This window comes from Flavobacterium johnsoniae UW101, assembly GCF_000016645.1.
GTDB lineage: Bacteria > Bacteroidota > Bacteroidia > Flavobacteriales > Flavobacteriaceae > Flavobacterium > Flavobacterium johnsoniae.
This window is the reverse complement of sequence record NC_009441.1, coordinates 3,689,516-3,747,186: the sequence shown is the minus strand read 5'-3', so window position 1 is coordinate 3,747,186 and position 57,671 is coordinate 3,689,516. Positions and strand designations below refer to the sequence as shown.

Here is a 57,671-nt window from a genome sequence, read left to right as displayed (position 1 = left end):
TGATAAAATTATTTTTTATGAAGGGTGAAATAATTATAAGCAAGCTCAAAGCTTTCAACAACAATTTTGCTTTCCAGAGCACTAAAATCTTCAACTGCCCATTTTACAGGATAAGCATGTACCACTTTCCAGTGCATTAAAGGTTCATGGTCCTGATTTAATAGTTTTACAGTTAAATCGACGGGCTTAAACTCGAAATTTTCTAATGCTTTTCGGCACCATTCAATTACGTCAGAATCAATTAGTATCCCTCTTTTTAAAACCAAATTGGGATATTTGGTTTTTACAGGAAGTTTGTGTTTGAATCTGTTTTCTCCACCCTCGACAATTTCTTCCGTTTCAAGATCTACGGAGAGTCCTGATACGGATTGAAATTGATGGTCTTTTTCTTTCGTGCCCAGCTGATCAAATTCAACCAGAAAATGAAAACCTACGGGTGGATAATAGTTAGCCATGACTAATCATTTTGAATAGATAAACCTTCGTGGACCAATTCTATTGACTCGATGGCTACTTCGTTTCCATCGGCTTTTAAATCAGTTGACTGCACTTTTGTAGGCCATGCATTTTTTACTTTCCAGGTAATCACGGGTTCGTGTTCCTCGTTAAGCAGTTTGATGGTAATATCCCTTCTTTCGATGGTGTTTAGTTTTACGGTATTCCACCATGCGTAATATTCATTATCGCTTTTAAAAGTGCCTCTTTTCATCGTAATGTTAGAGTACTTCTGCATGCCCGGCATTTTGATTTTGCTGTATTCCGGACTTGCACCCTGACGGTACTCAATAACTTCGGTTTCTACATCTAATCCGGAAACTTCTGTAAAACCTATTTTTGTTCCTCCCCAGTCAACTGAGAAATGAAACTTTGGTAACGGATAACTCATGATCTATATTTTTTAATGATGATTTAATTAAGATTCCTGCATTTTGTGAGAGAAACGAAGAATAATGAACTCAGCCGGACGAACTACTGCCATACCAATTTCGATTATCATTTTACCGTCTAAAATATCCATTGCAGACATGGTTTGTCCCAATCCAATTCGTACATAAAAAGCTTGTTCTGGTTTGGCTCCTGCCAAAGCTCCGGCTCTCCATTGAAGAATTAAGAAATTCTCAATCATAGCTCTTACTCTTATCCAGGTATTGGCATCGTTTGGTTCAAAAACAAACTGTTCTGTTGCTTTTTTAATCGATTCTTCGGCCATATTAAAGAAGCGGCGAACGGGTACATAACGCCATTCACTATCATTACCGGCTAAGGTTCTTGACCCCCAAACCAAGGTTCCTTTGCCGGTAAATGTTCTGATAGCATTAATTGATTTACCTGCTACAGTATCAACATTTAAGTTGTCCTGAATGGTATTTGTTATTTTAACGGTTGGCTGTATTACATAGTTCAGGCTTACATTTGCAGGTGCTTTCCATACGCCTCTGTCTCTGTCAACTCTTGCATAAACTCCTGCAATAGCAGAGCTTGGAGGAAGTGTAATTGGCAGGTTGTAAATTTCAGTAAGTATCTTATTAAAAGTCGCATTGTCGATACTTTCTAAAGTGCTTAATTTTCTTCCGTTTAATTCTCCGTTATTGACATCTTTTCCGCTCACAGATTTAATTGCATCTAAAAGCGTAAGCAGATTTGCTTTAATGCCAGAAAGATTATTTGCAACTAACGTAATATCGTTTTGAGTATTCAAATCAGTATAGTCAACCAATTTTTTTAATTCTTTATCAAAACTTACAGTGTCAGTTGATATAATTTTAAGCAGTTTTGCTGCTGCATTCTCGTCCTGAATTTTTTTCTTTAATGTTTTCAGGTTTTTATATACAGAGTCAATTTTATTTGAACCAGAAAAGTTTGCATTAAATGCAGTCAAAGCACCTGTAATGTTATTTGCAATAACCGCATCTTCATCAGATATCGTGCTGATTGCGGCATTTGCTTCGTCGTTCAGCGAGTTTCTTAAAAGGGATAAACTTTCTAGAGAAGTAAGCAGATCATTCAGTTTGGTCATGAAAGCCGTTTTTTTAGCAGGATCGCTTACGAAAGTTCCGCCAAGATCAAAACCAGTAGCATCGTTGCTGTACATCTGTAAAAACAAATCGCTTATTTGACCAGAAATATTAAATGGAGCAACAGCAGTAACGTCAACCAATTTTGCTACAGTTGCGTCAATTCCTGTAGTTGCATTTTCGATAGGAACTAATCCTGCTGCAATTTGATCATAAGCTTTTGCTGTATAAGAGTAATGTTTTAAAATAATTTTACTGCTGTCAAAAGCATAATCCAGAATGGTTTCAAGGTGAGGATAATAAACAGCTCCGTATTTAATAGTGTCTTTTTCTGAGCTGATTTTATTTCTCAAATCGTCTATATTAGGATCTGTCGGGCTTGATTCATCGTAGCTTAAAGTATCAATTAATGTAAATCTGTCCTGAAGATTCTGGCACTGCATTAAGGCACTGTTGTATAATCCGTAGAAATCAGTAATTGTTATGCCGCTTACCTGCGTTGCATCCGGAAATAAAATCAGCGTTGGTTCGTCTACCTTTTCTAATTCTGCTAATCCGTCGTTTAATGCTTCGCTGTTGTTGATTGCTGTAACCGGAGAGTCTGTGTCATCTAAATCATTTCCATAACGCCCAACCGAAATAATGTAGCATGGACCGCCGCCATTTGCAAAGAACAGCTGCAAAGAATAATACATTAAAAAAGGCTGTTTTGCAGTGGGCTGATCGACAACAATAGATCTTGTGTCGCCATTATCACCTGAAACATCATTAATGGTAACACTAATTGTAGTTTCTGGTTTTGCAAAGCCAAAAAAGCGTTCGTATTCTAAAAGAGATGTTATTCTTGTTGGTGTTAATTTCAAATCTCCATTAATCTTGTTTGTGGCTTTTTCTGTATAGCCGATAAAACAGGGAATCGCTGTCTCTACCTGGGCAACAGAAGGGGGAAACTTTACGATTTCCTCAACATATACTCCAGGCGTTTTGTAAGTTGTTGCCATAATTGATTTGTTTTTTAATTATTAAATAAATATTTCCGAATAGTAATCACTATTGATTTTTGTTATTGATTTTACAGATGGATTTGGATACTGGCTTTCTGCCGGCTGCGCAGGCGTAAAATCGGTAAGCGGGTCAATTTCTACAAAACCGGAACGTGTTAATGGTTTTGCGGCGTTGGTTTTAATTTCGGTTCCTGCTTTTCGGTTAATGTATTTCCAAAGCGTTTTCCGATTATCAAAATGTATTTTAAAATTCGGGCTCAGCATTTTGCCCAAAGTATTTACAATGTTTCCAGAGCTGTTGTCGCCCTTTGCGGTTAGTGAAATAATGCCAAATACATTTTGCTGTTCTGACGGTTCCAGTGCTGAAACTAAATAAGCAGTAGTTTCTTCAGATACTAAATATGCATTTGAAATAAGTTTGTTGTCACTTATTTTTGGAAGATATTCAAACGAAACGGGTTCAGTTAATGGTTTTACATTACTGAAATGATATGCCTGAGTAAGAGCAAAATCAAGATTAGTATAATTTTCAAATTGATAATCATTAATTTTAATTAAAAACGTAAGGTTCAGATTTGCAGGGATTTTTATAAATGGTTCAAATTCATCTTTTACTTTAGTATATATTCTAAAACCTGTTTTGGTTTTTTTGAATGTCATTTTATAGTTTTTGAGTACAGTATTGGTTTCTAAAGTGGGTGTTAATACCAGGAAAGCATCTGTACTAAACTGCTGGAGCATTTTTTGTTTATCAGCATTTGTCATACTCGCAAAAGTTTCTTCTCCGTTATTGAGGAAATAATTATGAAGAAACGTTACTTCAAACAACAATCCGTATGTGGCATCAAAACTCATTGTTGATCTTTCTTTTTAGTTATACCAGAAAATTCGCCAATAAGCTGTCCTTCAGCCTGTACAATATTGCGTTCAATTTGTATCAGGCTTACTTTATATAAAGCCGATGGAAGCTGTTTGCCGCCCAATGTTCCCCAGATATAATTTAGTTCTTCAAAAGTGGGAGTGTAGAGCTCAACCGTAAATCTAAAATTGTCTACATTGCTCATTGCGCTGCTGTTTCGGTTATAAATGGTATTGGCTTGTGTAAAAAGTTTTTTTCCCTGAAAAAATTCTATGATTTTTGAAATATCATTAAGAGAATTGATATACTTATCTCTATTGGCGCTAAACAGCAAATACAGGTTTAAATTGATGATGCTGTTTCTGTATATTGTTTTTGTATTTTCAACCGTATGATTTGGGAAGTTTTTTAAAGCAGCTTCTTCGTGAATATTGATTAACGTAAGTGCTACGCCATCTTTTAAAGGATCGTCTATATCATTACTTTGCGATTCTAAAAAAGCAATATTTTCGGGTACAACAGTTTTCTCTAACCCAATTTCTTCGAGATAGTTATTTACCTGTTCTGCAATTATTTGTATTACTTCAAAAATCATCTTTTGATAAAATTGTATAAGTATTAAATGAAATAGTAATGATTCATGGCGCAGATTGTAACTAGAATGGGGCTTCTGACTGTGCTTTTAAGATTTGACTAAATTAGATAAATGCAGAGGTACCAGAAAAGGGGAAAATTCCCCTTTTTTAATTTATTTAACATATTGGTTTTTAGTTAGTTGTGTTTTGTTTTTTCAGCCTTTTAAAATCAGCGTGCAGCAAGCCGGCAGTTTGGTTTTTTAAAGCTTAAAATATTTATATTTGATTCTGACAGATGAGACAGAAAGAAGTTTGTACGATTCCTTTTTTAACTTATCTTCGCTGTTTATACATTTTTTGAATACATTTAAATACCTTAAAATCTAATCTGTGAAAAAAAATCATGATGCCGTAGAAGAAACTCAGCTTAAACGCGGGCTGACTAACCGACACATTCAGTTAATTGCCTTAGGCGGATCTATAGGAACAGGTCTTTTCCTGGGCATTGGTCCGGCGGCCGTATTGGCAGGACCTTCGGTTATTTTAGGATATGCTATTGCCGGAATTATCGCTTTCTTTATTATGAGACAGCTTGGCGAAATGGTTGTCGAAGAACCTGTATCTGGAAGTTTTAGTTATTTTGCCTATAAATACTGCGGTTCTTTTGCGGGTTTTGCATCGGGTTGGAATTATTGGATTTTGTATATTCTTGTTAGTATGGCCGAACTAACAGCCATTGGGGTTTATGTACAGTTTTGGTGGCCCGAAATTCCGCTTTGGGCATCCAGTTTGTTTTTCTTTTTGGTTATTAATGCTTTAAATTTTGCCTCGGTAAAAGTGTACGGAGAAACAGAATTTTGGTTCTCAATTATAAAAGTTGTCGCCATTATTGCCATGATTCTTTTTGGTACTTATTTATTAATAAGCGGTACAGGAGGAGAGCACGCCAGTATTCATAATTTGTATAATGATGGAGGTTTTTTTCCAAAAGGAGTTTTTGAAAAAACAGCAGCAGGGGATTTTCAGGGATTATTGTCGGCAATGGCTTTGATTATGTTTTCTTTTGGCGGTTTAGAACTTATTGGAATTACCGCTGCAGAAGCAGAAAATCCAGAAAAAAACATTCCAAAAGCAACCAATCAGGTTATTTACAGAATCCTTATATTTTATGTTGGTGCATTGGTTATTTTGTTTGCTTTGTCGCCGTGGAGACAAATTACAACAGACAGCAGTCCGTTTGTAATGGTTTTTCAAAACTTAAACGGAATGGAGTTTGAACTTTTTGGAAACAAAATATTTTTTACAAGCCTTATCGCAAATGTCCTTAACTTAATTGTATTAACTGCCGCTTTATCTGTATACAACAGCAGTGTGTACAGCAACTCCAGAATGTTATTTGGTTTAGCAGATCAGGGCAGTGCTCCTAAGTTTTTAAAGAAGCTGAACAAACAATCAGTGCCGGTTAATGCTATTTTAGTTTCTTCATGCTTTGCGGCTGTTTGTATTTTAATAAATAAAGTAATTCCAGAAGAAGCTTTTAGTATTTTAATGTCTTTAGTAGTGTCTTGTTTGGTTATTAACTGGGTTATGATTTCGTATACGCACCTGCAGTTTAGACGTGCCAAAGACAAGGAAAACACAAAAACAAAATTTGCTTCTATATTTTATCCGGTAAGTAATTATATCTGTTTCATATTTTTATTGGGAATTTTATCCATCATGTGGATGACGAATATGAAGATATCTGTAGAATTAATTCCTATTTGGCTGTTGATTCTTTTTGTGTTTTATAAGGTTTTTAAAAAGAAGGAATAGTTATAACGTTTTTAACCATAAACCAACAGTGAAAGAATTTATCAAAAGAATATTCAGAAAATCAACATCAGAAAAACTTCCAAATATTAAAATCGAATTAACCGAAGAAGGTTAGGTCAAATATGATAATGGAAATTCAATTGGAAAGATTTTTTTCGAAAATCTTCCTTATATAATATGACGTCAATTTGTTCAGAAATTGTTGATAAATAAACTACTTCTAAAAAAATTTAAAAAGGTACTTTAGCTTAAAGTATTCATTTATTTGTTAAAGTTGTTTTTATTCAAACCTATCGCTTTTATGAGTCAAGTTCAAAAAAAAAATAAATTCAATGTTGTAGAAAAAATCGAATCTAAAAAGATTGAAGTTTTAAACAATTTTTTACCCAATGTTATAAAACATCTGTCCTTATATTTGACAAAAATAAATAAAAGCACTTTTGACAACCTAGAAGAGTTTGAAGATTTTGGCCCTGTAGTATTAACAGGGGAAGAAGATAAACACAGCAAAAGAATAAAATATGCAATAGATAATCCTGCAATATTAAATCTTGCATTGACAGGTCCTATGGGAAGCGGTAAAAGTACTATTCTAAAAACGTTTGAGCATAACTATAGACAGTACAAATGTTTAAATATTTCACTGGCTACATTTGATAAAAAGACACTTGATACAGATAAAATTGAACATAATATTTTAAAACAACTTTTCTATAGTGTTGAACATAAAAAAATTCCAGAATCAAGATTTAAAAGAATTGAAAACCTCAAAGGAATAAAATTCAAAGCATTTCTTTTTATTCTTTGGCTTTGCTCTGTGTCATTTTTTTTAAAATTAGAAGTGTTTAACGAATTGAAAGAAACTTTGCATCTAAGTTTTTACTCTGGATTTCTAAGCTTTATCTATGGTCTTTATTTTATAGCATATACTTGTTTCCTAGTTTTTATGCTTATGAGTTTTGTCTTAAACTTTAAATTAACAAAGTTTAAGATTAAAGACATGGATTTTGATAACAGCGAGGATAAAAAAACAGTAAACTTTGAGAATGAAATTGATGAAATTTTATACTTTTTTGAACGAAATCCAATTGAAATTGTTTTTTTTCAAGATTTAGACAGATTTAATGAAAGTGAAATATTTATAAAGTTAAGAGAAATTAACAATCTTATAAATAATTATGAACCTATAAAAAAGCGAAGAAAAATCACCTTCATTTATGCTGTTTGTGATGATATTTTCAAAGAAAATGAAAGGGCAAAGTTTTTCGACTTTATCATTCCGGTAATACCAGTTATAAATTACACCAGTTCAAGTTCAAAATTGCTTTCTAAACTGAAAGAGGATATATTAAGCAACAAATTATCAAAGGATTTCATTGATGATGTTAGTCTGTTTCTAAATGACTACCGTACAATCAAATCCATATTCAATGAATATCAAATTTATAAAAGTATTATTGGCAATCAGCTAGAAAGTTATGATAACTTGCTTGCTATGATGATTTATAAAAACATTGAACCTACGGATTTTGACAAATTAAATTTAAATCAGGGATATGTTTATGCTGTTTTTGAAAATATAAAAGAATTAACAGCTGAAAAGAATAAAGAGTTTATAACTATAACAAAAGAATTAAATGAAAAACTTTTACAAACAACTGAAGAAAAGTTAAAAAATCTTAAGGAACTGAGAATGGTTTACATTCTAATTTTTTTTGAATTAAATATGACTCGTAACAATTACGCAGTCTATGGTTTTTATCTGCAGCATGATAAACGTACAATTGATGATCTCTTAACGGATGAATATTTTGAATTATTTAGAAAACAAACAAATATTACCTACTATTATAATCAATATTCTTCCCAGGGAAGTTCTATTTCCTTTGCAGAAATAGAAAAAAAAGCTGGTAATCAGAAGTATGCACAGCGATTGCAGGTTATTGCAAATAAGCAAACAGATAACCTCAATAAGATTAAATCTGAATTGTATGAAATTGAAAGAAAGCAGAAGGAGCTTGATTCAAAAAAATTATACGAAATATTGGATTCACATAATTCAACGGTTTATTTTTCAAAACATGCCATTGAAAATAGCCATATTAATAATTCTAAACTGATAAACTATTTGTTAAGCGGGGGATATATTAATGAAGATTATAATCACTATATTTCTCATTTTCATCCAGGAAGCATAGCTCAAGAGGATAATGATTTTTTACTGAGTCTGCTGCCTAGCGAAAAACCGCTACCTTATACGCATAAGCTAAAAGAAATAAGTAGTTTAATAAAGAGGATAAAACCTGAGAATTTCGGTAAGGAGGCAATATTGAATTTATCACTAATTGATTATTTAATTGAAAATAAAAAAACAGTTAAATTAAAACAAGTTATTACTTTATTAAGTAAAGACAATCAAATGAGTTTGGGGTTCATCGAAGAATATATTAATCATGCGGAAGAAGTGAACCGGGCGGTATTTTTTAAAACACTGGCTGAAAGTTGGGATGGAATGTGGATTTATCTAACAGATAAATCTAATTTTACAACAGACAAGATTGAAAGCTATCTTTTCTATATTTTTAAGTATCTGGATCAGGCTACTATTAACAGAGTTGATATTTCGGACAAGCTATCTATCTATATTGGAGAGATGGAAAATTTAAACTGTTTTTACAAAAATGGAGATAGCATTAACTCACTAAAAGATTTCCTGAAAAAGGGCACGGTTAAATTTGAAAACCTTTCCTACGATCATGATCATAAAGAATTATTTGAGTTTATTTATGATCATAATCTTTATGTAATTAATGAAAGAATGATAAGTTTATTTATTTTGAATTTTGATTTAAAATCGCCAAATGCTGGTAAACTTAAGACCGAAAATTATACTACGATCCAAAATTCAGATAGATCCAAACTTATCCAGTATGTTGATCAAAATCTTGATCTGTACCTAGAGAATGTTTTTTTAAAACTGGAAAATAATACAGATGAATCTCAAGAGAATCTTTGTACAATTCTTAACAACGAGGACCTGAATGTTCGTTTTGATCTCGTTGAACACGGGCGATTCTCTATTACCGATCTCTCTAAAATTAACAACGCTGAGATACAGGCTGTTTTAATTATCTACGGCAAGATTGAAACGAAGTGGGAGAACATACTTGTATATTATAAGCAAATAAAAGCTTTTGATGAGGTGTTGGTCGATTATTTAAATTTAAAAGATAATTATGAGAAACTTTCAAAACAGGGATATATTAAAGATCCTAATGAAGCACTTAAAAAAGACTTTATTAAAGACTTAATAAGAAGTGCTATTTCAGATGAAAGTTTTGGAGAGATAATTGTGAATATTCCTTTTGCTTACAAAAACATGACTGATTTTGGAGAAATCAGTGATTTGAAGATGCAATCCCTGATTGAATTCAAGCGGGTTTTATTGTCAGCAACCAACTACAGATTTATTAAAGAAAAATTTAGAAATCTACTAATTTTCCTTTTGGAAGTAAATATAGCAGATTTTGTAATGGAGATTGAAAGTTTTGAATTAGAGAGTCGTATTATAGTAGAGATTTTATCTTCAAAGGTTATCAGTCCATTGCAGAAATTAAAAATAGTTGAAAATACTTCAGATGAAATTTTAAGTGCGAGCACAGAAGTACTTGTAGAATTAGGTAAATTTTTGTCTGTCAATAAAATAAACAATATAAGTTTTATCCTTTTAAGTCAGTTAATTGAGAATGCATTATTAGATTCGTTAAAGATAGAATTAATTAATCAGTATTTCAGTTTTATTGAAAATATAAATTTATGTTCCATTATTGAAAAAATTGATGAATTTTCAAAACTAACTAGAGGGAAATATCCAAAAGTAATTGACAATGAGGTTAATAGGCGGTTAATTGCAAATCTTGAAAGAACTCTTATTAGCAAAACAAAAAGATCAAAAGATACTGGGTTTATTGAATTAATTCCGTATTCAAAACCACGAATATAATTTTCTTTTGTTATTAAAATGAACTAAGATTTTAGCTACTAGCTAAAATCTGCGTCATGCACATAGATTTTTGATTTCCAAATATATACTTCCAAAAACAAAAAAAGAGACCTAAAAGGTCTCTTCTTAATTTTATATATCTTTATAAACAATCATTTCCCAATCAATTTCTCCAATCTCGCCATCATCTCATCTTTCTCCTTCAACATCCTTTCATACAAAGCAATTTTTTCTTCGTGTATTTGTACAATTTTATCAATTGGATTAACAGTACTACTTACATGCCCAGAATTGTTGCCAACTGCTATTGCTCCTTCATGAAAAGTATTAGAAATAATATTTATCGCTTGTTCTTCATCAAAATTCTGAAAAGCTTCAACAGGAATTTTTAATACAGCTGAGATTTGTTTCAAGAGGTTTTCTTCGATTACATCTTTTTGCTCCAGCATCGAAATTTTTTTTTGGTTCCAGTCTTCGCCCAGATCATAAGCCAAAGCTTCCTGCTTGATGTTAAGCATTTCTCTAAAACGTTTTACGTTTCTTCCCTGATGTATTTTCTGTTCCATAACGAATATTGATTTTTCTGAAGATTCAAAGATAAAGCCATTTGGCTAAAAATCATGAGTTTCAAAGATAAAAAAATATTTCAAAAAGAGATTTTTTTGTAAGAATATTATATCTGTATTTCGAATAAGTTATCCTTTTAAAAGCATATTACTTTGCCGGTAAATTTTAAATGTTCTGACTATGAAAAAGGATAAAATACTATTAAAAGCCTGCTCTTGGGCAGGATATGTAACAGGAAATGCTTTTAAGGCAATTGATGTTTTTTTTGATTTTGCACATCTGGATTATTACAAACAAAACTTAAGTGAAGCCGTAATTTTGAGTTATAAAAAAAACATCTACAAAGAAAACAATCCTTCTGATGCTTTTGTTTTTTATACGGCTTTAAACTTTTTTTCTAAAGTTTGTTTCTGTCTGCAAGGCAAAAGCAAAAAATGGAAACTAAAAGAATCCCTGCGCTGCGAAAAGGTTTTTCATCTTTCATCTCTCACAAAAGAAGAATACGAGAATCCTTTTATAGTATTTCAAAAAGCATTTGATGAAATTACGCTCGAAAAGTTTGAATTTTTTCTAAGTCAAATTCTCGAGCATTCATTGTCTCCTTTTGCCGGAGATCCAGAATCTGACATGGCAACACCTTATATTCATTTTATCAAAATGCTCGATGCAGCAGAATTAATACGAGAAAGAGGAGTTGAAAAAATCAAGAAAACGGTTGAGATTGATTTAGAATTTAGGACTTAAAAAACTTTGTTGCAAGTTATAATCTGCAACATCATTAAAAAGTTTTGTAATACGCAGGTTTGTAAATTAGTGGGTATCACTAAAACTAGAAATATGAAGTCTCTTATTAGTCCAAAACTGCTGTTAATTTTAGCTGTATTTCTTTTCAGCTGCAACCAATCTCAAAAAACAGATTCTGTTACAGAAAAAACAGATTCAGGAGAATTAGACCGAACCATACTGCCAATTCCAGAACCTCCATTTGGCGGAAAAATTGGAGAAACGTACAAAGACTCCAAAGAAGAATGGCCAAAACTCGTTACACCTCCGCAGGGAGCGCCAAACGTAATTATTATTCTTTTAGACGATGTTGGTTTTGGGCAGGTAAGTACTTTCGGAGGACCAGTTCCTACGCCAGAATTAGATAAACTGGCAGCAAACGGTTTAAAATACAATCGATTTCATACTACTGCAATCTGCGGGCCTTCGCGAGCGGCATTATTGACAGGAAGAAATCATCATAATGCAGGTTCTGGTTTCTTAGCCGAATGGGCAACAGGATATCCGAGTTACAATTGTATGATTCCAAAAACAACGGCAACATCTGGAAGAATTTTAAAAGGAAACGGATACAGTACGAGCTGGTTTGGAAAAAATCACAATACGCCAGACTGGGAAACTTCTGTTACCGGTCCTTTCGATCGTTGGCCTACAGGTTTAGGGTTTGATTACTTTTATGGATTTAATGCTGGAGAAACACATCAGTATTATCCGGTTCTTTTTGAAAATACCAAAGCCGTAGAACCAGATAAATCTCCAGAGCAAGGTTATCATTTTATGACCGATATGACCGATAGAGCCATTAACTGGCTGGAATACAGTAAATCGGTTGCGCCTCAAAAACCGGTTATGCTGTATTTTGCTCCCGGAGCTGCGCACGCACCGCATCATGCACCAAAAGAATGGAGAGATAAATTTAAAGGACAGTTTGATAAAGGCTGGGATGTTGTGAGACAGGAAACCTATGAACGTCAACTGAAAATGGGAATTATTCCGCCTAAAACAAAATTAACTCCAAGACCAGACTGGGTTACACCATGGGATAAACTTTCGGCAGATCAGAAAAAATTGTTTGCGCGTTTGATGGAAAACTATGCAGGATATCTTTCGTTTGCTGATCATGAAACAGGACGTCTTTTAGAAGCCATAAGCAAACTTCCGGATGCCGATAATACGTTGATATTTTATATTGTGGGAGATAACGGTGCAAGTTCTGAAGGAGGAATGGAAGGAACAGTTAATGAAATAAAAGCATTAAGCGGTATTTCAACTCCTTTGGCAGACAACTTAAAACATCTTGACGAAATTGGAGGCCCTAATACCGAGCCGCATTATCCTGTAGGCTGGGCTTGGGCAGGAAATGCTCCTTTTCAATGGGTGAAACAAGTAGCGTCTCACTTTGGCGGAAGCCGAAATCCAATGGTAGTAAGCTGGCCAAAAGTAATTAAAGATAAAGGCGGTATGCGCAGTCAGTTTGTGCATTTAATAGACGTGCTTCCTACGATTTTAGATGCTTCTCATTTACCATCGCCAAAAAGCGTTGATGGTGTTGAACAGAAACCTATGGACGGGGTTTCGTTCTTGTCGACTTTTGCAGATAAAAACGCTAAACCTGTTAGAACGAGACAATATTTTGAAATTTTCAGTAACCGGGCTATATATGATAATGGATGGGTAGCGGCAACACAGCATACTTTTCCGTGGAGACAGGATTTTGCACCCGGAAATTGGGATAAAGACAAATGGGAACTTTATAATATTGATGAAGATTACAGCGAATCTGTTGATTTGGCTAAAAAATATCCCGAAAAGCTGAAAGAATTGAAAGCAATTTTTGATGAAGAAGCCAAGAAATACAATGTTTATCCGCTGGATGACAGAGGTACAGGAAGATTAATTTCGCCAAAACCTACGCCGTCAGATCCTAAACGCAAACACTTTACGTTCTACGCAGGCGCAACCAGACTGGCAGAAACAGCTTCTCCAAATACCAAAAATAAATCGCACAGCATTACAGCCGAAATTGAGTTGAAATCTAAATCAGACAGCGGTATTATTGTGGCTTCTGGCGGAAGTTCGGCTGGATTTGCTCTGTATGTGCAGAACGGAAAACTGGTTTATCATTATAATTATTTTGATGATGCCCGTTATGTCATTACGTCAAAAGAATCGCTTCCGGTTGGAAAAAGCACCGTACGATTTGATTTTGCTTATGATGGCGGAGGAACTGGAAAAGGTGGCACCGGAAAACTGTATATCAATGATAAATTAGTTGGTGAAGGCCGAATTGATAAAACCGTCGCAGCCCGTTTCGGAATCGATACTTTCGGAATTGGTGAAGATTCAGGATCGCCAGTTGCAAATTCGTATAAGCTTCCATTTAAGTTTACGGGAATTATTGATAAGGTCGAGATTGACTTGAAATAATTGTGAATTAAAAATTTTAGCATAAATCAAAGAATTATGAGAAAGTATATTGTTTTATTAGCTTTAGCTTTAGTTGCTGAAATGAGCGCACAGCAAAACTATTTTAACCCAACGGTTAAAGTAAAAGACTATTTAGAGCCTGCAATTCCGCATCCAGATCAGGATAAAGAAATGAAGGATAAATTGAGCAAATTAAAGAAGAAACCGAATATCCTGATTATTCTTATTGATGATATGGGTTACGGAGATATTGGTGTTTATGGCGGAGGCGTCGCGATTGGTGCGCCAACTCCAAACATGGATAAACTGGCTCATGAAGGTTTACAGCTTACTTCAACCTATGCACAGCCAACTTGTACACCAAGCCGTGCAGCAATTATGACGGGAAGAATTCCGGCAAGATCAGGTTTGACAAGACCAACACTTACAGGTGAAAATCCGAAAGTAAATCCGTGGGCTTCAGAAAATACAACGGCTAAAATACTTTCTCAAAACGGTTATAAATCGGCTATTTCAGGTAAATGGCATTTGGGCGAAAGTAAAGGAAGTCTGCCAAACGAAGTTGGTTATGATGAATGGCTGGGATTTGGTTCTGTTCAGTCAGAATACGCACAGTTTGTTAATGAGTGGATTTATCCAGATTTAATCAATAAACCAGATCGATTGGCTGCAGTGAAAAAAATGGTAGACCAAAATATCTTAACTGGTGTAAAGGGAGGAGAAAACAAGGTTGTACAGCCTATATCAAATATTGAAGAACTTTCTAAAGTCGATCAGGTTTTTGCAAACTACAGCGAAGATTTCATCAAACGTTCGGTAAAAGAAAATAAGCCTTTCTATTTAATTCATTCTTTTTCTAAAGTGCATAATGACAACTATGTATCTGAAGGTTATAAAGGAAAAAGCCCTGCAGCAATTCCGTATAAAGATGCTATTGTTGAAGTAGATGACATTGTGGGCAGACTGATGAAACTTTTGCAGGACTTAAAAATTGACGACAATACATTAGTATTCCTTACTTCTGACAACGGTCCAAATGAAGATGTTTGGCCAGATGGCGGTTATACACCCTTTAGAGGAGGAAAAGGCACAACTTGGGAAGGTGGAGTTAGAGTTCCGGGAATTGCTTACTGGAAAGGCATGATAGCTCCGGGACGTATAAGCGATGGTTTGTTTGATATTTGCGATATGTTTAATACTTCTCTTTCGGCAGCAGGAGTTTTAGATAAAATTCCTTCAAGTAATTATATTGATGGAGTAGATCAGTTATCGTTTTTCTTGTCAGACAAAGGAGTGTCGAATCGAAATGCCGTTTTTATGTATTCAGAAACCAAATTTATGGCTATTCGCTGGCAGGAATACAAAGTACACATGAATGTTTTTAATACTTCGGCGACAAGAAGAAATCTGGACCAATCGACTATTCAAAGTATTGGGATGAGTCCGTGGGTATACAATATTTACGCAGACCCAAAAGAACAATTGAGTCAGGGACACCGTTATTTTGAGTGGGGAATCCCAGGCGTAATGGGACTTATTGCAGCTCACTTAGCTACTTATCAAAAATATCCAATGAAAGATATTGGTTTGAAAAAACCGGGTGCTGAGTAATGATTTATAAAATTATTTAGTAAGTATGAAAACAGAAAACTCCTTTTTATACAGGGCAGTTTTCTGTTTTTATTTTGAATGGCTATCTCTTTTAGTTATATATGTTGCAAATTATAACTTGCAAAAAGTTTGATAAGGTGTATTTTTTTCAATTCCGTTTATCGATAATTTAGTAAAAAGTGGATTAACCAATAATCGTTTTTAATACTACAGCACCTCCATATTAACGATAAACAAAAAAAATCTGCAGCAAGTGCAGATTTTTTTTATTTAATACTACAGCTGTTATTCTGCAGCTACAATATTTACGGTATTTAATGCGACATCATTTAGTAAACAGTCTGCTTCTTTTTCTTCAGCAAGTGTCTGAGTCAGCAATTTTGCAGCATCGTTTTCTCCCAGCGTTTTTGCAAATGCTACAAGTGTTCCATAAGTTGCAATTTCATAATGCTCGATTTTTTGTGAAGCCGCAATAATTCCTGCATCACGAACTGCTCCTGGCTGGGTTTCTTCCAGAATACTGTCACCTTCTTTAAGTAATCCTGCCATTGCTTCGCATTTTTTTCCTTCTGCTTTTTCACCAAGCAGTTCAAAAACTTTTTCAAGTCTTTTTACCTGATTTTGTGTTACGGCATGATGTTCTTTTATAGCAGAAGCAAGAGCTGCATCTGTAGCATTGTTCTGCATTTTTGGTAGCGCGCCAACCAGGGCATTTTCTGCCCAATAGATATCTTTAAGGCTGTCAACAAATAAAGCTTTTAATTCTGTGGCAGCATCGGCTGCAGGCTGTACAATTCCATTTTTGGGAGTTTTGTCTGCAGCTTTTGTATTATTTGGTTTTTCTGAATTTTTCATAGTTCTCTTATTTAGTTTTAATTGTACAGATTTGGTTCGCGTTCCCAAAATCTATGTTTTCCCATTGCTTGTATAAAATCTTTTGCAAATTTTTCACTTGCAGCTTCTTTAGTAACAATAAGCCCCTCATCATCATTTGTGATTTTAGAAGCAAAATTTGCGGCACTTAGTATAGAAACAGCTCTTCCATCGGCTCCAATTACTTTGCAGTGTTTGTAAGCATCACTTAAAAATTCATTTACTTCATCGCTTTCTGCCAAAACAGTCAAGCCAACTCCATCTGGTATATAAACAGCATCAAACAATACAGATGATGCAGTAAGAAAGCTGAAATCTGCATGGATTTCCCCATCAGTATCCGAAATTACAGCTCCTAGATGCGGTGCCACAATACAGCCTTTTGCATCTTCCTGAAGCAATGCTTTTTTCATGTTAGATACTGCGGCTTCAGAAACTCCGTCGGCACAAATAATAGCGACTTTTCTTGATGCAATCGTTGGCGAATTAACTGGGTTTTTCAGCATGCTTAATGCATCAGATGATTTTACAGACTGCTCCACTGTGGTTGATTCCTGTTTTCCGTTTTCATTTTCAGGAGATACACCATGATTCAGCGGTTTTTCTAAAACAGGAGGAACCGTTGCCCCAAGTCCAATGGCTACTTTTTCGGCCAGTTCTTGGTCCACTTGTGATAAAAGTCCAAGCATTCTTATTCTTATGGCTGTGGTTTCGACTTTTCCGAGTTCGAAACGAAGTGCTTTAACAATATGGCTTTTTTCTGCAGGGGTCTGACTGTTGAAGAATAATTTTGCCTGTCCGAAGTGATCATTAAAACTTTCACTTCTTTCTCTTATTTTATGCGCATCGATGCGTTCATTAAAACTGGCAAATCCTCCTTCTGCAATTTTTGCCTGATACGGACAGCCGCCTCCAAGAGAATTAGGATGATAACTGACACGTCCGGTATTAATTTCCTGACGCATATGTCCGTCACGCTGATTATTATGTACAGGCGCTACGCTGCGGTTAATAGGGATTTCATGAAAATTAGGACTTCCTAATCTTGAAAGCTGTGTATCTGTATACGAAAACAGACGTCCTTGTAATAAAGGATCATTTGTAAAATCGATTCCAGGCACTACATGTCCGGGGTGAAAAGCAATTTGTTCTGTTTCTGCAAAAAAGTTATCGGGGTTTTTGTTCAAAACCATTCTTCCAATAATAGTTACAGGCACAAGTTCTTCCGGCACCAGTTTGGTAGGATCCAGCAGATCAAATTCATATTTATTTTCATCTTCTGATGGAATGATCTGAACACCTAAGTCCCATTCCGGAAAGTTTCCTGCTTCGATTGCTTCCCAAAGATCCTGTCTGTGAAAGTCGGGATTTTTTCCTGAAATTTTCTGTGCTTCATCCCAGGCCACTGCGTGAGTTCCTAATTTAGGTTTCCAGTGAAATTTTACAAACACAGATTCGCCGGCTTCATTGATTAATCTAAAAGTATGCACTCCAAAACCTTCCATCATACGATAGCTTCTCGGAATAGCACGGTCAGACATCGCCCACATTATCATGTGCATGGATTCTGGCATTAGTGATATAAAATCCCAGAAAGTATCATGTGCAGAAGCAGCCTGCGGAATTTCGTTGTGTGGTTCTGGTTTTACCGCATGAATAAGGTCTGGAAATTTTGATGCATCCTGAATAAAGAATACAGGCACATTATTTCCAACAAGATCATAGATGCCTTCCTGCGTGTAAAATTTAACCGAAAATCCACGCACATCACGTGCCAGATCTGTAGAACCACGGGATCCTGCAACTGTAGAGAATCTTGTAAAAACAGGCGTTTTAAGTCCTTTTTCCTGAAGAAAACCTGCTTTGGTCAGTTCCGGTATTGGATTAGTGACTTCAAAGAAGCCATGTGCACCAGATCCCCTCGCGTGTACGATTCTTTCAGGAATTCTTTCGTGGTCAAAATGTGTGATTTTTTCTCTAAGAATAAAATCTTCCAGTAGGGAAGGACCTCTTTCTCCTGCTTTAAGAGAATTATTGTCGTCGTTAATCTTGACACCCTGATCGGTGGTCAGAAATTTATTCGTGCCGTCTGATTTGTTGATCAGCAGATCTCGCTGCTTTTCATCCTGAAAATTTTTCATATGAGGTAATGTTATTAGTTAAAAATAGAACCTGAAAAGAAGTATAGAAATGCAGCCTCAATAAACTGTAAATCATTTTCAGGCAATCAAATTTACCTCTACTATAATTGATTCAGTTATAGAATTACAATCTCATTTTACAGAATTAACGATTTTAAGTTGTTGATATACAATTGTTTGTTTTTTTTTTGGAAAGTGTAATAATATAATAAAGCAGCACAATGATATAAAGTATTTCAATAAAGCTTGTATACCTTTAATTTCGAATTGGATATAAATAATACTATTTTTAAAATTAAATACTATGTTTAAAAAAGGCGAGAAAGTGCAGCAGGAATTTGGCGCACAGGTAATGAAAGTTATTGGTTTTGAACCGGACTTGATAGAGAATGTTGTCACAGAATGGGAGGATGAAGAAGGGACAATTGTAAAAGGAAAATTTATGGAATCTCAGTTGCAGCCTGCGGAAGATGAAAATCAGTAGTATGCAATTTTTTACACCTAAAATCATGAAAAAATTTTTACGCAATAATGGGCTTTCAATTTGTTTTTTGTTATTGTTTGCCGGCTCTTTTGCCGGACAGATTTTATTTGGATTTGCAGAACACAATAAAGATCTTTTAGAAGACGGTGCGCCGCAAATTACTCTATTTTCGTATTTCTCTACAGGACATTTTATAGAATCTACATTTGAAAATTGGGAAAGTGAATTTTTGCAGATGGCTTTGTTAGTGGTACTGACCATTTTTTTGCAGCAGAAAGGTTCTTCAGAATCTAAAGATTTAGATAAAGAAGAAGAAGTAGACAGAGAACCATCTGCTAAAAGAAAAAATGTTCCATGGCCAGTTACAAAAGGAGGGTGGATATTAGCAGTTTATAAGCATTCTCTAAGTATTGCCTTGTTTTTATTGTTTTTTATTTCAATGGCCGCACATTTTTACGGCAGTTTAAAAGATGAAAATGAGCAGCTCGCATTAAAAGGTCTGCCTCTTGAAACTGCATCGGCATATATAGGAGATTCGCGGTTTTGGTTTGAGTCATTCCAGAACTGGCAGAGCGAATTTTTGTCGGTTTTTGCTATAGTCATTTTTTCCATTTATCTGAGACAGATCGGTTCTTCACAGTCTAAACCTGTAGATGCTCCCCATATACAGACAGGAGAATAATTTTACAAAAAAAATCCGATTATTGATTAAAGAATAAAGTGATGTTTTTTTTACAAGTTTTTTCTGAATTTAAAGAGTTTTGCTAATATTAATTGTCTACATTTACATGAATATCCAAATATCACAACAAATGCAGAACAATCTCCTGGGAAGCTTGAAAGAGCACCAAAACAAATTATTGACCACATGGTCTCAGCTTTTACAAGCAAACGGATCTACTGATGGAGCAACAGAAGAAGAAGAATCAAAGGAGTTCGCCGCTCTTTTTCTAGATGCTTTACAGCATTCAAACGGAAATACTGAATCACACGAATTCGAAAAAGTTCATGACCTGTTAATCGGAATTTCAAGTTCGAGAGGCAGACGTGGTTTTTCTCCCCGCGAAAATGCACAATATCTGATTGCTTTTAAAGAAGCAGCTTCTAAAATTCTTTCAGAAACAGCATCTGATTCTACAGAATTATACAACGCTAATTTGCAATTATCTACGCTGCTGGATAACATGACAATCTTAACTTTTGAATCGTACATGAAAGGACGTGAAGATGTCATTTCAAGACAGATTGACGAGATTAGTGAAATTTCGACACCGGTTATCCGTGTTTGGGATGGTGTTGTGGCACTTCCTATTATAGGAACCCTTGACAGTTCCAGAACACAGGTGGTAATGGAAAATCTTTTGCAGCAAATTGTAGATACAGGCAGTTCTATTGCCATACTTGACATTTCAGGTGTGCCGGCGGTAGATTCACTGGTAGCACAGCATCTTATAAAAACGGTGAGTGCAACGAGATTAATGGGAGCAGAGTGCATAATCAGCGGTATTCGCCCTGAAATTGCACAGACTGTGGTGCATTTAGGAATAGATCTTACTGGAATTATTACAAAAGCTTCGCTTGCAAGCGCTCTTCAAACAGCCTTTGAAATGTTACAGCTTACGGTTGTGAAAAGAAAATAACGAATTAAGATTACTGACATGGAAAGAATTCCAATACTCAAGATGGGAGATTTTCTGCTGGTTACCATACAGGTTGATTTGTATGACCAATTGGCTGAAAATCTTGAATCTGATTTAATAAATACTATAAACAAGAACAATTCAAAGGGCGTTTTGATTGATATATCAGCAGTTTCCATTATCGATTCCTTTATGGGAAGGATTTTGGGAAATATCGCCGTTATGTCAAAAATTATGGATGCACAGACAGTAGTGGTGGGCATGCAGCCTGCGGTTGCTATTACACTGGTTGAACTTGGATTATCTTTAAACGGTGTTATTAGTGCTTTAAATGTTGAGAAAGGCATGGATTTGCTTCGCGCGAAAATGTACAATGGCGATAACGAGGAGCAGACGTATGACGACAGCAACGAATAAAGAAGAACTGCTTATTGTAAAAGAGCAGGATGTAGTTCCATTACGCAACCGCGTAAAGGAGTATGGCGTAAAAATTGGAATGAGTATTTTAAACCAGACCAAATTGATTACTGCTACAAGCGAACTTGTCCGTAATCTTCTGAAATACGGCGGAGGAGGAAAGGTTATTATAGAATCTGTAAGCAACGGCCGTGATCTTGGAGTACGCGTAACTTTTATTGATAAAGGACCGGGCATAAAAGATATTTCTCTGGCCATGCAGGATGGTTACAGCACCGGAAAAAGTTTAGGCCTTGGCCTGCCGGGCACAAAAAGGCTGGTGAATGAATTTGATATACAAACAGAATTAGGAAATGGTACAACCGTTACTATAATAAAATGGAAAAATGGATAATACTTTTTCCGTTTACAAAATTGATGATCGTAGTCTTGTCGCGTTCATCAAAAGAGAAATACATAATTTAGCACTTCAGTTAGGTTTTAAACCGCATAGAGCTGCTGAAACCGATATTATAATTGCCGAACTTACTTCTAATCTTATTAAATATGCAGGAGGCGGTGACTTGTTGTATCGGTCACATCATAATGGAAGCTGTAATGAGATAGAAATATATTGTCTTGATAAAGGAACTGGTATTGAAAATATTGCCAAGATAATGAAAGACGGTTATTCTACCTCGAGCACATTGGGACAGGGAATTGGTGCAATTAAAAGATTAAGCAATGATTTTCAGATTTATTCCATGCGCGGATGGGGAACTGTTCAATATATTAAAATTTGTGATAAAACTGATCTTTGCATTCCAAATTCCAATACAGGGTTGGATATCTCGGCATTAAGCGTAAACTATCCCGGTGAGCGCGTGTGCGGAGATGGATATCATATTAAATATACCAGAAAAGGTTTCCAAATTTTTGTTGGAGACGGATTAGGCCACGGGGCAAATGCTCACGAAGCAGTAGAACAGGCAGTCAGGGCTTTTAAGCAATGCGCTGAAAATGATCCTGTAGCAGTGCTTCGTTATGTTCATGAACATGTTAAAAAAAGCAGAGGACTTGTCGCTACTATTGCAGCTGTCGATTTTGAAGCAGAGACCTGGAATATCTGCGGGATAGGTAATATCAATACACGTATCTACAACGGACTTGATAACAAAACCTATACCCCGTATAATGGTATTATAGGTCACAATATTCCCCGCACGATCAATAGCACAGTTGTTCCCTATCAAAAACATCAGATTATTATCATGCACAGCGATGGGCTTCGAACAAGATGGAATTTAAGCGAACTTAATTCTATAATTAAACAGAGTCCGGCCATTATTGCCTCTGCCTTGTATATAGACAATGTGAGAGGAACTGATGATGCTACGGTTCTGGTTGGAAAAATTATTTAAGCTTTATGAAGGAAATTGTAAAAATTAATCTAGACAATGAAATGGACCTCATACTGGCTCATAAACGGTCAATGAAAATTGCTGAAATGTGCGGTATGCCGCTTTCGGCTCAGACCCGTTTTTCTACAGCTGTTTCAGAAGTGGCACGATGCTCCATTGCCAATGGGAAAAATTCTGTGCTGGTTTTGGGAATTAATACCATTAGAGCAAGCCACAAAGAAATAATGGCTGTGCTTACAGATAAAGTCGATCTTAAAAAATGCAATCCTGAAGCCTATAAATATGCTGCCAAAATATCAGGCAATATAGAATATAATTATGCTGACAACAAATCAGTAACAACTTTAAGCCATCAAGTCCCGTCACCCGGGCTTCTTTCAGATGCAAAGATCAATACTCTGGCAGATTATTTCAAATACGAACCGCCAATTTCTGCTTATGATGAAATCAGAAAAAAGAATATTGAGCTTGTAGCACTTTCAGAAAAGCTGGGAGAAAGTGAAAATCGATATAGAAACTTAGTGGATACAATTCCCGTTTTAATCTGCATCGTTAATGACCGAAATATGGTGCTGCTGGCAAATAATGCATTTGAATTTTATCTAAAAGTTCCTTTACTTTCTTTTGATAAAAAAAGCCTGAGCGCATTTATACATCATGACGATGTACAGCTGATTATTGAAGGATGGAGTAATGCAAAAAAAAACAGAGGAGATTTTTCTGCCGATATTCGTATTAAAAAAGAAGACATTTATATTTGGCATAATATTTCTATTATGCCAAATAAAGCCGAAGATGGTTCTGTAGGCAGCTGGCTTATTTATTTTGTAAATAATAATGCCCAAAAAATGATTGTTGAAGCGCTGAAGGATAATTCAGAGCTTAGAAAAATTCAGCTTGAGCTGGAAAGTGCGAACTCAAAACTTCAATTCAAAAACAAGGAACTGGAGCAGTTTGCCTTTATAACAAGTCATGATCTTCAGGAACCGCTGCGAAAAATCATGATTATGATTTCAAGAGCAGCAGAACATTTGACTGAGCAGCAGAAAACGCTTTATTATTTTGATAAAATTACGATGGCAGCCGGCAGATTATCTAATTTGATTTCAGACGTTCTTAATTACTCCCGTGTCAATAATCATGATAAATTTACTGCAGAAGTTGATCTTAATGATATCGTTGCACAGACTTTAGAAGATTTGAGTCTTATTATTGAAGAAAAAAAAGCCGTTGTAAATTTAAGTCCGCTTCCAGCTGTTAATGGAATAGGGACCCAGCTGCGCCAGCTGTTTTATAATTTAATAAATAATGCATTAAAATTTAATACAGCACACCCGGCAGTAAATATATCGTACCGTCTAATTTCAGCCCAAAGCAACACCTCTTTTGATCCTCAGGCTCCGTCAGGGAATTTTCATGTAATTTCAATTGAAGATAATGGAATTGGAATGGACAGCGAATATTCAGGCCGCATTTTTGATATGTTCCAGCGCCTGCACCAAAGAGATCAGTACAGCGGGAATGGTATTGGGCTGGCCTTGTGCAAACGTATTATTGAAAACCATAACGGAACCATTAATTTTACCAGTATACCAGGAAAGGGAACAACTTTTTGGATCTACCTGCCAAAAAATTAAAGCTTGTATTTTATAGTCTTATAGCTGTTTATCAATTTATATAAGAGATTTTAGCCAGCGATTGTATTTTTTCTATCTGCTTTAAATGTCTTATAATATGATTAATGTAAAATTCAAAAGTATCGCCTAGTTTTAGAGTGATTAATCTTGAGATCGATATTTTAATTTTTACTTTGTTCAAACTTACATTTCGCGATTGTTTTAACAAATCAAGCAATTTGAACTGCTGCTTTATAAATTGGTCGATAACTGTTTTGTCAAGTTTTTCATTTAAAGGATTTTTATCCTTAAAAGTTTTCATTTTGTTTAATTTCTCTTTGGGCAGCATGCTTTTTGCAAAATAACTACCTATTAAACCGCTTTTAAATTCAATTTCAGATCTGCTGTCAGTACTTTTGATTTTCTTTTCTATTTCCGGCAGATAAAAATTCCCGTACCTGTTTAAATGTTCGAGGCATTCAAGAATGTTCCAGGAAATCTCATCTTCTTTCCATGTTAATACCTTTAAATCATACGTTTTTAGTTTTTCAGCTTGCTGTATAATCTTTTCTGTCTGCTCTAAAAGAGCCGTAATAAATTTTTCTGACTGCATAAATTTAATTTTTATGTAAAGGTCAAAAAATAGATTTTTATAAATCTTGATTGAAATCAAGACTTTTTCAGGCGTGATAAAGTTTCAGGACTCATTCTTAAATAATTTGCAATGTGCCTGTTTGGAATTTCCTGAAAAAGCTGCGGACTTCGTTTTAAGACTCTTTCATATCTTTCTTTCGGCGAATTTTTCAGAAGGTCAATTTCGCGTTCCAGCTGTTGGACTCCAAGATTTTCTAAAATTGCTATCCATAAAATTTGGTTGTTTTTTAAGGCTAAAAATTCATCAATCTGTTTTTTGGTTATCACTTTTAAAACTGTTTTTTTTATGGCTTGAATGCACAAATTAGAAGGTTGTCCCGTTAGAAAAGAATCAAGTGCAACGATTAAATTTCCTGTATATCCAAATCTAATGTTTTGTTCATCGCTGCCGTCCAAAACAAAAATTCTCATGCTGCCGCTTTCTATATAGTATAAATTGGTATCTATACTGCCATTTACTTTTAGGAATTCATTTCTATTAATGGTTACCTCTTTGTCTGAAAGCGCTATGATTTCTTTCATTTTGTCTTTGTTTGTGGGTTAGGGATCAACTCTGATTACAAAAATCTATAATTAGATTTATATCACATCATAAATTTAGTTTTCTTTCAAACGGAATTTACTGAATTTCAAAATTAATAGTTGCTGATAGTATTAGAAAAAATCGGTAAGGCATAAATAATTCAAACTTAAAATAAATGATATCATGTAATTTATAGATAAGATTCTGTAAGAGGCAGATCTTTATTTGATTTAAATTTATGTCTGGAATGCAAAAATGTGAAAGTATAGGATAAAAAGCTGAATACTGCATTTCATCTTCAGGTTATCAGGTGTCAAACACATCATAAAAAATAGAAATACTGCTGTTAGATATCAGTGGTTTTTACTTGAAGATAATAATCCGAACCTTAAAAATGTAAATTCAATGACCGCCAACAATAAAAAACGTATTGCAATTATAGGAGGAGGTCCAAGCGGACTTTTTGTATATAAAAGATTGGTTGAATCTGGAAAGAATAATTTTGAAGTAGAAATCTTTGAACGTAAAGCACAACTTGGTTCAGGAATGCCATACAGCAGTGAAGGTGCAAACAATGAACATATTACCAATGTTTCCGGTAATGAGGTTCCGGATATTGTAATTCCAATGTCTGAATGGGTTCACATTGCGCCTCCGGAACTTCTTGAAAGATTTAAAATTAATCCGCATAAATTTAACGATTACAAAGTATTTCCCCGATTGTTTTTTGGGGAATATCTTGCTGCACAATTTGAAATGCTGATCGAGGCAGGATCTAAAGCCGGAATCAGTTCAGAAATACATTTTCAAAGTGTAGTAACTGATATTAAGTATGATACAAAAAGCAGTACAGTAGAGATTCAAACCGAAGCAGGGCAGACAAAAGTATTTGATTCAGCTGTTATCTGCACAGGACATAACTGGCCGAGAACTCATGAAGGAAAAATTCCGGGTTATTACGATGCTCCTTATCCTCCGCAAAAACTAGTGCAGAAGTTTAATCATACTGTGGCAGTTAAAGGCTCTTCTTTGACAGCGATAGATGCAGTGAGGACTATTGCAAGAAACAATGGTTCATTTGAATCAGACAAAGACGGGAACTTACTTTTTACTTTATTCCCTGAAAGCAGCGAATTTAAAATTATGATGCACTCGAAAAACGGTATGCTTCCTGCTGTACGATTCCATCTGGAAGATTCGCGTCTTTTCAATGATTCTTTATTAACCACTGATGAAATAGAAGATCACAGAAAAAATAATAATGGTTTTTTGTCGCTGGATTTTGTATTTGAAAAGAATTTTAAAGAGATATTCCGTGACAGGGATTATGATTTTTATGAACGCATCAAAGATTTATCAATTGAAGATTTTGTTGAAGAAATGATGAAACTCCGCGAGCGTTTGGATCCCTTCCTGCTTTTAAGGGCTGAATATGCCGAGGCAGAAAAATCAATTAAGAGACAGGAATCGATTTATTGGAAAGAGATGATTGGTGTGCTTAGTTTCGCCATGAACCATCCTGCAAAATATCTTTCAGCAGAAGACATGCAGCGGCTGCAGAAAGTCCTCATGCCGCTTATTTCAATTGTAATTGCTTTTATTCCGCAGAAATCCTGTGAAGAACTCCTCGCTCTTCATCATGCAGGTGTGCTTGATCTAATTTCTGTAGGTTCTGACAGTACAATAGAACCCCAGCTTAACGGCGGAATAGTATATCACTTCAGTGATGATGATCAGAAAAAGCATTCAGTTTATTATAAAACATTTATTGACTGTGTAGGCCAGCCTCACCTTGAATACAATAATTTTCCTTTTAAATCACTGTTGTCACAAAAAGCCGTAAGTCCTGCACGTTTAAAATTTAAATCGAACCAAGCCGGTCATGCAGCCTTTATACTCAATGAGAATTTAGTAAAAAAAGATGAGGCTGGTGACTATTTTATGAATGTTTCAGGCATAGCCATAAATGACAATTTTCAAGTTATTGATCAGTACGGAGCCTATAATAAAAACCTGTACATTATGGCGGTGCCGTACATAGGCGGACTTAATCCTGATTATTCTGGCTTAGATTTTTGTGAAGCAGCTTCAATGCAGATTATTCAGAATTTTTTGCAGGATTAATTAATTTCTAATCTTTTCTTGATTTAAAAATCAACACTGCAACTGATTTGCTGTAATCAAACAATTAGACATGAAAAACATAAAATCAAAGAAATCACACTAAGGAACTTTTAATAAATTATTGTTTTAAATTAGTAGAACACTGTTCAGACGGACATCATAACTATAATACGAAAAATCATGTACAAACACACTATTATATTCAAAACAGGGCAGTTGCTGCTTCCTGAAAAAACTGATCTTCATTTTGTCACAGATCTGCTGCACGTTGGACAGCTTGAACTTGATTACATAGGGAGCACCGCAGCTGTAAACAATAAAAATGCTGAAGAAGCCACGCTGCTGGTATTCCATTTTAATACTGATCAACAGCTGGATTACAGTATGCAGGAATCAGAAATTAACCATCTGCTGGCAGAGCTGCTTAAAAATGGGAATCCTAAAATCAGCACAAGCGGCAATGACATAAAGGTTGATCTTTAATATGATATTTAGAAACTTTTGTTGAATATCCGCCTAGCCAGCTTCCTGCGAGTTTCTCACTTGATCAGGTTGAAAATGCCGTAAATAAAAAGATAGAAGAAGGCATGATAAAAAATAAAAAATAGATTACTGAAAAAATCCAAACAATACAGACTCCAGAAATAATTTCATTTTTGGAGTTTTTTTATATATAAATGTTTCTTTAACATCTTTTTTTTGTTTTAAAGATTTAGTAAATATCTTTCCAATTTCAATTTTTGCAGTATCTCAAATTGCACACGAATTAATTTCATCCTCTTCATTTTTAATTCATGTCTCAATAATTTTATTGTGACCAGTCAACTGTTGTTTTTCCTGAGCATTTGCAGTAAAAATAGAGTAAAGAAATACCTGCTGAAAGGAGAAATAAAGATTTCATATAGTTTAGAACCAAAAAAATGATCCTCGCTAAAAGGTTCTATTTCATTTTTGCTTTGTATTATCAAAAGAAACTGTATAAAATGTCTATGCTTTTGATTGATAAATCCATCTTATAGAATCACATTATATATACATTTATTTTTCAGTTCAAATCCTATTATTCCATACTGAATTTTATTGAACAAGATTATTAATTATTGGTAATAGATTTTTGTTTTTATTGGGAGATTACCTGTTTAATCTCCCTTTGTTTTATGGTAAGATGATTTGAGATAATAATGATATTCAATTTATATGAAAAGAGAGAATTTTAAAATTAAAAAGAGCAATTCCTTAAAATTGCCCGTAATGTTTTTTTTGCTGTTATTTTTTTATGGCAGTAAAGTGTACTCCCAGAATAATGAAAAAACAAAAAGTGCTGCAGCAGTTATAGAAAGACTTGTCGGCCGTCGTGTCAATGAATTTGAACTGCATATTGTTGAAAACAACAATGAAAACAAAGATTGGTTTGAAATTGAAACAACAGATAATCTTGTAAAAATTAAAGCTTCAAATAATACAACAATCTGCTATGCCGCATACAACTTTCTGCGAGATATTGGAGCTGTTTTAGTGAGCTGGGAAGGAAACAGAATCAATCTTCCAAAGTCATGGCCTAAATATTCTAAAAAAGGAGACACTCCGTTTCCGTATAGAGAATATCTAAATGCCTGTACTTTTGGATATACCACGCCTTGGTGGGATTGGAAACGCTGGGAGCAAGAGATCGATTGGATGGCTTTGCATGGAATTAATCTACCAACCGCAATGGAAGGACAGGAAGCAGTATGGCAGGAATTATGGAAAGAATACGGATTAACCAGCACGCAGTTAGAAGCGCATTTTGCAGGACCGGCATTTTTGCCATGGCAGCGCATGGGGAATATAAACAGTCTCGAAGGACCATTGCCGCAAGAATGGTTCAGTAAAAAAGAAGAACTGCAAAAAAAGATATTAGAAAGAATGCGCACTTTAGACATGCATCCTGTTGTGCCGGCTTTTAGCGGTTATGTTCCAAAGGCTTTCGCCGAAAAACATCCCGAAGCCAAAATAACCGAACTCAATTCTTGGTCTGGCGGCGGTTTCGAAAGTACTTTTCTACTTGATTCAAAAGATCCTTTGTTTAAAAAAATTGGAAAACGTTTTATAGAAATCTATACCAAAATGTATGGAAAGTCTAATTTTTATTTAGCCGATTCTTTTAACGAAATTGAACCGCCGGTTACTGAACATAATAAATATGAAGAACTTGCCAATTACGGGAGTGCCATTTATGAAACTATTGAAGAAGCTGCTCCGGGAGCAGTTTGGGTGATGCAGGGATGGCTTTTTGGAGATAACAAAAATTTCTGGACAAAAGAAGCTACAAGCGCATTTTTAAGCAAAGTTCCTAATGACCGATTAATGGTTCAGGATTATGCCAATGATAGATATAAGGTATGGGAAAATCAGGAAGCATTTTACGGCAAACAATGGACTTACGGATATGTACATAATTATGGAGGATCGAATCCGGTATATGGAGATTTAAATTTCTACAAAAATGAATTGGTAAGTCTGCTCAAAAATCCGCATAGAGGAAATGTCGTTGGCTACGGCGCGATGCCGGAAGGATTAAACAACAATGCTATTGTTTATGAATTTATTTATGATCTTCCGTGGAGTAAGGGAGAGCAGTCTGTTAAAGACTGGCTTACAAATTATTTAAACGCAAGGTATGAACAAAAGACATCTGATTCTGTTTTTAAGGCTTGGGAATTATTATTAGAATCAGTTTACAGTACAAAATACTGGGAAACCAGATGGTGGAATGACAGGGCTGGAGCTTATTTACTGTTTAAAAGACCAACGGCGACAATTACAGAATTTAAAGGAAACCCAGGCGATAAGGATAAATTAAAAGAAGCGTTGGATATTTTAAAAGCAGAAGCTAAAAAATACGATAAAAAGAACTTTATACAATATGATTTAATTGATGCTTCAAGGCATTATTATTCACTCTCTATAGATGAAGACTTAGTCGAATGTGTAAAAGCCTATCAGCAAAAAGACATTACAAAAGGCGATCAGTTATTTAAAAAGATAGAAAAACAAGTTTTAGAAATAGATAAATCAATGTCTGGACAGCCGCTAAACAGCTTGAATTATTGGGTTAAGTCGGCATCAGAATATGGAAGTACGCCTGAAGTTTCTAAATTATATGTAAAAAATGCTAAAACATTAATTACACTTTGGGGCGGAGAAGGTCATTTGAATGATTATGCTTCAAGATCATGGCAGGGAATGTACAAAGGCTTTTACTGGCCAAGATGGAAAATGTTTTTGACAGCTTTCAAAAAGACTGCAGTCAATAATACACCATTTGATGAAACAAAAGAAAGAGAAGAAATTAAAAATTGGGAAATAAAATGGACAAAAAACAATTAAATGAAATCTCTCAATTGTAAATAATACGTAAATAAGCAGAAATAACAATCAACTGAAAACTAGAATGAAAAAACAACAAACCATAATCTTAAAATATATGAAATGAAATTTTACGAAATCGATTAATTAGTAAGTTTTTAATTATAGAAATTTATAAAAATAACTTAGCGAACCCTTATTATCATTGACTTTATTGAAATTATCCATGTTTATGAATAACTTGTCCATTTGTTAACATTTCTTTACCATTAATTTCGTCAATACTATTTAACCAATTAACCAAACATTAAAATGGAAAAACTTAAACTTTTATTATTAGCCTTATTCTTTGGCTTCTCCATTAATACCTGGGCACAAAAAACAGATGTGACTGGTGTAGTTTTAGATGACAAAGGAATTCCACTTCCAGCCGCTAACGTACTAGAAAAAGGTACGAGTAATACTGTAACGACAGATTTTGATGGGAAATTTAGAATTTCGGTTTCAAACAAAAATGCAACTCTGGTATTTTCTTTTATAGGATTTGAAGATCAGCCAGTAAAATTAGACGGAACAAAAACAAATCTTTCCATAAAGTTACAATCGGGTACTACTAACCTGGAGCAAGTTGTAGTAGTAGGTTATGGTAAAGGTTCTCGTAAAAACTTAACTACAGCTGTAACTTCTATAAAAGCAGATGAATTAAACCGAGGTGCTATCAGCGATGTTGGACAGCTTTTACAAGGTAAAGTTTCTGGTTTAAATATTTCATCCAGCGGCGACCCTACAAAAACTGCTTCGGTAGTTTTACGTGGTGCATCTACATTAAATAGTTCGCAAGGTCCTTTTTATGTAATTGATGGAGTTCCCGGAGTAGATATTTCAATTATTTCTCCAGATGACATTGCTACGATCGATGTTTTAAAAGATGCCGCTGCAACAGCTATTTATGGTAACCGTGCAGCAAATGGTGTAATCATGGTAACTACTAAAAGAGGAAGTAAAGACAGAACACAGATTGCTTATAATGGATATTATGGTTTTGAAGAAGTTTCGAACGAACTGAATATGATGAATGCAGATCAGCTTAGAGCTTTTACAACTAAAAACAATCTGAACTTTACACCGGAAAATGATAAAGGAGCTAATACAGACTGGCAGAAAGAAATTTTAAGATCAAGACGTGCCGTATCCAGCAGTCATAATATTTCGATGAGCGGTGGCGGCGAGCACGGAAATTATACGGCAAGTATTACTTCGATCCAAAAAGAAGGAGTATTGTTAAAAAGTGATTTCTCTCGTGTTATTGCCCGTTTATCTGTAGATCAATATGCTTTTGATGATAAACTTAAAATAGGTCTTAATGTTACCAATTCGACAAGTAATTATACCAATGTTCCACAACGTAATACGGTACTTTTACAAGCGGTAAGCCACCTTCCGGTTTCACCGGTAAGAAATCCTGATGGAAGCTTTTTCGAAAACTTTGTAAGCACAGGATATTTTAACCCAGTTGCTTTAATTGAGCACGGAACAGATGAAACAAAAACAAATAATCTTGTTGGAAACATTACTGCAGAATTAAAACTGCCTTGGGGTTTTACGTATAACTTAAATGTGGCACACCAAAGATTATCTACATCTCATGGAGAGTTCTATGATAGTTATTATTCAAGATACAATAGTGCGAATTTTTACAACAATCCAGATCCGCCTCAAACAAAAACGTTGATTAATTTTGGTGTAAATGGTTCTGCATTAAGAAATTCGTATGATAATACAAACAACATTGTTGAGAGTTTCCTAAACTGGGATAAAACTTTAGGCGGCCATAAAATAAAAGCTGTTTTAGGATATTCATGGCAGGAAAACACTTATGGTGACGGATTCCAAGCAACAGCAACTAATTTTCCTGTAGATAATGTTGGGTACAATAACCTTGCTTTGAGCAACTATACTTCTGTAAACGGTTATGTTGTAAATTTTGGAGACAGTAAAGCATATCAAAAAACACGTTTAATTGGAGAATTCGTTCGTTTGAACTATGGTTACAAAGACAAATACCTTTTACAGGGAACATTAAGAAGAGACGGAGGTTCTATGTTTGGAGCTAATAACCGCTGGGGATTTTTCCCTTCTGTGGGTGGAGCCTGGAGAGTTGACAAAGAAAACTTCATGAAAAATCAAAACTTCTTTACTGACTTAAAATTCAGAGGAAGTTATGGTGTAACAGGGAACTCATCAGGGTTTAATGCTTATACTGCACAGTTTATCTCAGGAAGTGTTGGAACTTTTTATTACAACGGACAGCAGATTGGAGCTTACGGACCAAATCAGGCAGCAAATCCAGATTTGAAATGGGAAAAAACAGCAACAGCAAACGTTGGGGTTGACTTTTCTATCTTAAAAGGAAAAATTACTGGTTCTGTTGATGTTTACGACAAGAAAACAACTGATATGATTTTTAACTATGCTGTAAATCCAGTACTTGTGCCAGTAGGAACAATTGTAGCAAACGGAGGAACAATGTCTAATAAAGGTATTGAGGTTAGTTTAGGGGCAACACCTGTAAAAACGGCAAATTTCAGCTGGTCTACCAATTTGAACCTGGCAAGCAACAAAAACAGAATCGTGAAATTGACAAATCCGTTGTTTATTGGTGGAGACTCTATTAGAAGAGTACAGCCTGATGGAGGCGGACAAACAGGAAGTACTTTACAGATTTTTAAAGAAGGAAAACCTCTTGGACAGTTCTTTACCCTTAAATATGCAGGAAAAGATGCAAACGGAGTTTCACAGTACTACGATAAAAATGGAAATTTAACAACAACACCATTAAACGGAGTAGATTATCATTATGTTGGAGATGCACAGCCAAAACTATTATTAGGATGGGGAAATACGTTTACTTACAAAAAGTTTGATTTAAGTGTGTTCTTCAGAGGAGTATTCGGAAACAAAATTTTCAATGCAACACGTGCCGATTTATTTAGGCCGAGTACCGCAATGACCACAAATATTTTGGTTGACGCTCAGGACGAATCGCCAAATGATTTGAACTCTTATAAATACTCGTCAAGATTTATTGAAGACGGAAGTTATTTAAGATTAGACAACATGACTTTAGGGTACAATTTTGGTAAAGTCGGGAAATTTATACAAAGCGTTCGTGTTTACGAAACGATAAATAACCTTTTTGTAATTACCAAATATTCAGGAATTGATCCGGAAGTTGAACAAGGAGGAACCGCTCCGGGTGTAGATTCGAACAACTTTTATCCTAAAACCAGAACTTTTATGTTTGGTTTAAACGTAATTTTCTAAAAAGTAAACTGAAATTATCATGAAAAATATATTAAAATATTTAGGACTCCCAGTACTTGCAGCTGGTTTGTTATGGTCGTGCGAAGATCTTGATGTGCCTATTACAACGCAGTTGACACCAGAAGTTTTTCCTCAAAATTCAACACAATATATTCAGACAACCGGACCGGTTTATGCCGCATTTAGAGGTGAGTTTTCATTTGCCTGGTGGTGGTCGCAGTCTCTGTCTACAGACGAAGCGATACTTCCGGCAAGAGGAGGAAACTGGTTTGATAACCGAAATTATATTGCGATGCATTTTCACGACTGGAATGCAGATAACGGAATCGTCGGAAGCCTTTGGGACTGGACTTCAAAAGTTATTGGGTTAAGCAATCAATCCATATCAATTTTGAACCAGTCAATGCCGGAAGGATCAGATAAAGCAACTCTAATTTCTGAATTAAAAACTATGCGTGCCATTTCGTATTTTATGATGATGGACAGTTATGGAGATGTACCGTTAGACACTGTTTACGGAGATTTTACAGCTCATGCTAAAACACCTAGAAAAGAGGTTTTTAATTTTATTGAAAAAGAATTAAAGAAAGCAATTCCGAATTTGAACGCCGCATCTGGAGTTACGACTTACGGAAGACCAAATAAACAAACTGCCAATGCAATGCTTGCAAAATTATATTTGAATGCAGCAGTATATACAGGAACAGAACGTAACAACGATTGTATTGCAGCCTGTGACCAGGTAATTAATTCAGGATTATATTCAATTGAGCCAAGAGCGACTTACCTTCAGATGTTTTACCCTAACAACGGACCACATATGAAAGAGTTCATTTTTGCGATTCCTTACGATCCTGCAGCCGTTACAGTAGGTTTCAACGGACAAATGTATCATGCACGTTATGATGTGCCTCGTTCTGAAAGAGCAAAATTTGGTCTGCCTTTTACGCCTAGTGCACCTAGAAGCACCCTGCCAGAATTTTATGCTTATTTTAATGATGCGAATGACATTCGTAATAAACAATGGCTTACAGGTTTACAATACATGAATGATGGTGTAACGCCAGTAATGGTTACAACAACTAAAAAAGGATACGATCAGTTTTACACAGGATCAGACGGAAGCGCAGCTTATACGTATCAGGTTAATTTGACGCCAAATATTATACCGCGCCAGAGTGCTACGCTGTTTGATTTAGGAAATGACGAAATTGCCTGGAATATGGGATATAGAAATATAAAATTCTATCCGGACAATACATCAACAAGCCGTAATCAAAATAATGATGTACCGTTTTTACGTTATTCAGATATACTTTTAATGAAAGCAGAAGCCATCTTACGCGGCGGAGCAGTAACTCTGGGACAAAGTTCAGATGCGCTGGTAAATATGGTTCGTTCTAACAGAACTACATCTGCAGCGTTGAGCGGTGTAACTTTAGAACAGCTTTATCAGGAAAGAAGCCGAGAATTTGCTCAGGAAGCTTGGCATAGAAATGATATGATCCGTTTTGGAAAATATGAAGGAGCATGGGGATACAAAACAAATACAGATGTTTACCGTCGTGTTTTCCCAATTCCAACAAATGCAATGGTTTTAAATCCGGCTCTAACTCAGAACGACGGATATTAAGATAACAATTTAGTTTAGTACGCGCCTTGTCAGCATTTTAATTTTAAAAGGAGAGGAGAGCAAAACTCTTCTCCTTTTTTACTAAGGTAAACTGATTTCGTAGTTGCTCATGAAAATCAGTTCAGTTTTTGTTTGTTTGAATGAACACAAAGCTTAGTTGAATGTCGTTTCGGAAAAATCATTGAAAGATTAAGCTTTGTAACATTCTTTAAGGTACTGTTTTGAGAATTTATTGTAATTCTCACAGGAAATCCTTTGCCTTAGATTTTCGATTTAAAAAAAATCAAAACAAACAATCCTGCTCAAAATCACTATTGCCCCATCAATACAAGAATTAAATGGAATTAAAAAAAATCTATAAAATAGGACATATTGCAATAAGTCTAACACTTATTTTTTTAGTGTCATGCAGCGCCCAGAAAAAACTTTCTCTGCAAAAGAAACAAATTTCAGATATGGTTTATCCGCTGCTGGACACCGAAAATTCAAGATGGTTTTACTTTTCATCAGCAAGCCGTCCTTTTGGTATGGTAAATTTAAATCCCGATACAGAAATTAAAGGAGATTGGGGAGGCGGTTATAAATATACGACAGATACTGTCAAAGGTTTCAGCCACGTACACGAATGGCAGATGTCGGGTGTATCAGTAATGCCCGTAACAATTTCGAAAGAAAATAAAGCGGCAATTTTTAAAGATTTTTATTCGAAATTCAGTCATAAAGCTGAAGTAATAACTCCAGGATATCATTCACTAAAACTAGATCGATATCAGATTACAGCAGAATTAACGAGTACCAAAAGAGTTGGTTTTCATAAATATACATTTCCAGTTAAAGGACAAAAAGCCGTTCTCTTTAATCTGAATACCATTTTAGGGCCTTGCGAAAACACCAACGGTAAATTAGAAAAAAACAACGATTATGAACTTTCAGGATCTTTAGTTTTAAGTACTAATTTCAGACGTCCAAAACCATTAACCGTATTTTTTAAAGTTAAAACAAGTGAGCCGATTTCTTCTGTTGAAAGAGACGATGCTACAGGAAATTATTTGATTCATTTTGATAAAACCAAAGAACAAGTATTAATGAAAGTCGGTATTTCTTATACCTCAATTGAGAATGCCAATAACAATATTGAAACAGAATTACCGTATTGGGACTTCAATAAAACAACTGCCGATTCTCAAAAAGAATGGAGCAATTTGTTAGGAAGAATAAAAATAGAAGGCGGAACAGAAACTGACCAAAGAAGATTTTACACTGATTTATGGCATGCTCTGCAGGGAAGAAAAATGATTAGTGATGCAAATGGAGCCTATCCTGATAATACAGGGGACATATTCAGGATAGGACATTTGCCTTTAAAAGCAGACGGAAAACCAAAATTCAACCACTATAATTCAGATGCTTTTTGGGGAGCACAATGGACCATCAATAACCTTTGGGGATTGGTATATCCTGAAATTATGGAAGAATTTGTGTATTCGCTGATGCAGTATTACAAAGACGGAGGAATAATCCCGCGCGGTCCTTCTGGAGGAAATGATACGTATGTAATGACAGGAGCTTCGACAACCCCCTTTATTGTCAGCGCGATTCAAAAAGGAATTGTAAAAGAAAATCTGGAAAAAATTTACATCGCACTTAAAAAAAATCATATGCCCGGCGGTATTATGGAAAAAGCCGGATATGAACACAATACCAATATTGGCGGAGGCTTAAAGTATTATTTAGAAAAAGGATATGTGCCGTATCCGCTTCCAGACGGCAATTTCGGAAGCCACGAAGACGGTGCAAGCCAGACTTTGGAATATGCGTATCAGGATTGGACTTTGGCACAGCTCGCTAAAAAACTCAATCATGAAGAAGATTATCTATATTTCATGAAAAGAGCCAAAAACTATAAAAATGTTTTTGATGCTGAAATAGGCTGGATGCGTCCGAAAAACGCAGACGGGAAATGGCGTGAAAATTACGATCCGTATCAATACGAAAACGGATTTATAGAATCAAACGGTGCGCAGTCAACGTGGTTTGTACCGCATGATATTTTAGGTCTGGCTGATTTAATGGGAGGAAAAGAAAAAGCAGCGGCAAAATTAAATGCGCAATTTGAAACCGCTAAAAAACAAAATTATACTTCTGGCACATCGCACGATGCAGAATTGCACCCGGAGTTTAGCAGAATTCCTGTAAATTTCGGAAATCAGCCGTCTATGCAGACTTCTAATATCTTCACCATTTTAGGAAGACCAGATTTAACACAGTATTGGACAAGAAATGTGGTAAAAGAAACCTTCAGCGGTTTATCGCCAGCAACAGGTTATAACGGAGATGAAGATCAGGGATTAATGGGAAGCCTGAATGTCTTGTTGAAATTAGGTTTGTTTCAAATGAACGGAGGAACAGACCAAGACGCTGTTTATCAAATAGGAAGTCCGATATTTAATAAGATTACGATAACATTAAATCCAAAATATTATTCAGGAAAAACATTTGTAATTAATGCTCAGAAAAATAGTCCTGAAAATGTGTATATCAAAGACATAAAATACAACAACAAACACGTAAAAGATTTTACACTAACCCATAAAGAGATTACAAACGGAGGAGAACTGATCCTGCAGATGTCAGCAAGAAAGTAAAATAAAGAAGCAATGAAAATATACAGTAAAAATATACTTTTAGGAATATCACTTTTGTTTGCGATAACTTCTTATGCCCAAAAAACAGTTTACCAATATGTAGATCCCATGATTGGATCTGAAGGAGTCGGCAGGGTTTTTATCGGGCCTTCTTGTCCGTACGGAATGGTAAAGCCAAGTCCTGATTGTACAGTAAGTCCAAACAGCGGATGGCTTCCAATGCCTAAAGAAGTTACAGGATTCAGTCAGGTGCATGTGAGCGGAACAGGCGGCGGTCCAAAATACGGGAACATCTCAATTATGCCATTTTCCGGAGCTTTAGACAAAATGGATCAGACTTCTTTCAGAGCAGAAGAAAATGTAAAATTGGGTTATTATGAAACGGTTTTCAAAGAAAACAATATTAAAACCGAAATAACGACTGGAGAAAAAGTTTCATTTTACAGAATAACCTATCCAAAAGATAAATCAAAAGAATTAAAAATTGACCCTGGATTTTTCCTTGGAGAAGAAAAGATTCCAGATGCCAGAGAAGCACAGCAGTTTGTAGGTTCTCAGATCGAAATAGTTTCAGATACCGAAGTAAGAGGTTACAGCCGAATCAGGGGAGGATGGAATAACGGACGCGCTTATACCGTTTATTTTTGGGCCGTTTTCGATCAGCCTATTGCTAAATATGTCACTTTTAAAGACGGCATGTTTTACAACAATCAAAAAGCACAGTTTGATTCAGGAAAGAAAACCGGAGCATTGCTTTCTTTTGGAAATTCAGGAAAAGAAGAATTAAATGTCAAAATAGGAATTTCATTTTTGAGTGAATTAAAAGCCAAAAATAATATAGAAATCGAAATCCCGCATTGGAATTTCAATACCGTTTTAGTCGCTTTAGAAAATAAATGGGAAGATTTATTAAGCCGAATCAAATTATCGGATGATACCTCGGTAGAGTACAGAAAAATGTTCTACACAGGTTTGTACCACACGATGATTATGCCGGTTGACAGAACGGGCGAAAACCCATTATGGACCAATGATGAACCGTATTACGATGATTTTTATACCATTTGGGACACCTTTAGAACCTCAAGTCCGTTAATCACTTTAATTGATAGTAAACGAAAAGTAGATATTATCAACGCGATGCTGAATATCTACAAACGCGAAGGCTATATGCCCGAAGGAAGAAGCGGCAATGATAACGGACGAACTCAAGGCGGATCTAACGCTGAGGTTGTAATTGCCGATGCTTTTGTGAAAAATTTAAAAGGAATAGATTACGAACTGGCTTTACAGGCCATGATTAAAGATGCGACAGTGCCTCCCGGAGGAAATGAAGAAAGAGAAGGAAGAGGCGGACTGATAGATTATCTGAAATTAGGTTACGTTCCGTACGGCACAGACCGCGCAGGAAACCGAACAATAGATTATTCATACAACGATTATAACATTGCCACAGTAGCCAAAGGTTTGGGTAAAACAGATTTGTACAATCAATACATCAAACAGGCCGAGAACTGGCAGAATTTATGGCGTGCCGATTATGAAAATAACGGTGCAAAAGGATTTATTATGCCAAAAGACAAAGATGGAAACTGGCTGGATGATGTCGTTTTCGGAGAATCCAAAATCCAAAAACCAACTTTTAAATATACGCCTGTCATTATCGAATCACCTTGGTATGTCTGTCATTGGTGCGTATTTTTCTACGAAGGAACTTCTTGGGAATATTCATTTAGTTTACCGCATGATATTCCGGAATTGGTAAAAAAATCAGGAGGAGAAAAAGCATTCGAAAAACGATTAGATATATTCTTCGATAATAATTTATTTAATGTTGCCAACGAACCTTCATTTCTTACACCTTGTTTGTATCATTGGATTGGAAAACCCTATTTAAGCAGCGATAGAATCAGAACCATTATCAAGGATAATTTCAATACATCGAGAGAAGGTCTTCCCGGAAATGATGATTCTGGAGCGATGTCTTCATGGCTGGCTTTTCATATGATGGGATTATATCCAAATGCGGGACAGCCTTATTATCTAATCAATACGCCTTTAATTAAGGAAGTATTTGTAAAATTAGAGAATGGTAAAAGTTTTAAAATCACCACTAAAAAAATGAGTGATAAAAACAGATATATTAAAACTGCTTTGCTAAACGGAAAACCATACAACAAAGCATGGATTTTACATGACGATATTAATAACGGAGGAGAACTGATTTTAGAAATGGATTCGAAACCTTCAGCTTGGGGAACAACAATTTTACCACCAGCAAAATAAAAATGATGAGTAAGATGAAAAATATATTTTTAGTTATTCTTTTCTGTGCCATTTATCAAACAACAATCGCACAGAATTATGTTCCGACATTGAAAAATAATACCCAGCTGCATTATGTCTGCAAACTGCACGGACAAACCAGAACTTTACAGCTTACGGCCGAAATTTCAAAAAACGCATTGGCTTTTAAACTAGAAACAAGAGGCGTAAATAGTAAAATAGTAATGCTTCCCGAAGCAGTAAAAAGCGGAAATGCTTTGAGTTTTAATCAAGGAGAATATGCACCTGTTTTGAACTTAGAATCAAACGAAACGTTTTTTATGATTTCGCAGTCGGCTTATCAGGATTTAGTCAAAAACAATTCCTTTGTTTACAATAATACAACTTATGTTCTCGATAAAAGTTATGATAAAAATGGAATTTCTATTGATGGAAAAACAATTGATGCATTGCACGTAAAAGCACAAATAGACGAAACCGAAATGTGGATTATCAAAAATCCGGAGTTTCCTTTAATCTGTAAAATCATCAAAAACCCGTTAGGAATTAATCCAACATTAGTAAAAGTAGTAGATTAATAAAATTGGGATTGTTTTTTTAGTGAGTCAAATTGGTTTTAAAGCCACAGATTAAAAGGATTAGAAAGATTTTTAATAAAACTAATTTAATCTGTGTTAATCATTTTAATCTGTGGCAAAAAATAGTATAGTTAGAAAAGAAAAAGACATTTGTTATCTAAGAAATTTCACATTTTTAGTATTAATTGATAATTTCCAAACAATAGATAGAATTCTTAGTAGATTGTTGAAAGTTGTTTTTAAATTTACAGGAATTACACTTAAACTTATAATATTTTAAATTATGAAACTATCTATCGTAACCTCTTTACTTTTTTGCTGTGTTTGTTTTGGACAGAATAATACAGACAACAGTTTGTATATGAAGTCAGACAAAATTACATATCTAACAGATATCGGCTCAGAATCAGGAGATTTATATAAAACAATCGGGCATCACGGTCCGGCAGTTGAAAACGAGTGGATGGCATTGCGAATTTATTTCAGCGATAAAGTAGCAATTGACGTTTATTCTAAAGCCAAACCAGGTTTAGAATTAAGAAAAGCAAATTGGTACCCAACACCGGAACAGCAAAAAGAAGGCTGGGGAGCTGATTATTATAAAGTAGCTTCAACAGTTGGTTTAGGAGGAGTAAAACTTTGGGATGGAGAAAAAGTTGTGCCTTTAAATCCGGTAACCAATCGTTTGGCAAGAGTAGGGAAAACAGATACGACTTCCTGGATGGAAATGATTTCAAGAGGCGTGCCTTACAAAGGAAAAAAAGTAGACATTTTAGTTCGCGTAACAGTATTTTCAGGTAAAAGAGAAGCAAAAGTTGAAGCTGTTTCTTTAACTGGAGAGAAAGTACAATTTGCCACAGGAGTAAATTACTTTAAAGATTGTGCAACGAAAAAAGGTGCAGATTATATTGCAGTTTGGGGAAAACATCCGGAAGATGTGGCAGCCGAAATTGTTGAAGTTGGAGGAGCAATTAAATACAATCCGAAAGATTTTGAAAAAACTACAGACGACGGAACGCAGTATTTATTGATTTCTAAACCAGCAAAGAACTTAGAAACAACCATTTTATCTTCATGTGCAAGAGAAACAGAATTAAACACTTTAGATAAATTGGAAGCATACATTAAAAAATAATAGAATTATCCTTTAAGCAAGAACGCGGATTAAACGGATTTACTTCGTAAAGACGCGGATAAAAACGGATAATCTATTTATATTTTTAAAAGATTAATAAAACCCGATTTTATCCGCGTCTTCGCGTTAGCGAATCTGTTTAATCCGCGTCTGATTTTACAGGTTTTCTATTTTTAAAATAAGATAAATAAAGGATAATCATAAAAATAAAACCAGCAAAATACATGTTTAGAACATCGGCTATACTAGTACTATTATTCTTTTTATCTTCCTGCAAATCACAGCAGAACACTAAAAAAGAAGTTCAGATTGCTTTTATAGCCGATGCTCATTTACAGGATATTTTTGCCAAATTTGAAGACAGCAATTATAACGGAATTCCAAATCCGGCAACAGGCAAATATGCCAATATCCGAACCATGAATTCGCAATTGCATTCTACCCGAATTTTCAATGAAAATTATTTCGCCTTTTTAGAAGCCTTAAATGACATTGTAAAAAGAGACATCAAACAAGTTGTGCTTCCGGGTGATTTCAGCGACGACGGACAGCCTGTTCACGTTCGCGGACTGCGAAAAATACTCAACGAATATTCTCAAAAACACGGACTTTCTTTTTATGTCACTACAGGAAATCACGATGTTGTAAGACCGTTTTCTCAAGATGCCATAAAAACTGATTTTTTAGGAAAAGATGGGAAAGAGCAGATTATCAGCAGTTCTCCAGATAATCTTGGTAAAAACAAAAAAGAACTGGAACCCATCATTACTGCCGATATAAAAAACTGGGGTTACAAAGAAACCATTAACGAAATGCGTGATTTTGGTTTTTTTCCTAAAAAGACTGATTTATATTGGGAAACACCTTTTTCTAATTACAATTATGACAATTACAATTTTGAGGAAGCTCAAAAAGAATCCGTTTTAGAAAAAAGAACGTATCTAATAAAAAACACCAATTTGTATCTGCCTGATGCCAGCTATCTGGTTGAACCAATAAAAGGAATCTGGCTTTTGGCGATAGATGCGAATGCGTATGTTCCGAATGAAAAATTATCAGGAGAGCCTAATAATCCGTATGATTTTTCGGGAGCGAATACGGGGTATAATAACGTTCTGATTTATAAAAATCACCTTTTAAATTGGGTGAAAAAAGTTGCTGCGGAAGCGAAACAAAGAGGAAAAGTGCTTATTGCTTTCAGTCATTATCCAATGGTTGATTTTAATGACGATGCTTCGCCTGAATTAAAACAGCTTTTTGGAGCCAATAAAATGCAATTGCAAAGAGTTCCTGATGAAGAAGTAGCACAGCAATTTGCCGATGCCGGAATTCAGATTCATTTTGGCGGACACATGCACATCAACGACACTGGTGTTAGAACATCGGCAAAAGGAAATACTTTGTTTAATATCCAGACGCCATCGCTTGCTGCGTATATGCCGGCTTACAAAATATTGACCATTCATTCTCATTCTGATCTCGAAGTAGAAACAGTTGTCATTGGCAAAGTCAATAAATTCAATAGTTTATTTCCTTTTTATGAACAAGAATATGCTCATTTAAAAGAAATTAAAAGCAAGGATATCTGGAATAAAGAAATTCTGAAAGCCAAAGATTATGAGGATTTTACCAATTGGCATTTAAAGGAATTAGTTCGTTTGCGTTTTTTACCGGAAGATTTTCCGGCCGATTTTTTAAAATCAATTGTAAACCTTTCAGGAAAAGATTTATTGCTGATTAATGATGATAAAACCGAGATTGATTCCCTTTTGAAATCCAATTCTTTGACAATTTCTGATTTTGAATCGTGGACAGGATTTGATATGATTTTCGATTTTTATCGACTAAAAAGCGCCGATGAACTGGCCTTTTCAAAAATTGGAAAGAAAAGATTAAAACAATACGAACTGATATGCAGTCAGTTAAAAAAAGCAAACGATCCTAAATTGGTTTTGTGGGCGGCAATATTCCTTAAAACCATGAACGGCGAGCCTTCAGATCATTTTAAAATTGATTTAAAAAACAACAAAATTGATAATTTATCTGTTAAATAATTTTGATATTTATTAAATCAAAAAGATTAAATTGCATTTATAATTTATTTCCATGAGACTAAAATCCCTTTTATTATTCTTGCTTTCGGCCCTTTTTTATCATTCGTATTCACAGAATATAAAATTTGCGCATTATAATGATAATAACGGCTTATCTCATAATTCGGTACGACATATTGTACAGGATAAAAAAGGTTTCATGTGGTTTGGAACGTTTTCAGGATTAAATCGTTTTGACGGTTATCAGTTCAAAAACTACATGAGTTCTACGCCTGGAAAAAACAAATTATACAACGATGACATTACGGCTTTAAAACTGGACGAAAAAGCTAATCAGTTATGGATTGGAACCCGAAAAGGATTAACGCTTTTTCAAATGGATACTCATGTTTTTACTACTTTTTTCCATAAAAAAGAAGATCCCAACAGTCTTCCGGATGATGAAGTCAGATCGGTTTATGTAGATAAATTCAAAAGAATCTGGGTAGGAACCAAGACCAAAGGAGTTTACTTATTCTTTTTGCAGGAAAACCGATTTGAAAAAATTGATCTAAAAGGTTTCGATTATGTAAAAGAAATTTTTGAAGACAAAAAAGGTAATATCTGGGTTGGAAGTTATGAAAAAGCGGGGGTAGCCAAAATTACTTTAGACTCAAAAGGAGCAATTGTCAGAATTAATAATTATACGCTTTCTGTTCCAAATTCGAATATAAAAAATCCATATCTGAATTTTATTTACGAAGATGCCAAATCGGATATTTTTATTGGAACCCGTGAAGGATTGTATAAACTGGATAAAGCAAGCGATAAGTTTGTTAATCTGTATATTGACAACAAACAGGTTAGAGGTGCTTTAGGACCTTATTTTCTTTCAGTTGCACGAGCTCCTGATGGCAAATACTGGGTTGGAACTTTAGGCGGATTATTGGTTTGTGATCAATTAGAAGACATTCAAAATGGAAATTACAAATGGTATTATTCAATTTTATCAGATGATACTTCGCTGGTAGATAACCTGATTTCGGCACTTTATTTTGATGCTTCAGGCGTTTTATGGATTGGAACCGAAGACGGATTGGATAAATACGACCCTTACGAAAATCAGTTTACTTTAAACAAAGACATATCACGTTCTATTGGTAATCAAGCTCCTAGAATTAGAGGTTTTGCCAAAACGTATGACGAAAAAGTGATTGTTGCAACTTATCACAACGGACTTTTTATTTCGAATACAAAAGGTTCGACGCCTTTGCACAACACAGGAAAAGACATTGCCAGCATTTATTCTGATGACGGAAAGATTTTTTACTGCGGTCTTTGGGACGGAAACATTTTGGTGTACAATTACGCCGCAAATTCTTCAAGGGAAATTAAAGCAGGATTCGAAAAATCGCCTGTTTTTGCTTTTTCTAAAATTACACCCGATAAAATGATTGTAGGTTCATTTGGAGAAGGAGCTGTAATTCTCAATACTAAAACGCTTCAGGTAGAAACGTCAAGTAAACTTTTACCTAATTTTCAGATCAATGCGATAGAAAGAGACGCCAAAAATAACGTTTGGTTTGCTACTGAAACCGGAGTGGTGAAATACAATATTAATTCAGGAAAAATAGAAACCTATTCGTCACTTTTTGTCAAAGAAAAAGGAGTGCCGCATGATGAAAATGTAAGCGATGTTTTAGTAGATGTTAAAGGCAAAATCTGGGCTTCAACTCGTTTTGGTTTGTGTTTGTTTAATCCGAAAAAAAATGAATTTGAACCTGTAAAAAATCTTAAAGAGCTTTCAGGAAAATGGATTACTGATATTCTTTCGGATGCCAATGGAAACCTTTGGCTCAATATCAACAACAATAATATTGCTTTTGTAAAATCTAATCTAAAAGATATTAGTATTTACCATGTAAACAGCGGTAACAGACTGGATGTTTTTAGTTCGAGCGGTTTCTTTTATTTTAATAATTCAAATATTTTTCTGGGAGGTAAAAACGGGATTATTTCTTTTTCGCCGCCGGCAATGAAAAGAAACAATTGGTCACCACTGCCTGTGATTTCTGAATTTAAAATTCAGAACGAAGAAGTTTTTCCTGAAATGGAAATCAATGGGGAAATTCCGCTTTCAAAAGACCTGAATTATGGTAAAGAAATAGAATTAAGCCATAAAAACCGAAATTTCTCTCTTCAGTTTTCAGCTCCGTCTTTTGCAAACGAAAAACTGAATAAGTTTCAGTACATGCTGGAAGGTTTTGATAAACATTGGATTACGGCAAATAGTACCTCAAGAATAGTTCAATATACCAACCTTTATCCGGGAAATTATACTTTTAAAATCAGATCCAGCAACAGCGACGGATATTGGAGTAAAACGGTTTCTTATAAAATAAAAATTCTGCCTCCTTTTTGGCTTACGCCGACTTCTTTTTTAATGTTTTTTGCAATTTTATTTGGAGTCTTTTATTTCATTAGAAAAGAAATCAAAAACCGTATACGTTTAAAACAAGAACTGCTTACCGAGAAAGTAAACAGAGAGCATGATATAAAATTAAACAATGAGAAATTACGTTTCTTTACCAATATTTCGCATGAATTAAGAACGCCTTTAACCTTGATTTTAGGTCCGGCGAAACAGCTTTTAGACGAAAACAGCAACGCAACAGATTATGAAAAAAGCCGATATAATTTAATTTATCAAAATGCCAGCAGATTATTGAATTTGGTGAATCAGGTTTTGGATTTTAGAAAAGCACAGTCAGGCGAATTAAAGCTGAAAGTGACTAAAACGGATATTCTGGTGTATTCTAAAAATATCTTTGATTCCTTTAAGGAAATGGCTTATAACAAAAAGATTAAGCTCAATTTTATTACCGAAGATGACGAAATAAACGGCTGGCTGGACAATGATAAATACGATAAGATTTTGTACAATCTTTTGTCGAATGCCTTAAAGTTTACCAACAAAAATGGAAACGTAGATTTATATGTTAGACTGAAAGACACAGTTGAAGATATTCTTGTTATCGAAGTAACCGATGATGGAATTGGGATTCCGTTAAAAAGTCAGGAGAAAATTTTCAAACGTTTTTATCAGGCGACCAATAGTAAAGCCAATAATACTGGTTCTGGAATTGGTTTGTCTTTAGTAAAATCTTTAGTGGCAATTCATAAAGGAACTATTTCTGTTGAAAGCACACAAGCTAAAGGAAGTACATTTAGAGTGGAAATTCCGATTGATCGTGAATCTTATGAGCATAAAGAAGTATTTGAATATGCGCTTAAAAATGACAATCTGAGCATGCTTATTCCTGAAAAAGCGGCGAAGAAAATTATTCAAAACACCGATTTAAAAGAAAAAATATTAGTAATAGAAGATAATAACGAACTTAGAAAATATCTGGTGGATTATTTGTCTGATTATTACAAGGTTTATGAGGCAGAAAATGGTTCTGAAGGTTTAAAAATCTGCAGACAAATAAAACCTATTTTATGCGTTACCGATGTCATGATGCCCGTTATGGACGGATTGGAATTTTGCCGTGAGCTTAAAAATGACGAATTCATAAGTCATATTCCGGTTGTAATGCTGACGGCCCTTTCTGAAAATATGGACAAAGTAAAAGGCTATGACACTGGAGCTGATGGCTATTTAGTTAAACCTTTTGAGCCTTTATTACTTAAAACGGTTATAGAAAATATGATCAAATCGAGATTAGAGCTCAAACAGAAATTCTCTGGCGAAGTAGAAAGTAAAGTCAGTATGCTGACGCACTCGCCAATTGATGAAGAATTTATGGAAAAAGTGACTAATCTAATCAATGATAACTTAAGTGAAGTTGATCTTTCGACAGATTTTCTGTGTGATAAATTGGGCGTAAGTTCTTCAAAATTATACAGAAAAATTAAAGAACTAACCGATTTAGCGCCAAACGAATTTATTAGAACCATTCGTTTAAAAAAATCAGCAGAACTGCTTAAAACGAAAAAATATAATGTTTCGGAAGTGACGAATCTAGTTGGTTTTAATGATCCGCTTTATTTCAGTCGCTGCTTTAAAAAGCAGTTTGGTTTTCCTCCTAGTAAAATTATTAATTAGGTTTTTTAGCGACAGATTACACAGATTATAAGGATTTTTCTTTTGCCGCTAATTGCACGAATTCCCACAAATTATTCAAGTAAATGTTTTGAAGATTATAGCCCGTGGTTTCAACCACGGGAACGCAAGGCATATCCGCAATCTATTTTTTTCCGTGGTTGAAACTACGGGCTATGTTTGATATACTTTGAAAAAAACAGATCTAATAATATGTAAAAATCCTACAATAATCAAAATTATCCATGTTTTTGATGTATTAATCCATTTTGAACGGAGTACGTAATTCTATTTTTGTCTTATTAACTTTTAACTATAACCCTTATGAAAAAGCATATAGACACAGACAATCCGTTGAAAAATTTAGATGAGTGGGAAGATGATTTGTTAATGCGATATCCTGACCCTTCTGAAGTAAATGAAAGTTTAAAAGAAAAGCAGAAAGAAGAATTTAGAAATTATGTCGATTCTGAAAGAGTAGAAACGGTAAAAGAATTTTACAGGATAAACCATACCTACCAAACTTATGACTTTGTATGCAGTAAAGAACAAGAATTTCTGCAATTTAATAGAAAAGAAATGTCAATCTGGGAAGCTGTCGAGTTTTTAAACACGCTTGTAGACGACAGTGACCCAGATATTGACTTAGACCAGACACAGCACCTTTTACAGACTTCAGAAGCCATTCGTGCTGATGGTCATCCGGATTGGTTTGTACTGACAGGTTTCATTCACGATTTGGGTAAAGTTTTATGCTTATTTGGAGAACCGCAATGGGCAGTCGTTGGCGATACTTTTCCGGTTGGCTGTGCGTATTCGGATAAAATTGTGTATTCAGAATTTTTTAAAGAAAATCCGGATTATACAGATGAGAGATTCAATACTAAACTAGGAATCTACACTGAAAACTGCGGATTAGATAACGTAAAAATGAGCTGGGGTCATGACGAATATTTGTATCAGATTATGAAAGATTATTTACCGGATCCTGCTTTATACATGATTCGTTATCACTCTTTTTATTCGCAGCATAAAGAAAATGCGTATGCACATTTAATGAATGAAAAAGACATCGAAATGTTTGACTGGGTTCGAAAATTCAATCCGTACGATTTGTATACAAAGGCTCCTGTAAAACCAGATGTTCAGGCATTACTTCCTTATTATAAAGAATTAGTTGCTAAATATTTGCCTGAAAAATTGAAGTTTTAAAAGTTTATTTAAACACATAGAAACATAGATTTTGTTTATCTAAAAAAAGAAAACCAAAAGAAACTAGTTTCTAACACATAGTTTGCTATGTGTATTGATGCAAATGAAATTCCTTTCAACGGTTGCAAAAACTATGTTCCTATGTGTTAAAAAAAATATCATCTAGCTATCTAAAACCAAAATAATGCAGAAAACCAAAATATTTTTTATAAGCCTTTTACTGCTTTTCTCGGCGGGTATTTGGGCTCAGGAAAAAGACCGCAACGATTGGGAAAATCCTGAAGTATTTCAAATTAACAGAGAACCAGCCCGCGCTGCTTTTCTTCCTTATGCAGATGAAACTTCTGCTATAATGGATAAATATGAAAATTCGCCTTGGTATTTTTCTTTAAACGGTACATGGAAATTTTCCTGGTCGCAAACGCCAGACGAGCGCCCGAAGGATTTTTACAAAACAGATTTCAGTACGCTGCATTGGAAAGATCTTCAAGTGCCTTCCAATTGGGAACTGCATGGTTACGGCGTGCCAATTTATACTAATATCACGTATCCATTCGAAAAAAATCCGCCTTTTATCAATCATTGGGATAATCCTGTTGGTTCTTATAAAAGAGATTTTGTACTGCCAGAAAACTGGAAAAACCGACATGTTTTTCTTCATTTTGAAGCAGGAACAGCGGCGATGTATATTTGGGTAAACGGCGAAAAAGTTGGTTATACAGAAAATACCAAAAGTCCGGCAGAATTTGATATTTCTAAATATTTAAAACCAGGAAAAAACAATCTGGCTGTAGAAGTGTACAGATGGAGCGATGGTTCATATCTGGAAGATCAGGATATGTGGAGACTTTCAGGAATTGATAGAAATGTGTATTTGTATAGTACTGAAGATGTTCGTATTTCAGACTTTTTTGCAAAACCAGATTTAGATGCGAAGTATAAAAATGGAAGTTTAAATGTGGAAGTGAGTTTAAAAAATCTGACTTCAAAAGCAATAAACAATCAAAAATTAATTGCAAAATTAGTTGATGCTTCAGGGAAAAATGTATTTACTAAAGAAATCAATGTCAATTTTGAAGCATCAAAAGTTCAGACAATCAATTTTGCCCAGAATATATCAAGTCCGAAATTATGGAGCAGTGAAACACCGAATTTATACACTCTGCTTTTGACTTTAAAGAATCAAAAAGGAGAAATTATAGAGACGGTTTCAACGCAAATCGGATTTAGAAAAGTAGAATTAAAAGGCGGTCAGTTATTGGTAAACGGAGTTAGATTGATGGTTCATGGCGTAAATATTCACGAGCATAATCCAGAAACGGGACATTATCAGGATGAAGCAACGATGATGAAAGACATCAAAATGATGAAACAGCTGAATATCAATTCTGTTCGCTGCAGTCATTATCCCAACAATATTCTATGGGTAAAACTTTGTAATAAATACGGTTTGTTTTTGGTCGATGAAGCCAATATAGAAAGCCACGGAATGGGAGTAGAGGGACAGCCTTTAAAATGGATGAATCCAAAAACGAATCCAGGCTATCTTCCAGAATGGAGAGAAGCACATTTGGACCGAATTTACAGCCTTGTTGAAAGAGATAAAAATATGCCGTCTGTAATTATCTGGTCATTAGGTAATGAAAGTGCTAACGGACCGGTTTTTCATGAAGCATACAAATGGATTAAAAAGAGAGACATTACCAGATTGGTTCAGTTTGAACAGGCAAAAGAAAACGAAAACACAGATATCGTCTGCCCAATGTATCCAACGATTGAATACATGAAAGAATATGCGGCAAGAAAAGAAGTGAGTCGCCCGTATATTATGTGTGAGTATTCGCATGCTATGGGGAACAGCAGCGGTAATTTTCAGGAATACTGGGATATCATTCGCGGAAGCAAAAATATGCAGGGCGGTTTTATCTGGGACTGGGTAGATCAGGGTTTTCAAGGAATTGACGAAGCGGGCCGTAAATATTGGACGTATGGCGGTGATATGGGAAGCCAGAATTATCTAAACGATGAAAACTTCTGCCACAACGGATTGGTTTATCCAGATAGAACACCGCATCCTGGAGCATTTGAAGTAAAAAAAGTATATCAGAATATTTTGTTCAAAGCAGTTGATATCAAAAATGGTGTAATCGAAATTAATAATGATTTTGGATTTACAAACCTGAATAAATACAATTTCAGATACGAAGTTTTAGAGAACGGAAAAGTAATTAAAGAAGGAACTTTTAATGTTGTTTTAGATCCAAAAACGAAAAAACAATTCAAACTTGATTTACCAAAATTGCAGTCAAAAGCAGGAACGGAATATTTACTGAATGTTTTCGCTCACACTAAAACAGGATCTGAATTATTGCCACAAAACTTCGAAATCGCCAAAGAACAATTTGTAATCGAAGACGATAAGTATTTCGAAAAATCTGAAAAAGTAAATACTGCAAAAGTTCAGGACGAGAAAGATCAGTTTGTTTTGACTTCGGATAATGTTACGGTTAAAATCAGCAAGTCAACTGGATTGATTTCGTATTACAGTTTAAAAGGCGAAGAATATTTCAAACAATATCCTGAACCTAATTTCTGGAGAGCGCCAACCGATAATGATATTGGAAATAAAATGCAGATTAGAACCAATGTATGGAGAACGGCTGGAAAAAATACCTCTTTAGAAAGTATTCAGCAGACAGAAGAAAACGGTCAGAAATATATCGTTGCAAAATTAAAATTAAGCGATGTTGCTTCAGATTACACGATCAAATATGCATTGGCAAATGATGGAGCTTTAGAAATTCAGGCTTCGTATAAAAAAGGTGCTAATCCTGTTCCTGAACTACCGCGTTTTGGAATGATTTTCACTTTGAAAAATACATTAGAGAATCTGGATTATTACGGAAGAGGACCTTTAGAAAATTATCCGGACAGAAAAACATCATCTTTAAAAGGAATTTATAGCAGTAAAGTTGCAGACCAATATGTGCCTTATACACGCCCTCAGGAAAATGGATACAAGACCGATATACGCTGGTTCAAATTATCAGGCAATTCAGGAAATGGCTTGGAAATAAAAGGTCTGCAGCCTTTAGCTATGAGTACTTTGAATAATTATCCAAGCGATTTTGACGGAGGAATTTCGAAAAAGAATATTCATTCCAGTGATATTACACCAAGAAATGAAGTTGTGGTCTGTGTCGACTTAACGCAACGCGGACTTGGCGGCGATAACAGCTGGGGATTACCGCCGCATGAACAGTATGTATTAACAAAGAGTGAATACAGCTATGGATTTGTCATTAAACCACTTTAAAAATAACCTGTTGCTTTAGTTTTCAGTCTCAGTTTTCAGTCACATTTGGTACTGAAAACTGCGGCTGTGACTGAAGACTAACCCAAAAGCGAATACTAAAAAAATGAATAACACTACAAATGGAAGACTAATCTCTTTAGATGTGCTTCGCGGATTTGTTATGTTTTGGATTATGAGCGGTGAACATATTATTCATGCTCTGGCTAAAGCAGCACCAATTCCTATTTTTATCTGGATGTCTTCACAGCTGCATCATGCGGAATGGAATGGAATTACATTTTATGATATGATTTTTCCTGTCTTCTTATTTGTTGCCGGAGTTTCTATGCCATTCTCTTTCGAAAAGAAAATGAAATTGGCAGGAGTTAAGGAACCAAAAGATCTGCCTAAAGCCGAAAAGCGTAAAATCTATTTATCGATGCTCAGAAGAACCTGTATTTTACTAGTTTTAGGATTTGTTGTAAATGGATTATTGCGATTTGACGGATTCGATCAAACCCGCTTTGCGAGTGTTTTGGGAAGAATTGGACTGGCGTGGTTTTTTGCAGGAATCATCTATTTGAATTTTGACTTTAAAAAACAATTGATTTGTTTTTTTGGTATTTTGATTGGGTATTATGCTGCGATGAAATGGATTCCTGTACCCAATTTTGGAGCAGGAGTTTTAACCAAAGAAGGTTCATTGGAAGGTTATATTGACCGCTTGTTTTTACCAGGAAGACTCCATAGTACGGTGTACGATCCGGAAGGAATATTTTCGACCATACCGGCTATTGCAACAGCTTTATTAGGCGTTTTTATCGGAACATTTTTAAAAGCCAAGTGTCCTTTTTCTATAAATATCAAACTGCTTTTAATGGCACTTGCAGCTGTAGTTTTGATTATTGCAGGTTTAATCTGGGATATTAACTTTCCTATCAATAAACATTTGTGGACCAGTTCTTTCGTATGTTTTGTTGGCGGATTCAGTATTTTATTTTTTGTTTTCTTTTATGCAATAATTGATTTATTGGGTTTTCAAAAATGGGCATTCCCATTGGTTTTAATTGGCTCAAATTCTATTTTGATTTACATCGCTGCAGAAGGTTCTGTCGATTTTAAGCATACAGCAGATTATGTTTTTGGCGGCCTTATACAATACACGTCAATTATTTGGCAGCCTTTTTTTGCTGCTTTATCTGTAACAATCGTACAGCTTTTGTTACTCTATTTTTTATATAAAAAGAAATGGTTTCTCAAGATTTAGAAATCTTAATATATTTTTTAAACACATAGAAACATAGAGATTTATGACGCATTAAAATACAAAAGAGAATAATAAGAAACTAGTTTCTAACACATAGCTATGCGAATTTATAACAAATGAAATGCCTTTGTAGAGTTTCTAAAGCTATGTTTCTATGTGTTTGAAAATTATTAAGCTCTATTTTAAAAATACATTTTACTATCTAACCACACAATAACCACACATTATGAATGTATTACAAACCGCAGATTACATTGTTTTCTTTATTTATTTTGTCATAGTCACGGCTTATGGAATGTATATTTACAGAAGCAAAAAAACTGCAGCGACCAGTTCAAACGAATACTTTTTAGCCGAAGGCTCACTTACCTGGTGGGCAATTGGAGCGTCGCTGATTGCTTCTAATATTTCAGCAGAACACTTTATTGGCATGAGTGGTTCGGGATTTGCCATCGGACTTGCCATTGCTTCTTACGAATGGATGTCTGCCGCTACTTTGATTATCGTAGCAATGTTTATCCTGCCCATTTATCTTAAGAATAAGATATTTACAATGCCGCAGTTTTTAGCCAAAAGATACAGCGGTACCGTAAGTACTATTATGGCAATTATATGGCTGTTGATTTACGTATTTGTTAATCTTACCTCTATCATTTATCTGGGTGCTCTGGCAATTTCGTCTATTGCGCCCGTTAGCTTTCAGTTTTGTGTTATCGGTTTGAGTTTATTCTCTGTTATTGTAACTTTAGGAGGAATGAAAGTCATAGGATATACTGATATGTTTCAGGTTATTGTGTTAATTCTTGGAGGATTAGTAACCACTTATTTGGCATTGACTTTACTTTCAGATCAGTTTGGTTTTGGAAAAGATATTCTAAAAGGTCTTGCTGTGATAGCAGATCAGGCGCCAGATCATCTACATATGATTTTAGACGAATCCAATCCGCATTATAATGAATTGCCGGGAATGTCAGTTTTAGTGGGCGGAATGTTAATCAATAATCTGGCCTATTGGGGATGTAATCAATATATTGTTCAAAGAGCTTTAGGAGCCGATTTGAAAACGGCAAGAAAAGGAATTTTATTTGCTGCTTTTCTAAAATTATTAGTTCCAATTATTGCTGTTTTGCCAGGTATTGCCATGTTTGTAATGCACCAAAATGGAGCTTTCCAACAGGAAATGGTTGATGCTGCAGGAGTTTTAAAACCAGATCATGCATATCCAACTTTAATGAATTTGCTTCCTGCCGGATTAAAAGGTGTGGCTTTAGCAGCTTTAACAGCGGCAATTGTAGCTTCTTTAGCAGGAAAGGCCAATAGCATTTCGACTATTTTTTCTTTAGATATTTATAAAAAATATTTCAATTCGCAGGCATCAGAAAAAAAACTGGTTCGTACCGGAAGATGGTGTGTTGTAGTTTGTATGATTATCGCGGCTTTTGTAGCGCCGGCATTAAAAACTTTAGATCAGGCATATCAGTTTATTCAGGAATATGTTGGTTTTTTCTCTCCAGGCGTTTTGGCGATTTTCTTATTGGGAATGTTTTGGAAAAAAACAACACCATCAGCTGGACTCGCAGGCGCATTATTGACAGTGCCAATTGCCGCGGTTTTAAAATTCCTCCCGATGTGGACAGAAGGTACTTTCCCTGATTATCCATTTTTAGATAGAATGACTATTGTTTTCTTTATGATTGTATTCATAATGGTTGGTATTAGTTTAGCAAAACCAGCATCTGAGGAAGAGTCTGAAATTCATAAAATAGATGTAGATAAATCAATGTTCAAAGTCTCTTCTGAATTTATTGTAGGTTCCTTTATTATCAGCGGGATATTAGTGGCTTTGTATACTGTTTTCTGGTAAATTTTATTGCCACAGATTTTAAGATTAGAAAGGATTTTTTTCACGCAGATTCTGCAGATTTTGGCAGATTAAATTAAATTTCTTTTAAAAAAATCCGTGGAATCTGCTTAAATCTTTTTAAATCTGCGTGAAAAACTTAGCAATACTATCGAGAATAAAAATTAAAATGATAATCAATGAAAATAAATTTTAAAATCGTACTGTTGATATTTTGTATTTCCTTATCTGTTTCGGCACAGAAAGTATTTGATATTAAAAAATATGGTGCTGTAGGAGATGGAAAAACTTTGAATACAAAAGCAATCCAAAAAGCCATTGATGCAGCCAATAAAAGTAAAGGCGGAAAAGTTCTTTTTTCTAAAGGCACATTTCTGTCTGGAAGCATTGTTTTAAAAAGTGACGTGGAATTGTTTTTTGAAGAAGGTGCCATTTTGCTTGGAAGCACAAATCCGGAAGATTATCCAAAATACGATGGAATTCGTGCTTTTATTATTGCAAGCGACTCCAAAAATATTGCGGTAAACGGAAAAGGAATTATAGACGGACAGGGAAGAGAATTAGCTTTGGCAATTGACAGTCTGCATCATACAGGAGTGCGAATTGACCCAAAATACAATTACAGAAGAATGCGCCCTGAAGATGGAAGAGGAAAATTGATTTCGTTTGTAAAATGCGATTCGATTACGATGACTCAAATTACCTTGAAAAACAGCCCAGGCTGGACACAATGTTTTAGAGAATGCAAAAACATTATCATTGATTTTATGAAAGTAGAAAGCAGAGCGTATTGGAACAATGACGGAATCGACCTTGACGGCTGCGAAAATGCCCGAATAACCAATTGTAATGTAAACGCTGCCGATGATGGAATCTGTTTAAAATCTGAAGTGCCGGGATTGCATAATAACAATATTTATATTGGGAATTGTACCATTAGATCAAGTGCCAATGCTGTAAAATTTGGAACAGGTTCTTACGGAAGTTTTAAAAACGTTACAATCGAAAACATTAAAGTTTTTGACACTTTTAGATCGGCGGTTGCGATCGAATCGGTAGACGGAGCTGAAATCGAAAACATCAAAGTTTCGGATATTACAGCCGTAAATACTGGAAATGCAATTTTAATTCGTTTAGGACACCGAAATGGAGAAAAAGCTGGATATATCAAAAATGTATCCGTAAAGAATGTAAAAGTGCAGATTCCGTTTGGGCGTCCAGATATTGATTATGATATGCGCGGACCAGAAGTTGATTATTTCCATAATCCGTTTCCGTCTTCGATTGCAGGAATTCCGGGACATTTGATCGAAAATGTGACCTTAGAAAATATTGAAATTATTTATCCAGGAAAAGCTTCAAAAGGAATGGCATATCATCCGTTAAGCCGATTAAAAGATGTAAAAGAAAACATAAAC

39 protein-coding genes (2 of these 39 running past the window's edge) are annotated in these 57,671 nt (G+C 35.0%); 28 read left to right on the top strand and 11 right to left on the bottom strand.

Annotated elements, in window-relative coordinates; genetic code table 11:
* The 6 genes in view from FJOH_RS27010 to FJOH_RS16340 are tightly spaced (at most 27 nt apart) and all read right to left on the bottom strand, a layout consistent with a single transcriptional unit that may run on beyond the window.
* On the bottom strand, position 1 holds a 1-nt sliver of the coding sequence (locus FJOH_RS27010; RefSeq protein WP_012025139.1) for a DUF5908 family protein. It extends 164 nt beyond the left edge of the window; only 1 of the gene's 165 nt is visible here; the start codon is cut by the window's left edge — 1 of its three bases falls inside, at position 1; the stop codon falls past the left edge of the window.
* Positions 2-8: 7 nt separating this feature from the next.
* The gene (locus FJOH_RS16360) at positions 9-455 is read right to left on the bottom strand and encodes a phage tail protein (protein WP_012025138.1); all 447 of its coding nucleotides are present in this window, start codon (positions 453-455) and stop codon (positions 9-11) included.
* A gap of 2 nt (positions 456-457) precedes the next feature.
* Positions 458-886, bottom strand: a complete 429-nt coding sequence (locus FJOH_RS16355; protein WP_007806487.1) for a phage tail protein — start codon at positions 884-886, stop codon at positions 458-460.
* 27 nt (positions 887-913) lie between these two features.
* Positions 914-3,016 carry a phage tail sheath C-terminal domain-containing protein gene (locus FJOH_RS16350; protein ID WP_012025137.1) on the bottom strand — a complete coding sequence of 701 codons (2,103 nt, stop codon included), beginning with the start codon at positions 3,014-3,016 and terminating at the stop codon, positions 914-916.
* Between the two features lie 21 nt (positions 3,017-3,037).
* Positions 3,038-3,874, bottom strand: a complete 837-nt coding sequence (locus FJOH_RS16345) for a hypothetical protein (protein ID WP_012025136.1) — start codon at positions 3,872-3,874, stop codon at positions 3,038-3,040.
* Positions 3,871-4,473, bottom strand: a complete 603-nt coding sequence (locus FJOH_RS16340; protein WP_012025135.1) for a DUF4255 domain-containing protein — start codon at positions 4,471-4,473, stop codon at positions 3,871-3,873. The genes FJOH_RS16345 and FJOH_RS16340 overlap by 4 nt, the downstream gene beginning before the upstream one ends.
* A gap of 370 nt (positions 4,474-4,843) precedes the next feature.
* Between FJOH_RS16340 and FJOH_RS16335 the strand changes: the two genes are divergently transcribed.
* Both FJOH_RS16335 and FJOH_RS16330 read left to right on the top strand, forming a co-directional pair.
* Positions 4,844-6,268, top strand: a complete 1,425-nt coding sequence (locus FJOH_RS16335; RefSeq protein ID WP_012025134.1) for an amino acid permease — start codon at positions 4,844-4,846, stop codon at positions 6,266-6,268.
* 301 nt (positions 6,269-6,569) lie between these two features.
* Positions 6,570-10,271 carry a YobI family P-loop NTPase gene (locus FJOH_RS16330; protein ID WP_012025133.1) on the top strand — a complete coding sequence of 1,234 codons (3,702 nt, stop codon included), beginning with the start codon at positions 6,570-6,572 and terminating at the stop codon, positions 10,269-10,271.
* Positions 10,272-10,423: 152 nt separating this feature from the next.
* Here FJOH_RS16330 and FJOH_RS16325 read toward each other — a convergent pair whose 3' ends face one another.
* Entirely contained in the window at positions 10,424-10,837 is a 414-nt protein-coding gene (locus FJOH_RS16325; RefSeq protein WP_012025132.1) for a helix-turn-helix domain-containing protein, read from the bottom strand.
* A gap of 181 nt (positions 10,838-11,018) precedes the next feature.
* On the opposite strand from FJOH_RS16325, the gene FJOH_RS16320 reads away from it, so the two are divergent.
* From FJOH_RS16320 to FJOH_RS16310, 3 genes are all read left to right on the top strand, one after another.
* Positions 11,019-11,582, top strand: a complete 564-nt coding sequence (locus FJOH_RS16320; protein WP_012025131.1) for a hypothetical protein — start codon at positions 11,019-11,021, stop codon at positions 11,580-11,582.
* 93 nt (positions 11,583-11,675) lie between these two features.
* A complete protein-coding gene (locus tag FJOH_RS16315; RefSeq protein WP_012025130.1) occupies positions 11,676-14,048 on the top strand; it encodes an arylsulfatase in 2,373 nt (790 codons plus the stop codon).
* A 36-nt stretch (positions 14,049-14,084) separates the two neighbouring features.
* On the top strand, positions 14,085-15,659 hold the full coding sequence (locus FJOH_RS16310) for an arylsulfatase (RefSeq protein WP_012025129.1): 1,575 nt from the start codon (positions 14,085-14,087) through the stop codon (positions 15,657-15,659).
* A gap of 285 nt (positions 15,660-15,944) precedes the next feature.
* On the opposite strand, the gene FJOH_RS16305 is transcribed toward FJOH_RS16310, so the two are convergent.
* Together FJOH_RS16305 and FJOH_RS16300 are read right to left on the bottom strand one after the other, a co-directional pair.
* Positions 15,945-16,514 carry a YciE/YciF ferroxidase family protein gene (locus tag FJOH_RS16305; protein ID WP_012025128.1) on the bottom strand — a complete coding sequence of 190 codons (570 nt, stop codon included), beginning with the start codon at positions 16,512-16,514 and terminating at the stop codon, positions 15,945-15,947.
* Between the two features lie 17 nt (positions 16,515-16,531).
* Positions 16,532-18,673, bottom strand: coding sequence for a catalase (locus FJOH_RS16300; RefSeq protein WP_012025127.1), 2,142 nt, complete (start codon positions 18,671-18,673; stop codon positions 16,532-16,534).
* Between the two features lie 304 nt (positions 18,674-18,977).
* Between FJOH_RS16300 and FJOH_RS16295 the strand changes: the two genes are divergently transcribed.
* The 7 genes from FJOH_RS16295 (at position 18,978) to FJOH_RS16265 (ending at position 24,251) form a co-directional block, all read left to right on the top strand.
* Positions 18,978-19,157: a hypothetical protein gene (locus FJOH_RS16295; RefSeq protein ID WP_012025126.1), complete on the top strand. Its 180-nt coding sequence runs from the start codon at positions 18,978-18,980 to the stop codon at positions 19,155-19,157.
* Between the two features lie 25 nt (positions 19,158-19,182).
* Positions 19,183-19,839, top strand: coding sequence for a DUF6766 family protein (locus tag FJOH_RS16290; RefSeq protein ID WP_044048343.1), 657 nt, complete (start codon positions 19,183-19,185; stop codon positions 19,837-19,839).
* Between the two features lie 130 nt (positions 19,840-19,969).
* On the top strand, positions 19,970-20,797 hold the full coding sequence (locus tag FJOH_RS16285) for an STAS domain-containing protein (protein ID WP_044047790.1): 828 nt from the start codon (positions 19,970-19,972) through the stop codon (positions 20,795-20,797).
* Positions 20,798-20,815: 18 nt separating this feature from the next.
* The gene (locus FJOH_RS16280) at positions 20,816-21,214 is read left to right on the top strand and encodes an STAS domain-containing protein (protein WP_012025123.1); all 399 of its coding nucleotides are present in this window, start codon (positions 20,816-20,818) and stop codon (positions 21,212-21,214) included.
* On the top strand, positions 21,195-21,608 hold the full coding sequence (locus FJOH_RS16275) for an anti-sigma regulatory factor (protein ID WP_012025122.1): 414 nt from the start codon (positions 21,195-21,197) through the stop codon (positions 21,606-21,608). Before FJOH_RS16280 ends, FJOH_RS16275 begins: the two co-directional genes overlap by 20 nt.
* Positions 21,601-22,614 carry a SpoIIE family protein phosphatase gene (locus tag FJOH_RS16270; protein ID WP_012025121.1) on the top strand — a complete coding sequence of 338 codons (1,014 nt, stop codon included), beginning with the start codon at positions 21,601-21,603 and terminating at the stop codon, positions 22,612-22,614. The genes FJOH_RS16275 and FJOH_RS16270 overlap by 8 nt, the downstream gene beginning before the upstream one ends.
* A 5-nt stretch (positions 22,615-22,619) precedes the next feature.
* Positions 22,620-24,251, top strand: coding sequence for a sensor histidine kinase (locus FJOH_RS16265; RefSeq protein WP_012025120.1), 1,632 nt, complete (start codon positions 22,620-22,622; stop codon positions 24,249-24,251).
* A 31-nt stretch (positions 24,252-24,282) separates the two neighbouring features.
* On the opposite strand, the gene FJOH_RS16260 is transcribed toward FJOH_RS16265, so the two are convergent.
* The gene (locus FJOH_RS16260; RefSeq protein ID WP_012025119.1) at positions 24,283-24,843 is read right to left on the bottom strand and encodes a DinB family protein; all 561 of its coding nucleotides are present in this window, start codon (positions 24,841-24,843) and stop codon (positions 24,283-24,285) included.
* Between the two features lie 56 nt (positions 24,844-24,899).
* Positions 24,900-25,406, bottom strand: a complete 507-nt coding sequence (locus FJOH_RS16255; protein WP_012025118.1) for a Crp/Fnr family transcriptional regulator — start codon at positions 25,404-25,406, stop codon at positions 24,900-24,902.
* Positions 25,407-25,812: 406 nt separating this feature from the next.
* On the opposite strand from FJOH_RS16255, the gene FJOH_RS16250 reads away from it, so the two are divergent.
* From FJOH_RS16250 to FJOH_RS16175, 16 genes are all read left to right on the top strand, one after another.
* Positions 25,813-27,531, top strand: a complete 1,719-nt coding sequence (locus FJOH_RS16250; RefSeq protein ID WP_012025117.1) for an FAD/NAD(P)-binding protein — start codon at positions 25,813-25,815, stop codon at positions 27,529-27,531.
* Positions 27,532-27,711: 180 nt separating this feature from the next.
* Positions 27,712-28,014, top strand: a complete 303-nt coding sequence (locus tag FJOH_RS16245; RefSeq protein ID WP_012025116.1) for a hypothetical protein — start codon at positions 27,712-27,714, stop codon at positions 28,012-28,014.
* A gap of 768 nt (positions 28,015-28,782) precedes the next feature.
* Positions 28,783-30,900, top strand: coding sequence for an alpha-N-acetylglucosaminidase (locus FJOH_RS16240; RefSeq protein ID WP_235023020.1), 2,118 nt, complete (start codon positions 28,783-28,785; stop codon positions 30,898-30,900).
* 291 nt (positions 30,901-31,191) lie between these two features.
* Entirely contained in the window at positions 31,192-34,203 is a 3,012-nt protein-coding gene (locus FJOH_RS16235) for a SusC/RagA family TonB-linked outer membrane protein (protein WP_012025114.1), read from the top strand.
* A gap of 19 nt (positions 34,204-34,222) precedes the next feature.
* Positions 34,223-35,836, top strand: coding sequence for a RagB/SusD family nutrient uptake outer membrane protein (locus FJOH_RS16230; RefSeq protein ID WP_012025113.1), 1,614 nt, complete (start codon positions 34,223-34,225; stop codon positions 35,834-35,836).
* A gap of 338 nt (positions 35,837-36,174) precedes the next feature.
* On the top strand, positions 36,175-38,481 hold the full coding sequence (locus FJOH_RS16225) for a GH92 family glycosyl hydrolase (protein ID WP_012025112.1): 2,307 nt from the start codon (positions 36,175-36,177) through the stop codon (positions 38,479-38,481).
* A 12-nt stretch (positions 38,482-38,493) separates the two neighbouring features.
* Positions 38,494-40,767: a GH92 family glycosyl hydrolase gene (locus tag FJOH_RS16220; RefSeq protein ID WP_012025111.1), complete on the top strand. Its 2,274-nt coding sequence runs from the start codon at positions 38,494-38,496 to the stop codon at positions 40,765-40,767.
* 14 nt (positions 40,768-40,781) lie between these two features.
* On the top strand, positions 40,782-41,345 hold the full coding sequence (locus FJOH_RS16215; protein WP_044047789.1) for a hypothetical protein: 564 nt from the start codon (positions 40,782-40,784) through the stop codon (positions 41,343-41,345).
* A 283-nt stretch (positions 41,346-41,628) separates the two neighbouring features.
* Entirely contained in the window at positions 41,629-42,480 is an 852-nt protein-coding gene (locus FJOH_RS16210; RefSeq protein ID WP_012025109.1) for a DUF4861 family protein, read from the top strand.
* 224 nt (positions 42,481-42,704) lie between these two features.
* Positions 42,705-44,534 carry a metallophosphoesterase family protein gene (locus FJOH_RS16205; RefSeq protein WP_012025108.1) on the top strand — a complete coding sequence of 610 codons (1,830 nt, stop codon included), beginning with the start codon at positions 42,705-42,707 and terminating at the stop codon, positions 44,532-44,534.
* A gap of 52 nt (positions 44,535-44,586) precedes the next feature.
* Positions 44,587-48,621, top strand: a complete 4,035-nt coding sequence (locus tag FJOH_RS16200; RefSeq protein WP_012025107.1) for a hybrid sensor histidine kinase/response regulator transcription factor — start codon at positions 44,587-44,589, stop codon at positions 48,619-48,621.
* Between the two features lie 321 nt (positions 48,622-48,942).
* Positions 48,943-49,830 (top strand): inositol oxygenase family protein, encoded by an 888-nt coding sequence (locus tag FJOH_RS16195; protein WP_012025106.1) that lies wholly within the window; start codon positions 48,943-48,945, stop codon positions 49,828-49,830.
* Positions 49,831-50,014: 184 nt separating this feature from the next.
* Positions 50,015-53,146: a glycoside hydrolase family 2 TIM barrel-domain containing protein gene (locus tag FJOH_RS16190; protein ID WP_012025105.1), complete on the top strand. Its 3,132-nt coding sequence runs from the start codon at positions 50,015-50,017 to the stop codon at positions 53,144-53,146.
* Positions 53,147-53,249: 103 nt separating this feature from the next.
* Positions 53,250-54,392: an acyltransferase family protein gene (locus FJOH_RS16185; protein WP_012025104.1), complete on the top strand. Its 1,143-nt coding sequence runs from the start codon at positions 53,250-53,252 to the stop codon at positions 54,390-54,392.
* A 226-nt stretch (positions 54,393-54,618) separates the two neighbouring features.
* Positions 54,619-56,256, top strand: a complete 1,638-nt coding sequence (locus FJOH_RS16180; protein ID WP_044047788.1) for a sodium/sugar symporter — start codon at positions 54,619-54,621, stop codon at positions 56,254-56,256.
* A 176-nt stretch (positions 56,257-56,432) separates the two neighbouring features.
* Positions 56,433-57,671 carry the 5' portion of a glycoside hydrolase family 28 protein gene (locus tag FJOH_RS16175; RefSeq protein ID WP_012025102.1) on the top strand. Its footprint extends 291 nt past the window's final position, so only the first 1,239 of its 1,530 coding nucleotides appear in the window; the start codon lies at positions 56,433-56,435; the stop codon falls past the right edge of the window.

Coding starts and splice junctions, on each gene's coding strand:
- FJOH_RS16255 (WP_012025118.1), bottom strand. CDS start 25,406: ATGAAAGAAATCATAGCGCTTTCAGACAAAGAGGTAACCATTAATAGA.
- FJOH_RS16300 (WP_012025127.1), bottom strand. CDS start 18,673: ATGAAAAATTTTCAGGATGAAAAGCAGCGAGATCTGCTGATCAACAAA.
- FJOH_RS16340 (WP_012025135.1), bottom strand. CDS start 4,473: ATGATTTTTGAAGTAATACAAATAATTGCAGAACAGGTAAATAACTAT.
- FJOH_RS16260 (WP_012025119.1), bottom strand. CDS start 24,843: ATGCAGTCAGAAAAATTTATTACGGCTCTTTTAGAGCAGACAGAAAAG.
- FJOH_RS16190 (WP_012025105.1), top strand. CDS start 50,015: ATGCAGAAAACCAAAATATTTTTTATAAGCCTTTTACTGCTTTTCTCG.
- FJOH_RS16305 (WP_012025128.1), bottom strand. CDS start 16,514: ATGAAAAATTCAGAAAAACCAAATAATACAAAAGCTGCAGACAAAACT.
- FJOH_RS16345 (WP_012025136.1), bottom strand. CDS start 3,874: ATGAGTTTTGATGCCACATACGGATTGTTGTTTGAAGTAACGTTTCTT.
- FJOH_RS16205 (WP_012025108.1), top strand. CDS start 42,705: ATGTTTAGAACATCGGCTATACTAGTACTATTATTCTTTTTATCTTCC.
- FJOH_RS16360 (WP_012025138.1), bottom strand. CDS start 455: ATGGCTAACTATTATCCACCCGTAGGTTTTCATTTTCTGGTTGAATTT.
- FJOH_RS16310 (WP_012025129.1), top strand. CDS start 14,085: ATGAGAAAGTATATTGTTTTATTAGCTTTAGCTTTAGTTGCTGAAATG.
- FJOH_RS16195 (WP_012025106.1), top strand. CDS start 48,943: ATGAAAAAGCATATAGACACAGACAATCCGTTGAAAAATTTAGATGAG.
- FJOH_RS16225 (WP_012025112.1), top strand. CDS start 36,175: ATGGAATTAAAAAAAATCTATAAAATAGGACATATTGCAATAAGTCTA.
- FJOH_RS16220 (WP_012025111.1), top strand. CDS start 38,494: ATGAAAATATACAGTAAAAATATACTTTTAGGAATATCACTTTTGTTT.
- FJOH_RS16235 (WP_012025114.1), top strand. CDS start 31,192: ATGGAAAAACTTAAACTTTTATTATTAGCCTTATTCTTTGGCTTCTCC.
- FJOH_RS16275 (WP_012025122.1), top strand. CDS start 21,195: ATGACGACAGCAACGAATAAAGAAGAACTGCTTATTGTAAAAGAGCAG.
- FJOH_RS16240 (WP_235023020.1), top strand. CDS start 28,783: ATGTTTTTTTTGCTGTTATTTTTTTATGGCAGTAAAGTGTACTCCCAG.
- FJOH_RS16350 (WP_012025137.1), bottom strand. CDS start 3,016: ATGGCAACAACTTACAAAACGCCTGGAGTATATGTTGAGGAAATCGTA.
- FJOH_RS16325 (WP_012025132.1), bottom strand. CDS start 10,837: ATGGAACAGAAAATACATCAGGGAAGAAACGTAAAACGTTTTAGAGAA.
- FJOH_RS16210 (WP_012025109.1), top strand. CDS start 41,629: ATGAAACTATCTATCGTAACCTCTTTACTTTTTTGCTGTGTTTGTTTT.
- FJOH_RS16180 (WP_044047788.1), top strand. CDS start 54,619: ATGAATGTATTACAAACCGCAGATTACATTGTTTTCTTTATTTATTTT.
- FJOH_RS16200 (WP_012025107.1), top strand. CDS start 44,587: ATGAGACTAAAATCCCTTTTATTATTCTTGCTTTCGGCCCTTTTTTAT.
- FJOH_RS16290 (WP_044048343.1), top strand. CDS start 19,183: ATGAAAAAATTTTTACGCAATAATGGGCTTTCAATTTGTTTTTTGTTA.
- FJOH_RS16265 (WP_012025120.1), top strand. CDS start 22,620: ATGAAGGAAATTGTAAAAATTAATCTAGACAATGAAATGGACCTCATA.
- FJOH_RS16355 (WP_007806487.1), bottom strand. CDS start 886: ATGAGTTATCCGTTACCAAAGTTTCATTTCTCAGTTGACTGGGGAGGA.
- FJOH_RS16270 (WP_012025121.1), top strand. CDS start 21,601: ATGGATAATACTTTTTCCGTTTACAAAATTGATGATCGTAGTCTTGTC.
- FJOH_RS16285 (WP_044047790.1), top strand. CDS start 19,970: ATGCAGAACAATCTCCTGGGAAGCTTGAAAGAGCACCAAAACAAATTA.
- FJOH_RS16315 (WP_012025130.1), top strand. CDS start 11,676: ATGAAGTCTCTTATTAGTCCAAAACTGCTGTTAATTTTAGCTGTATTT.
- FJOH_RS16245 (WP_012025116.1), top strand. CDS start 27,712: ATGTACAAACACACTATTATATTCAAAACAGGGCAGTTGCTGCTTCCT.
- FJOH_RS16250 (WP_012025117.1), top strand. CDS start 25,813: ATGACCGCCAACAATAAAAAACGTATTGCAATTATAGGAGGAGGTCCA.
- FJOH_RS16215 (WP_044047789.1), top strand. CDS start 40,782: ATGAAAAATATATTTTTAGTTATTCTTTTCTGTGCCATTTATCAAACA.
- FJOH_RS16185 (WP_012025104.1), top strand. CDS start 53,250: ATGAATAACACTACAAATGGAAGACTAATCTCTTTAGATGTGCTTCGC.
- FJOH_RS16330 (WP_012025133.1), top strand. CDS start 6,570: ATGAGTCAAGTTCAAAAAAAAAATAAATTCAATGTTGTAGAAAAAATC.
- FJOH_RS16280 (WP_012025123.1), top strand. CDS start 20,816: ATGGAAAGAATTCCAATACTCAAGATGGGAGATTTTCTGCTGGTTACC.
- FJOH_RS16295 (WP_012025126.1), top strand. CDS start 18,978: ATGTTTAAAAAAGGCGAGAAAGTGCAGCAGGAATTTGGCGCACAGGTA.
- FJOH_RS16320 (WP_012025131.1), top strand. CDS start 11,019: ATGAAAAAGGATAAAATACTATTAAAAGCCTGCTCTTGGGCAGGATAT.
- FJOH_RS16230 (WP_012025113.1), top strand. CDS start 34,223: ATGAAAAATATATTAAAATATTTAGGACTCCCAGTACTTGCAGCTGGT.